The sequence below is a fragment of the Bacillus cereus group sp. MYBKT14-1 genome (genome assembly GCF_051915185.1).
GTDB classification, from domain to species: Bacteria; Bacillota; Bacilli; order Bacillales; family Bacillaceae_G; genus Bacillus_A; species Bacillus_A cereus.
In genome coordinates this window covers 57,672-115,342 of sequence record NZ_JBQAEF010000010.1, presented here as the reverse complement: position 1 = coordinate 115,342, position 57,671 = coordinate 57,672, and the positions used below count along the sequence as shown (strand labels likewise).

Sequence of the window (57,671 nt, the reverse complement as noted above, 5' to 3'; positions counted from 1 at the left end):
AATTAAAGCTTCATTAGAGAAAGTACCACTTCCTCCTATTTTTGAAGCTCTCTTAATGGAGCTAATTTTCGAGTTATTACGGGAAGCTGGTATTCGCTTGCCAAGCCGAGTTGGACAAACAATCGGTATTGTAGGTGGTTTAGTAATTGGTGATGCGATTGTAAAAGCTGGACTCGTTTCTTACACAATGATTATCGTTGTAGCTTTAACTGCCATCTCATCTTTTCTCGTTCCATCAAACGATATGAGTTCAGCAGTTCGAATTCTTCGTTTTCCATTAATGATTCTTGCTGCTATATTCGGATACGTCGGAATATCATTCGGTCTAATTATAACTTTCGTTCACCTATGTCAGCTTCATTCTTTTCATACACCATATCTTTCTCCTGTTGCACCAATGCGGATTAAAGATATGAAAGATTCTTTTGTAAGACTACCAATTTGGTCATTTTGGGAACGACCACATGATCCAAAACCGAAAAAAATGCAGCGCCAACATGTAACGAGAGAGGATGAGGACGGTGACAAACACGCAAAGTAAAATTTCGCTCGTTCAATTTACCTTTTTCGTTATTCAATGCCAAATTGGAGTGGGTATACTTTCCCTGCCTAACCGTCTTCACCCAATAGCAAAAGGTGGTGGATGGATTTCCGCGCTCATCGCCGGGCTTGCGATTCAGCTTATTATTTTACTAATGTGGCTTTTCTTAAAACGATTCCCTGATGCAGATATGTATGAAAGTGTTTGTATGCTATTTGGTAATAAGTTTGGAAAACTATTAGGCTTTGCTTATGTTTTTTATTTTACTCTTATCGGTATGACAGTTATGTTAAGTGCTTGTAATGTCATTAAAGTGTGGGTTTTGCAAGCGACCCCTTGGTACGCAATTCTCTTACTATTTACGATAGCTTGCTGCTATATAGCCTATAATACATTTAAAGTCATCGTACGATTTTATGTCATGGCTTCTATTCTCATTTTGCCCATGGCTCTTTTAATTGCCCTAGGGCTTTCCCGAGCTGATTTCTCTTATATTTTTCCCATTACAGAAGCCGGCTGGTGGAATATAATTCAAGCATCCAAGGAAACAATTACAGCCATGTATGGTTTTGAAATCATTCTTATCGCTTTCCCAAAAGTAAACGGGAGTTCTGTGGCAAAACTGAAGGCAATTTCTATCGCTAACGGATTTGTAACTCTTTTTTATACTTTTACTGTTTGGATTTGCTATATCGTATTTAGCCCAAAACAAATCGAGCTTATTCCAGAACCAGTTGCTTACTTATTACGCTCCTTACATATCGGGATTATAGACCGGACGGATTTACTATTCATACCAATATGGATGATAACAGTTGTGGCTTCTATTGCTAGTTATTATTGCGCTGCTTCAATCGGAGTTGGGCATATATTCAATCTTGCTAATCATAAAAAAGCTGTTCCAATCGTCGGTATTATTGCTTTTAGTGTAGCCTTATTTATAGATACACCTGAAGAATTAAAAGTAATTTCAACTTTCACTGATAAGTTCACGTATATTTTCATCGTTGTCCTCCCTCTTTTATTTCTACTTTATTCAGTAATAAGAAATAAGAAAGGAGAACAGTATGTTCCAAAAAAGAGTTAAATTACTTTTTATATTATGTACTAGTTCCCTCCTTTCTGGCTGTTGGGATCAAGAGCCATTAAGAGAAGCCAGATTAGCTTATAGCATTGGTTATGATATTACGGAAGAGAATAAACTTCAGCAAACGCTTGAACTCGTAAAAAGTTCAAGCGGCGAGCAATCTTCATTCGAAAATGAAATACATTCAGCAAACGGGCATAACATAAGGGATACAAGCGATGCCCTAAAAAAAAATGTGACTGGGAATATTCGCTATTTTAAATATGGCGTTCAATTACTCGGAACCAAAATCCTAAAAAAAGGTATATTACCTTATTTAGATGTCAGCTTTCGGGACCCAACAAACCCAACTGCTTTAGTAAAACTTATTGCAGTAGATGGTGAAACATCCGAGATACTAGAAAAAAAGAAAGTAGGAAATTTACTAATTGGAGATTTTCTAAAGAAAAAAGTGAAAAGTTTAGAAGATATGAGTGTGTTTCCAAAAGAAACTTTAGAAACAGCTGCTACAAAAATGTTAGATCCCGGTAAAGACTTTACCCTCCCTTCTATAAAAATAAAAGGAAAAGAAGTGATTACAAACGGTCTAGCTTTATTTAATAATGATAAATTAACTGGGCATTTACCTTTGAAACAATCTGTTTTATTCGTATTATTAACTGGAAAAATGGGAACAAGTGCCCGTATAACCCAAAAGCTTACTAGCGATGAATCAGAGAAAACATCTGATTATTTAACAATGGAAATTAGCAATCGAAAGTTAAAACGCGACTTAAAAATAACAACAGATAAAAAAGGAAATGTTTATGCTCACATTAAGCTCCAACTAAAAGTTATAGCGCTTGAAGCTCCGAGAGATAATCTTTACAAAATGGATGAAAGAAAAAAACTAAATAAAGAATTGTCTACACAACTTACGAAAGAAGCTAAAAAGATAACGAAAAAGTTACAAAAAGCAAACTGTGATGCTTTCGGTATCGGCAGACACCTTATCGCCTATCACCCTGACTTATGGAAGAAGAAAAATTGGAATAAAGATTATGCAAAAGTAAAATTCAAACCTGAGGTAGAGGTAAACATTTTGTACAGTGGTGTCCTAAAATAAAAGGTTGTATGCCCATGCGGCATACAACCTTTTATTTCGTATATCGATACACAATTGATTCATATGGTCTTAAGCTAAGTTTTGTAATATCCTTGCTAGCATCTTTATAATTCGACAGTAGTATTTCTTGTTTCATTCCATCTAATTGAACGTGCGCTGGTACAGAGTACGTTATTTCTTCTCCATAGAAGTTATTTATAACAAGCAGCACTTCACTTTCTGTAGTACGAGTATATGCCCAAATCTTAGGATCATTTTTATCCAAAATAGCATATTCTCCTTCTGTAATTACATCATACGTTTTCCTAAGTTCTATTAACTTTTTATAATGATAAAATACGGACTCTTTATCTTCTAATGCCTTCTCTACGTTTATTTCTTTAAAGTTTTCAGCCGCTGAAATCCAAGGTGTACTTGTTGTAAAACCACTGTTCATTTCTTCATTCCACTGCATCGGAGTGCGAGAGTTGTCACGAGATTTTTGCTTTAAAATCCCGATAATCTCTTCTTTTGATAGCCCTTCTTTTAGCTTTATATCGTATATATTTAACGATTCCACATCACGATATTGCTCGATGGACTCAAATTTAGGATTCGTCATACCGATTTCTTCCCCTTGATAAATATAAGGCGTTCCTTGCAGCATGTGCATGGCTGTCGCTAACATTTTTGCAGATTCGTTTCGGTACTTTCCATCATCACCAAAGCGTGACACGATGCGAGGCTGGTCATGATTACACCAAAATAACGCATTCCATCCTCCGCCCTTTTGCATTTCAATTTGCCAGCTAGACATAATCTCTTTTAATTTAATAAAATCAAACTCTGCTTTCGTCCACTTATCACCATTCGGATAATCTACTTTTAAATGATGGAAACTAAACGTCATGCTTAATTCATTACGCTCAGGATTAGAATATTTAATACAATTATCAATTGTCGTAGATGACATTTCTCCAACTGTAATTACATCTTTTCCTGCAAAAACATTTCGGTTCATCTCTTGTAAATATTCATGAACACGCGGACCATCTGTATAATACTTACGTCCATCACTTGTCGCAGTACTACCTTCATCGTTTAAGAAACATTGGTCTTTTGAAATTAAGTTAATGACATCTAATCGGAATCCTGTTACTCCTTTATCCAGCCAAAAACGCATCATATCATATACTTCTTCACGAAGTTTTTCATTTTCCCAATTTAAATCAGCTTGTGTTTCATCAAATAAATGTAAATAATATTGCTCCGTCTTCTCATCATATTTCCAAGCAGATCCACCAAACTTAGACTGCCAATTATTTTTTTCATCACGCCAAATATAGTAATTACGATATGGACTATTTTTATCTTCCTTCGCTTCTTTAAACCACTTATGTTCAGTCGAACTATGATTTACAACAATATCAAGCATAATCTCAATGTTACGTACTTTCGCTTCTGCTAAAAGTTCTTCAAACTCTTCCATCGTTCCGTAAGATGGATCAATGCTGTAGTAATCACTTACATCATATCCATTATCATTTTGTGGTGATTGGTATATCGGTGTTAACCATATATAATCCACTCCGAGTTCTTTTAAATAATCTAGTTTCTCTGTAACACCTTTTATATCCCCGGTTTCTCTATTGTAATAACTATTAAAGCTCTTCGGATAAATTTGATAGACTACACTTTTATGCCAATCCTTCATGTTTAACTTCCTCCTACTTCTGTTTGACTCTTTTTGCAAATAACCATGTTAAAGTAAACGGGATTACAACTGCAATAATCATTCCTACAATAAACATTGGAATCGATTTCGGAATGATAGAAATAAATGCTGGCAATCCGCCAATTCCGATAGCAGGCGCTAATACACCATTTAATGTAATGAATATCGCTGCCACAGCAGATCCTATAATCGCTGCATAGAACGGGAACTTATTTCGTAAATTCACCCCAAACATCGCTGGTTCTGTAATACCGAAGTATGCTGAAATGGCTGATGTTGATGCCATACTTTTATCATTTTGATTTTTAGAAATCCAGAACATCGCAAGTGCCGCACTACCTTGCGCAATGTTAGAAAGAGCGATCATCGGCCAAATAAATGTCCCGCCATGTTGTGCAATCAATTGTAAATCAATTGCAATAAACATATGATGCATACCTGTAATTACAAGCGGTGCATATAACGCTCCAAATAATACTGCTCCAACTACTGGTACTGTTTCATATACACCTACTAATCCTACTGTTAATAAATCTCCAATATGACGTGTAACCGGACCGATAATTCCTAGTGCTAACACACCTGTCACAACGATTGTTGTAATTGGTACAACTAATAATTGAATTGCATTTGGTACATGTTTCTTTAAGAAAATTTCCACTTTACTTAATACAAATGCTGCTACTAAAACAGGTAAAATTTGTCCTTGATATCCTACCTTCTCAATTTGGAATAGTCCTAAAATATTGAAGTACTCAATCTTTTGACCCTCTAAACCAGTCGCTGCTTTTCCATAGTCCCAAGCGTTTAATAAGGCCGGGTGCACAAGCATTAATCCCATAACAATCCCTAGTATTGGACTACCACCAAAACGCTTCGTTGCTGACCAACCGACAAGTGCTGGTAAGAATACGAATGCTGTATTGGCCATCATATTAATTAAATCCCAAAGCCCACCTAAGTTCGGATAAACATCTAATAAATTTTTCCCATCAAAAAATAAGTCCTTTGCGCCTAATAGATTGTTAATACCCATTAGTAAACCAGCTGTTACGATCGCTGGTAATATCGGCATAAATACATCCGAAAATATTTTTACAAACTTTTGAGCTGGATTTAACTTCTGATTTCCAGAGTCTTTTACGTCCGCTACAGTCGATTCTTTCATACCTGCAAGCGTTATCAATTCAGCGTAAACACGATCTACATCCCCTGGACCAATTACAACTTGAAATATACCAGCGTTATGAAACGCTCCTTTCACTAATGAAACAGACTGTAATTTATCATTATCTATTTTACTTTCATCTTTTAAAGCGATACGGAGCCTCGTCACACAATGTGCAGCTTGTTCAATATTGTCTTTCCCACCAATATACTGCAACACTTCCTCTGCTGTTTTACGATAGTCTTTCCCCATATTCCCGTCCCTCTTTTCTTTTTTTGATACCGTTTACAATTACATATTAACTCGTATATATAAGTTAGTCAACACTCGTATATACGAGTTTGTGTTTTTTTTATAAAAAAAAGAGATGAAACAATATTTTGTTCCACCTCTTTACTTCCTGCGTGCCACATCCGAAAAGTGAAAAATATCTAAACGGTGGCGTGATTCTGTATATTCAAACTGACTTCCATCATACAAATGTGTAAAGTTTTTCACAACGACAACATAGTCTGTTCCATTTAAATCTAAATACTTTCTGTCATCCTCTGTACATGGCTGTACTTCTATTACCCTCTGCGAATAACTAATATGTAGCCCAAGCTCTTTCTCGATGTATTTATAAATCGATGCAGTTGCAATTTCTTTCGTTAATCCTGGAATAAACTCAGATACAAAATGATTTATATCTAAAATTACTTTTTCTCCATCAATATTTCGTACACGTTTAATATGGTCAATCTCTGTTTTTTCTTTTACATTTAATAATTTCGCAATGTCTTTTTTGGCTTTTTCTTTGTCCATTTCCACAACTTCCGTAATACAATGACGTCCTAAACGTTCATTTTCTTCTTGGAAACTTACAATACCGCCAAAATTAAATTCAATATTTTTTCGCTTTAAAACAAAAACACCTTTTCCATGAATTTTTTGCACATATCCACGCTCTTGCAGTAAATCTACAGCTTTTCTTACCGTGCCTCGGCTTGCCTCATACTGCTTCATTAATTCTGTTTCTGATGGGATTTTGCATCCCTCTTTTAATTGTTTATTATCAATAGATTTACTGATTTCTGTATAAATTTTTTCATACTTACTCATCATCTACAATAGCCCCTTGTCACCTTCTAATTCTATATGTATTATAACATGCTTCACTCTTCTGCCAATCTCTCACTTATTTTCCAGTACAAGAAAAATATAGGTAAATATTTAATCTTTAAAACGTATTTTTATAAAAATTTTTATATTTTTCTTTTCATTCAAAAAAACATGTAGTATACTAACTTCAAAATCAGAGGAGAAAGGGAGCAAAGAACTATGCTTACTTATACAACAACTGTAGTTACATTTGCACAAAAACATCATCATCATACGTAACCCTTGAAACCTAGCGGAAAAATTACGCGTAGGTACAAGGGTTATTCCCGTTGTACCTACGCTTTGGCGAAAGAGCCATGTAGGTATTTTTTTATCTACATGGCTCTTTTTTTATTGTCAAAAAGCTAGTAAAAAATGATGTTTAAGCAAAACTTACTACAAAGGAGTTAACAAAAATGGAAACGAAAAAATGGGGATTATGGGTTTTAACAGCATTTGTTATCGGGAATATGGTTGGCGGTGGCGTATTTATGCTTCCAGCAAATTTAGCACAAGTATCAGGGCCAATGGGTTCTACACTCGCATGGAGTATTACAGGCCTTGGCGTATTTATGATTGCACTTGTATTTGGAAATTTAGCGATTCGGAAACCAGAATTAAAAGCTGGACCACAAAGCTATGCTCAAGCGATGTTTCCTTCAAAAAAAGCTGGTAAAGTTGCAGGATATAGTATGGCATGGGGATATTGGGCTGCTAACTGGGCTGCAACAGCATCTGTTATTATTTCCTTTGCTGGATATTTATCAACATTCTTTCCAGTTTTACAAAGTAAGCAAATTCTTTTTTCAATAAATGGATTTTCACTGGAACTCGGAAAAGGATTAACTTTCCTCGTATGTAGCCTTATGCTTTGGGGAATTCAATATATTCTTTCTCAAAATATTGATCGAGCTGGAAACATGAATCTACTTGCTACCATTGCAAAAATTATTGGATTTACAATGTTTATTGTAATTACATTATTCATTTTCAACGCCTCTAATTTCGGAGACGGTCAAACCTTTATGAATGAAGCAGGACAATCAATCTCATTAGGTGGACAAATCAATTCAGCTGCTATTGCAACACTCTGGGCATTTATCGGTATTGAATCAGCAGTTATGCTTTCTAATCGTGCAAAATCACAGCGCGATGTAAAAAAAGCTACGATTTTCGGATTAATTATCGCTCTTCTTATTTACATGTCAATTACTTTACTTACAATGGGAGCTCTTCCGCAAGATGCTTTAAAAGAGTCTCAAAAACCATTAGTAGACGCATTAAATTTAGCAATTGGAAATAAAGGTGCATATATAATGGCTTTACTCGCTCTTATATCTTTATTTGGATCTACAGTTGGCTGGATTGTTGTTAGTTCAGAGGTACCTTACCAGGCAGCAAAAAATGGACTTTTCCCTAAGTTTTTCGGGAAAACAAATAAAAAAGGTAGTCCTTCAAAATCATTATTGATTACAAATGTAATGACGCAAATTTTCTTATTTTCAACGATTTCTGGTACTGTTTCAGAAGCGTATAGTTTCGCTATCGTCGTAGCAACATTAGCCTATTTAATTCCATACCTTGTTTCTACCTTGTACCAATTAAAATTAGTTATTACAGGAGAAACGTATGATATACTGCCAGGATCTCGAGTAAAAGATGGAATCATTACTACATTAGCGTTGATATACTCCATTTGGGTTATCAAAACGGGAACTGCTGATTTAAAAACATTCTTCTTAGGAATTGGATTGTTCGTATTAGGTCTTATTCTTTATCCAGTACTAATGAAAGACTCACAAAAAACGGATTAAATAAAGAGAAGCTGCTGGCTTCTCTTTTTTATTAAAAATCTGTAATTAACTTTTCTTTTAGCTCTCCTACAGATAAAGGTTTCGCATAATAAAATCCCTGTACATAATCACAGCTCATTGATTGTAACAAACTCTCTTGCTCTACTGTTTCTACTCCTTCAGCAACTACTGCTAAATTTAAACTATGAGCAATTTCAATAACGGATTTTACAATCGTTCGTTCTGGTTGTGCGTGATCATAATGAAATTCACGAATAAAATTACGATCAATTTTTACAATATCCAGTGGTAGTTGTTTTAAATAATATAAGGAAGAATAGCCAGTCCCGAAATCATCCAAAGCAATTAAAACACCCATATTTCTTAATTCTTGTAATGTAGCAATAATATAATCAAAATGACGGACTGCAATGCTTTCCGTTATTTCTAATATTAAACGGTTCGGAGGAAAGCCAGTTCTCTTTAAAATGCTACGTACTGATAAAATAAAACGTTTCTGCATTAATTGTTGTATAGATAAATTCACAGATAACTTTAGTCCTTCTTGATAATTCGGCAATGTTTTAAACAAGCGACATGATTTTTCTAATACCCAGTCTCCTAGTTTTATAATTAGTCCAGACTCTTCAGCTACAGGGATAAATTCGCTTGGTGAAATAGGTCCGTCTTCTGTCATACAACGTACTAGAGCTTCTATACCAGAATATCTCTTCGTTTTCAAATCAATAATAGGCTGCAATGCTACATCTAACTCTTCATCACGAATTGCCTTTTGCAAAGCAAACTCAACTTTCATTCTACGATTTATTTTCGCGCGTAGCTCATCTGTAAAGAAACACGCAGCGTTTCTCCCCTGTTCTTTTGCACTATACATAGCTAAGTCAGAGTTTTTCAATAACGTTTCCACATCTTGTCCGTCTTGTGGATAAGAACAAAGTCCTAGACTAGCTGAAATGTATACTTCATGGCCTTCCAGCATAAATGGTGCCTGAAAACATGACAACACAGATGTCGCTAACTGACTCATATCCTCTTGTCTATGATTTTTTGTTAACAGCACAAATTCGTCGCCACCTAGCCTAGCCAGAACATCTTTCTCTCCTAGTACATAATGCAACCTTGAAGCAACTTCACTTAAAAGTAAATCCCCTATCATATGACCTAATGTATCATTTACTAATTTAAAACGGTCCAAATCAAAGTAAATCATACCAAATTCTTTTTTATCTGCAATCAATTCGTTAACGGTCGTTATTAATTGTAAACGGTTAGGCAAACTCGTTAAAGCATCATGATAGGCAAGTTCCCTATAACGACTTTCACTTAGCCGCAATCTATGTTCCGCTTCTTTTCTACTACTAATATCATTTCGAATTGCGATAAACTGGTATGGCTCTCCTTTTTCATTTAAAAATGGAACAATTGTTGTTTTGACCCAATAATATGTACCATCTTTTGCTCGATTCCGAATCTCACCTGTCCATACTTTCCCATTCAAAATACGCTTCCATAAGTCTTGAAAAAAGGTTTTTGGATGATGTCCTGAATTTAAAATACGGTGATCTTTTCCAATTAATTCTTCTCTTTTGTATTTAGAGATTTCACAAAATTTATCATTTACATATGTAATAAGACCTTTTCGATCTGTAATTGCAACAATTGAAGACTCATCTAATGCTAACTTTAAATCTCGCAATGAAGAGTCATATAATGCATGACCTCTCTGTTCTAGCATGCGCATCTCTCCTTGCTTCTATCTGACTAAAACACAACCTGTTTCTCTTCATAGAAATAGAGATATTTCATTTTCTAATACTAGCCCATTACATAAATTATCTTTTTGAATAGACCGATTAAAATAACATAATATTATTTGTAATAAAAAGCAATATTATACCGTTCTAATTATAAATAGTAGCTTCTCATCTCCCTAATTATTTCGTACCTTATTATACTGCAATCCCTTTAAGTGGCTCTATGCAAGCCTTTTTCCCAACTAATACCACTCACATCTGATCTCTTTGTTTTTAATAACGAAATAGAAATTAGAACATACTACATAACTATTCACGAATAATAATATAAAACTCTACATCAATGTATATGTTTTTGAATTACAATAACAAAATATTAACATATTTTCACCTTAATTTTGGAAGTATTTTATAAATAAATACCGTATTAAACTAAAAAAGAGGATAGCCTCTTTTTTAGTTTAATACGAATATGGTATTTGCTGATAACCTGGGTATGGCATTGGATACGTTACAGGGTATGGCGACGGATAAGCTACTGGATATGGAGCCGGATAATACCCTCCACTTGTTGCACCTGTTAATGCACCAGCTGTCAGTCCGCCTAACACTCCTCCTGCAAAGCTTCCAGGGAAAAATCCGCCTCCCCATGAACTACCACCACCCCAGCCCCATCCGCCTCCGTGATGATGATGGTGATCATAGTGATTGTGTCCTCCATGGTGATGATGTCCACCATGATTGTGTCCTCCATGATGATTTCGATAATACAATCCATTATTTTCTATATAATTCATGTTTCTCCGCTCCTTTTCGATTTTTTCATTTTCATATGCGTTAAGAGTGGGATAAAAAATGGGATAGTACACTGTATGTAGGACAAATGCGGAAAGTATAGGTGAAATGTCTATATTTTGTAAAAAAAGCAAAACACCTTATAATAAAGATGTCATATTACATCTTCTATTTAAGAAGTCTATATTGAAAAAAGATTAGGGGAATTATATAGAAATGAAGAAGCCCATCGTTCAATTACTATTAATATTTACAATTGTATCTATCGTTCTGTTCCTATTAAATACATCGTATATCTCGTTATATACATTTGTCGGTGCTCTATGGTCCATCACAATCGTAGGAATTTCATTCGTTATTTTTATAGAAAATAGATCTCCACAAAGTACATTAGCATGGTTTTTAGTATTAGCACTTCTTCCTATTATAGGTGTGCTATTATACGCTATTTTCGGGCGCAGCCGCTGGAGAAGAAAAAAACATCTCCATCGTTCAGAAGAACAAAGAAAATTATTCCGTGAAATATTAGAAGGAAGAAGACTAGAGTTATTACTCACAGTCCCACTAAATGAACGTTCCATACATTTAACAGAAGTCATACAAAAATTTGGAGGCGGTCCTGCCGCAGATAAAACAACTACAAAACTTTTAACAAACGGAGATCAAACATTTTCAGAAATTTTGCGAGCTATAGAGCAAGCAAAACATCATATACATATTCAATACTACATTTATAAATCTGATGAAATTGGTACAAAAGTTCGAGATGCTTTAATACAAAAAGCAAAAGATGGTGTTATTGTACGCTTCCTTTATGATGGCCTTGGAAGTAATACGTTAAGACGACGATTTTTGCAACCTATGAAAGAAGCTGGTATTGAAATTGTAGAATTTGACCCTATTTTTTCAGCTTGGTTACTTGAAACTGTCAATTATCGTAACCATCGAAAAATTGTTATTGTAGATGGCGAAATTGGTTTTACCGGAGGACTCAATGTCGGTGATGAATATCTTGGCCGTTCCAAGAAATTTCCTGTTTGGCGTGATAGTCATTTAAAAATAGAAGGAAAAGCATTATATAAATTACAAGCAATCTTTCTAGAAGACTGGCTCTATGCCTCTAGTGGTTTAAATACTTATTCCTGGGATCAATTCATGAATAGACAATACTTCCCAGGTAAAGAGATTTCAAATGCAGAAGGTGCTGTTCAAATCGTAGCAAGCGGACCAAGCTCCGATGATAAAAGTATTCGTAATACATTATTAGCTGTTATGGGCTCTGCAAAAAAATCCATTTGGATCGCTACACCCTACTTTATTCCAGATCAAGAAACTTTAACATTATTACGCTTAAGTGCAATTGCCGGAATAGATGTACGGATTTTATATCCAGGTAAAAGTGATAGCATCATTAGTGATCAAGCATCTCAATCCTATTTCACTCCGCTTTTAAAAGCTGGTGCTTCTATTTACAGTTATAAAGATGGTTTTATGCATGCAAAAATTGTACTCGTTGATGATACAATTGCAACTATTGGAACAGCGAACATGGATGTACGTAGCTTTGAATTGAATTACGAAATTATTAGTGTACTTTATGAATCAAAAACAGTTCACGATATTAAACGTGATTTTGAAGAAGATTTTAAACATTCAACTGAAATTAAATGGAACTCTTTCCAAAAAAGAAGTATAAAAAAACGCATATTGGAGTCTTTCATGAGGCTCATTTCTCCTTTACTGTAGGCAATCAACTTCATCTTGATTGCTTTTTCTTTTCCCTTTATCCTCCTTCCTTTTCTTTGCATACCATATTAAAACAAGTTATCATAAGATGTATTACTTTATGAAAATAATGTTAGGTGGGAAATACATGTTAGAACAATTTCATATACATGCTGATTTAAAACAACAGCTTTCTACGATTCATGAAAAGAATAAGCAAGAAGCTGGTGAAAACGCACATTTAATCGGAACGAAAATATATAAAGCGTCTGATAATAGCATTATTGAAGATGCGATTACAGCACTTCTTCTTGGCAAGAACATTCTATTAAAAGGACCGACTGGTAGTGGTAAAACAGTACTAGCGGAAACTCTTTCTTCTTTATTCCAAAAACCAATGCATAGCATTAACTGCTCTGTCGACTTAGATGTAGAGGGTATTTTAGGATACAACACACTACAAACGAAAGATGGTGCATCTGAAGTTTCATTCGTTAACGGTCCTCTTATGAAAGCAATGAAGAACGGTCACTTCCTATATATTGACGAAATCAATATGGCAAAACCTGAAACGTTACCACTTCTTCACGGCGCATTAGATTACCGTAAAATGATCACAAACCCATTTACACAAGAGGTTGTATACGGTGATGACGAATACCGTGTAATTGCTGCGATTAACGAAGGTTACGTTGGAACAAGTGAACTAAACGAAGCGTTAAAAAACCGTTTCGTTATTATTGAAGTTCCTTACATTCAAGGTGATACATTAAAAGAATTATTATTAGCAGAATCAAAATTAAAAGATGTTGCAACAATTGAAAAGTTCGTTGCCTTTGCAAGCGACCTTATGCCTTTAGCTCGCGATGGACGTGTAAGTGAAGAAGCGGCAAGTATTCGTGGCATTATCGACGCATGTGATTTAGGTGTATATATTCCTGTTATGCGAGCGATTGAACGAAGCATAATTGCAAAACTTAATGATGAAACAGAACAAATGACTGTCCGTGAATTAGCAGAAAGTTATTTCTTTGAGGGATAATTTATGAGACAAATTTTTAGTGACAAAAAAATTGATGCGTCGCTGTTTCTACAAATGGAAAACTTAATGTATGCCCTTCTAAAAGAAGACGATGCCTATCTTGAATATGGCTATAAAGCATACTACGACGAAATTGAAAAGAAAGTTGTCATTAGTCACTTTTGGGATGATCGAAAAGAAGAAGATACAGTAATCGGATTAAAAAGCGAAGTGTTCTTAAAAGCACTTGGTAATAAACATTACTCGGACATGACTTTAATTCGTTCTTATGCGATTGAATTGCAAGAATCGCCCCTAAAAAAGTTTTTAACACAATTATTTGTTCTATTAGAAGATTTACGCGTTGAGGAAATTGTAAAGAACTTACGTCCTGGCACGAAGCATGTTTTTAAAAGAAGAAAAGAAATGTATCGCAATTACTTTAGCTCACAAAATGAAATCAATCGCGTTCGTAACTATCACGGTGATCGTCTATTTTGCCTATGCTATCTTTCATTAACGAGCGATAAATATGAAATGTTTAATAATGAATATTTCGAACAAATTGAAGCTATTTTGCATGAAACATTCCAAGCTCGTAATACGGAAGATATTATGTATATCGTTGAGAAAATTCGCTACCGCTTAGAGGAGCTTCTTGAAAGTGATATGCTTAACAACTATTTCGGACATGCACCGCTTTATTTATCTGTTCTTGCAGACGAAAAGAACTGTCGCGTCGAAGATTTAGCAAATAATGATACGCAGCTTATAGATGACGATGAAAATAAAAACAAAATGGATGAAAGTTTCTCCACATGGCATCGTGAAAATAAAAATAACGAAAACGAGAACTTTTTACGCTTTGAATTAGAAAGCGGAACAAAAACAAACATGATGGGCGATACTGCTCGTGAATCAGAAGATGGCGACCAAGCACTTGGTTCTGTACAAGGTACTTCTCAAAAAAGTACACAATCCAACTTTGATGGCGCTGATACAGAAGAAGCAAGGGCTTCACACGCTTCTAGCCAGCACGACGGTGCATACGGTAAGTATAATGTAGGTGCTTCTCATACATTTAAAGAAGCTCGCAAACCAAACTCAGATGAGAAAAAAGATTACCAAGCTATCAAATCAGTCGTTAATAAAGATGTAAAAGAATTAAAGAAAATTATCGAAAAAACGATTGAAAATAAAACGAATGCAAATAGTGATAAATATTACGGAAGACTTCGTAAGAAATTCCTTCGTATTTATACCGAAAAACAACCGCGTATGTTTTATAAAAAAGAACAAGAGTCACAAGAACTCGATGTTGCATTCCAACTGTTAGTTGACTGTTCTGGTTCTATGTATAACAAAATGGAAGAAACGAAGAAGAGTGTTGTACTATTCCATGAAGCTTTAAAATCTTTAAAAATCCCGCACGCTATTAGCGGATTTTGGGAAGATGCCTCTAGCGCTAAACCTGAAGATAAACCAAACGTTATCCATGAAGTTATAAATTATAAAAACTCAACGTTACCAAACGTTGGTCCAGAAATTATGCAACTTCGTGAAGAAGAAGATAACCGCGACGGATATATTATTCGTATCGTTTCCGAAAAACTTGCCAAAAGACCTGAGAAACATAAATTCTTACTAGTCTTCACAGACGGTGAGCCTTCTGCGCTAGACTATCAACAAGACGGAATTTTAGATACGCATGAAGCTGTTAAACTCGCGCGTAAAAGTGGTATGGAAGTAATCGGTATCTTCATCGAAGAAGGCGAAGCGAAAGAAGCAACTTATCAATTGATGAAAAACATTTATAACCATCACTTCTTAGTTGCAAATCATGCTGAAGATTTACGATTGAAGATTAAACCATTGCTGAAAAAACTATTACTGAAGACGATTGAATAGAAAATAGGAGCCTTGTGGCTCCTATTTTTTCGTTCAATTACTTTGTTTCTGGTTGAAACTTGTACGGAATGGCTACTTCTAATAAAGATTCAAATCCTGTGTCATAGTATGGGAAACGCTCATTCGCAATTTTTCGATCCACCCACTCTATTGCAGAAATTTCACCTTCATCTTCCGCAATAAGTTCACCTTTTACTACATTCGCTCGGAATGTAAAAAATAGTGCATGATTCCCTGATTCTTCAAAGAATTTTTCATTGATCGCAACAAGTCCACCTAACGTAGCAGTTAAACCTGTCTCTTCTTTCACTTCTCTTATTAGTGCTTCCTCTAATATTTCACCTTTTTCCACAGCCCCGCCTGGCAATGACCAAACGTTTTGTTCTACATTATGTACCATTAATATTTTATCTGTTTCTTCGTCATGTATTAGTGCATATACAACGTCAACTCTTTGCACAAGACTTCTCTCCCTCCCAAAATGAGGAAGAGCCGATTCCTAAGAATCGACCCTTCCTATTAATTCATCACTAACTCAGCTGTGAGCTTTTTTTTTAACTTAGCCAGCATGTCAGTTGTCATTTTGTCTAAATCGTATTCTGCTTTAAAGCCCCACTCTTTCATTGCTGCTGTTGCGTCAATAGAGTTTGGCCAGCTATCAGCGATTGTTTGACGAGCTGGATCTACTGCATAATCCATTGTAAACGTCGGAATGTGTTTACGAATTGACGCTGCAATTTGCTCTGGCTCGAAGCTCATTGCTGTAATATTAAATGCATTTCTATGCACTAGCTTACTTGGATCAGCTTCCATTAATGAAATGATCGCTTGTAAAGCATCAGGCATATACATCATGTCCATGTACGTTCCTTCAGCAATGTATGAGGTGTATGCACCTTTTTTAATCGCCTCATAATAAATTTCAACTGCATAATCAGTCGTTCCGCCTCCTGGAGGAGCTACGTAAGAAATTAAACCTGGGAAACGGACACCGCGCGTATCTACGCCAAATTTTTGATGATAATAATCACACAGTAATTCTCCTGCTACTTTGTTTACCCCATACATCGTAGTAGGACGCTGAATTGTATCTTGCGGTGTATTATCTTTCGGCGTCGATGGACCGAATGCACCGATAGAACTTGGCGTGAAGAACTTACAGTTTAATTCACGAGCTGCTTCTAGAGCATTTACAAGTCCACCCATATTTAAATTCCATGCAAATAATGGATTTTTTTCTGCTGTTGCTGAAAGTAAAGCTGCTAAATGAATAATTGTATCTACTTCATTACGCTTTGCGATATCATGTAGTTTTTGTCCATCTGTTACATCTAACGTTTCAAATGGACCAGACGTTACTACTTCACTATCTGTTTCACGAATATCTGTTGCAATAACATTTGATGCGCCGTATACATCACGAAGTTTCATTACTAGTTCAGAACCAATTTGCCCTAAAGAACCGGTTACTAGAATTTTTTTCATTTTCCCCACTCCTCATTTGCAAGCTATTCAAAAGATGTCGTTACTTAAATGATGCCCATTTCTTTTCCTACTTTTTCATACTTAAGAATTGCTTCATCTAACATTTCTTTCGTATGAGCTGCTGTAGGCATATTACGAACGCGCCCTGTTCCTTTTGCTACAGTTGGGAACACGATAGATTTTGCGTATACACCTTCTTCATTTAGACGTTTACTAAATTCTTGTGTTAATACTTCGTCCCCAATAATACAAGGTGTAATTGGCGTTTCACTTTCCCCAATGTTAAAGCCAAGTTCTTTTAATCCTTGTTTCAAGTAGCGGCCATTTTCCCATAAGCGATCGTGTAACTCTGTGCTTTCCATTAAGATTTCAATTGATCTCATGCAAGCTGCTGCATCAGCTGGTGTTAATGCTGTAGAGAATAAGAATGGACGTGAACGAACTTTTAACCAGTCAATTAAGTTTTGTTTCCCTGCTACATATCCACCAATTACCCCAATTGCTTTTGATAATGTACCAATTTGGAAATCAACTTTATCAGAAAGACCGAAGTGCTTTACAGTTCCTGCACCTTTTCCAAGTACACCTGAACCGTGTGCATCATCTACGTATGTCATTAAATCTAACTCTTCTGCAATCTCAACAATTTCTGGTAGTTTTGCAACATCTCCATCCATCGAAAAGACACCGTCTGTAATTACCATTAATTTATTGTAAAGACCTGATTCTTTCGCCGCGATTGCTTTTTGGCGTAAATCTTCCATATCAGAATGTTTATAAACAATAATTTTTGCTTTTGATAGACGACTACCGTCAATAATAGATGCATGATTTAATTCGTCTGAAAGAATCGCATCATTTTTATCCATAACAGCTGAAATCGCTGCCATATTACAGTTAAATCCTGATTGATAAGCAATTGCTGCTTCTGTATGTTTAAACTTTGCAATTGTTTCTTCTAACTTAATATGCAAATCTAAAGTACCGTTAATTGTACGAACAGCCCCTGCTCCAACACCGTACTTATGAATAGCACCAATTGCTGCTTCTTGCAAACGGCTATCTGTTGCTAATCCCAGATAGTTGTTTGAAGATAAGTTAATATATTCTTTTCCGCCAATTGTAATGATCGGTCCATTTGAACTCTCAAGCGGATCAATTACGTTATAAAGCCCCTTTGATTTTAAATCCTCTAAATTTTCTTCTAAAAATTTCGCAAGTGTTTTACTAGACATCGTGAAGCCTCCCATCGTTCATGTAAGCGGATTATTGTCTTAATAGTTCTAATAATCCCTCTACTAGCTTAACACGTTTTCAGAATTTATTATAGAAAAATAGTTTAAAGTAACCGCTTACAATTCTAGATTATATATGATTCATTACAATAAATCTATCATTTACTTTTCATATTTGATAGAATTAAAAAAATATTTCGGGAGGTTTCAAACATGGCATTTACAGAATCTGATGTATACAATAACACAGCATTTTTCGAACAATATATGAAACGAAGATACCGAGAAAATAGCCCAAATGAATCCATTGAAAAACCAGTATTCTTTCAGCTCATTGGTCATGTACAAGGAAAACAAATTCTCGATTTAGGCTGTGGTGATGCTAAGTTTGGCGCGGAATTATTAGAGAAGGGATGCTACTCTTACACCGGCATTGAAGGCTCCGAACTTATGTATGAAAAAGCTAAAAAACAACTAGAAAATAAAAATGGATCTGTTCATTTTTTAAACCTCAAAGATTATACCTACCCCTCTTCCACTTTTGATTTAGTAACATCTAGACTCGCCTTACATTATATTGAACATCTTGATACTATTTTTCAAAATGTATTTCAAACTTTAAAAACAAATGGCACCTTTACCTTTAGCGTTCAACATCCCGTTATTACTTCTTCATTTGAAAGCTTACAAACAAGTGGTAAAAGAACGAGTTGGCTCGTCGATGATTACTTTAAACTAGGCAAACGGGTTGAACCATGGATTGACCAAGAAGTTATTAAATATCATCGTACAACGGAAGAGTATTTCACATTATTACAGCAAGCCGGATTTACCATTACATCATTAAAAGAAGCTACACCAAATCCAACCTATTTTCAAGATGAAGAAGAGTATAAACGTCGCTTACGTATTCCTCTCTTCCTCTTATTTTCTTGTACCAAATAAAAAAACGATGAATCACTCATCGTTTTTTTATCTCATTGCCTGAGCAACTTCTTTAACTACACGTCTTCCTCTTCCGTGAGGGATACAAAGCGGTGTTCCAAACAACGGATCCGTACTAATTTGACACTCCATTCGGAATACATCACGTACTAGTTTCTCATCTACCACTTCTTCAGGTTTACCTTGTGCATATATTTGTTTATCTTGAATTGCTACAATGTTATCTGCATAGCGGCATGCTAAATTCAGATCATGTAATACCATAACAATTGTTCTTTGTTCTGTTTCATTTAATTCGAATAATAAATCTAGCACTTCAATTTGGTGAGTCATATCTAAGTATGTAGTTGGCTCATCCAGTAAAATGATATCTGTATCTTGTGCAAGTGTCATTGCGATCCAAGCACGTTGACGCTGCCCACCTGAAAGAGCATGCACATCACGCTCAGCAAATTCTGTCATACCTGTTGCTGTAAGTGCCTTCTGTACCATTTCCTCATCTTTTTCTGACCACTGTTTCAGCCATGTTTGATATGGATAGCGTCCTTGTTTTACAAGTTGCAATACTGTAAGCCCTTCTGGTGCTTGCGGTCCTTGCGGTAAAATTGCCATTTGACGAGCAATTTGCTTCGTTTGCATACTTTGAATAGCTTGATTATCTAACAAAATGTCACCAGTTGTTGGCTTTAATAATCTAGCTAGTGAACGTAATAAAGTTGATTTCCCGCAACCGTTGGAACCGATAAAGATTGTAATTTCACCTTTTGGAATTTCTAAATTCAACTCATCAATAATAATTGTTTCACCATAAGACAACGTCAAGCGTTTCGTCTCCAATGCTTTTTGCATATTCATCTCCCTTTATGAATTCCGACTTTTATAAAGTAAATAAATAAAATAAGGTGCACCAATTGCTGATGTAAATACCCCTGCTGGAATTTCAAGTGGTGTGAAAATTGTACGCCCTATTAAATCTGCAGCAAGTACTAGAATTGCACCGACAATAGCTGCAACTGGGAGCAATGCACCGTATAAAGAACCAACTAGCCTTCGTGAAATATGAGGTGCCATTAAACCGACAAATCCAATCCCTCCGGCGAAGGCAACTGCTCCCCCAATTAAAGCCGTACTAAGTAATAACATGAATACGCGTGACTTCGTTAAAGGAACACCAAGTCCTACCGCAATATCATCCCCTAGCTCTTGCGCATTTAAATGTCTAGCAGCTATAAATGATATTACCGTTAAAATGAGAACCCACGGTGCAAGTACCATAACATTTTGCCAAGAAGAGCCATAAACGGTACCCGTAATCCATACATTCGCTTGGCTCGCTTGATAAATTGGTGCTAACAACATAAATAATGTTGTTGCCGCCTTCGTTAATGCCCAAAATCCAACACCAATTAAAACGAGAATAATTGGTGATAATCCATCATTTTTCCATGCAAATAAGTATACAAAAACCGCTACAATCGTTGCTCCTGCAAAAGCTGCTAACGGCATATAATGAATGCTTACAGTTAGCGCATTATTTTTATCACTAAATAGCGCTAAAAATAATACAACTGCAACACTTGCCCCGCCCGTAATCCCGATGATATCAGGAGAAGCAAGTGGATTTCGAACGAGCCCTTGTAAAATACAGCCCGCTACTGCAAGCGCAATTCCTACGAGGATAGCAATTAAAATACGTGGCATACGAAACTTATTTACAACCATATTTGACATCACATCGCCATTTCCAGTAATTGCTTGCCATACGTCATAAGGAGCAATTTTCATGTCCCCCATACCTGCGCTCGCAAAGAATAATCCTATTAAAACAACTAGTAAACTTAACAAGACGAGACAAGCTCGTTTATACATTAAAAACGAGAGCTCGCCTTTTCCTATACGAAACGGAATATATTTCTTCATTTGCTAAGCCCTCTCTTACGTGCAATATAAATAAAGAATGGAGCTCCAATAAATGCTGTCATAACTCCTACTGGTACTTCTTGTGGCATAATGACATATCTTGCTGCTATATCAGCCAATATTAGTAGTATTGCACCTAACAATCCGCTATAAGGCACTCTCCATCTGTGGTCAACTCCAACAAGAAATCTCGCAAAATGCGGAGTAATAATTCCAATAAATCCAATTGGGCCAGCAACCGCAACTGAACCACCAGACAACAGTACAATAATAAGTAACACGAACGATTTCATTAAAATTGTTCGTTGTCCAAGTCCTTTCGCGACATCTTCTCCCATCATCAATGTATTTACTTTCCCTGCCATCATAAGAGATGCAATCCATCCTATTAATAAATACGGGAATACAGATTGTAAAATTTCTAACTTTCTCCCTTGCACAGATCCAGCAAGCCAAAATAATACCTCTTCAAGTGCTTTTTCATTTAACACAAGTAATCCTTGTGTTAATGATGAAAATAACGCACTAATTGCGACCCCTGCTAACGTTAACTTAAGAGGAGTAGTCCCTTCTTTCCCTAAAGAACTAGAAGCAAATACAAGTACAGCTGCAACCGCCGCTCCTAAAAAGGCAATCCATGTGAAAGCTAATAATGATGTTACTGAAAAGATTACAATTGCTACAACTATAAAGAACGCAGCACCTGAATTTAATCCAATAAAATCTGGAGAAGCAAGTGGATTCTTCGTTAAAGTTTGCATAAGACAACCAGCAATGGCTAAACTAGCACCAACACTAGCTGCAATTAACGCCCTAGGCAGACGTACATTCTGAATAATAATATGTTCATTGGAACCGTTAAAATGGAAAAAAGCATCCACTGCTAGTTTCCAACTCGTATTTGTATATCCGAAAATAATACTTCCCCAAATACAAATAACGACTGCAATGATTCCAACAAATAATCCAATCCATTTTGCTCGATTTGTTTTTAATAACATGCAGCGTTTCCCCTTCAATGTATAATGATACGTTGTTAGTGTATTTCAACTTAATTCTCATTGTCAACGAAAATGAGAATTATTTTCACCCATATGTATTGACAATTAAAAGATAAAGGCTTAATATCATGCTTGCTATTGAAAAATATTCTCAACATATAGGGGGTACATAATGAATTTCATGCGGAAGAAATCGTTTACAGTATTTGTATTTTTACTAGCATTTTCAATGCTTTTAAGCGCTTGTGGAAAATCAAATAACAAAGAAGAATCTACAAAAGAAGATAATAAAAAAGAAGTGGTTACTGTAGAACATGCAATGGGTAAAACAGAAGTTCCTGCTAATCCAAAACGTGTAGTTATCTTAACAAATGAAGGAACTGAAGCTTTACTTGAATTAGGTGTGAAACCAGTTGGTGCTGTAAAGTCTTGGACTGGTGACCCATGGTATCCACATATTAAGGATAAAATGAAAGATGTAAAAGTTGTTGGTGATGAAGGACAAGTTAACGTTGAAACAATCGCTTCTTTAAAACCAGACTTAATTATCGGTAACAAAATGCGTCACGAAAAAGTGTACGAACAATTAAAAGCAATTGCACCTACTGTGTTCTCAGAAACATTACGTGGTGAATGGAAAGATAACTTCAAATTTTATGCAAAAGCATTAAATAAAGAAAAAGAAGGTCAAAAAGTTGTAGCTGATTACGAATCACGTATGAAAGATTTAAAAGGCAAACTTGGCGATAAAGTAAATCAAGAAATCTCTATGGTTCGTTTCATGCCTGGTGATGTTCGTATTTATCATGGCGATACATTCTCTGGTGTTATTTTAAAAGAACTTGGATTTAAACGTCCTGGAGATCAAAACAAAGATGATTTTGCAGAGCGTAACGTATCTAAAGAGCGTATTTCTGCTATGGATGGTGACGTATTATTCTACTTCACATTCGATAAAGGAAATGAGAAAAAAGGATCTGAACTAGAAAAAGAATATATAAACGATCCTCTATTTAAAAATTTAAATGCCGTAAAGAATGGTAAAGCATACAAAGTCGACGATGTTATTTGGAATACAGCTGGCGGTGTAATTGCTGCTAACCTATTACTAGATGACATCGAAAAACGCTTTGTTAAATAATATTTCCTTAACCAGCTCCCTTCTGTGGAGCTGGTTATTTTTCAATTCACTTAAATGTCACATTATTTCGTTTTGTATTTTTATTCCCAATATGTTATATTGAGAAAGTAAATAGAATATATTTTCTTTATATCAGAATAAATGTTTTAATCTAAATTTTCTGATTAATCACTATTTTATTTTCTTTTAGAATTCAATTATTACATTTGAAAACGCTTATCATCTCGTTTTCAGGGCAAAATACAGTAACGGTCGAAGAAAAATAGAACTTTTTTAGAAATTTTCTTTCTATTTCCATATAATTCTATTGACTTCTAAATATTTTGTAAATTAAAATGATTACATAAATATCCGTTATACAGGATTAGGGGGAAACAAAAATGGATGCAGCTTTAAAATTAGACAAAGCTGGAGAGCAACAATCACCAAAAAAACATCCACCAGGGTTATACTTGTTGTTCTTTACAGAAGCATGGGAAAGATTTAGTTATTACGGAATGCGTGGCTTATTAGTTCTTTATTTAACAACGAGCTTAGTAAGCGGCGGTTTAGGATTTGATAAAGCAGTTGCAGTTCAAATTTACGGTATTTTCACAATGTTAGTATACTTCACACCGATTATCGGTGGTTGGTTAACTGACCATTTCATTACGAAGCGACATGCCATTACTATTGGTGGTATCATCATGGCACTTGGTAACTTTGTACTATTTTCAATGAACACAAAAACCGGACTATTTTTAGGATTAGGATTATTAGTTATTGGTAATGGATTCTTCAAACCAAATATTTCGACTTTATTAGGTCAATTATATAGCGAAAACGATTCTCGTCGTGATAGTGCCTTCACTATCTTCTACATGGGAATTAACTTAGGGGCTTTTGTTGCTCCATTCATTTGCGGTTATTTCGCAGATTATAAATATGGATTCTTAACAGCTTGTATCGGTATGATCATTGGTCAGATTGCCTTTAACTTATTAGCACCTCGTTACTTAGGATCTATCGGAACAACTGTTGTAGGGAAAAAATCTAAAGAAAAAAATGCAAAAGTAATTGAGAAAAAACCTTTAACAACACAAGAGAAAAAACGCACTGCTGCAATTTTAATTTTAACTTGTTTCGTAGTATTCTTCTGGGCAGGATTTGAGCAAGCTGGTAGTTCTTTAACACTTTACACAGATAAGTTCGTAGATCGTACAATCGGTGGATTTACAATTCCAACACCTTGGTTCCAATCTGTAAACCCACTATTCATTATCTTATTAGCATTACCAGTTTCTGCATTATGGATTAAACTTTCGAAAACAAAAAATGGTGATTTAAAAATCCCAACAAAAATGGCATTAGGTATGATTTTACTAGGAATTGGATATCTAGTTCTAACTTTAGCTGTATTAAAAACTGGTAGCGATGAAAGTAATATTACAATAAAGGCAAACTTACTATTCATTGTATTCACTTACATGTTCCATACAATCGGTGAGTTATTCTTATCACCTATCGGATTATCTATGGTAAGTGCAATCGCTCCTGTTAAATTAGCATCATTATTAATGGGTGTATGGTTAGCTGGTACTGGCTGCGCAAACTTATTAGCAGGACAATTAGCTGCTTTCACTCAATCTTTAGGATATTTAGAAGTATTCGCAAGTATCGGTATTATCGTAATTGTACTGGGATTAGTACTTCTTATGTTCTCTAAGAAAATTGCACATATGATGGAATAACAAAAAGACGCTTCTCAATTGAGAAGCGTCTTTTTTATTATTTCTCCTCTAAAGCTGTCACGTCCACATGAACGCTCTCACCAGGATTAGATACATCATACACTTGAGCACTCCCCTTCTGCTCATCACAGCTCTCAATCCATACTGGTACGCCCTCATATGTAACGTCAATTCTACTTGAAGAAGATAAAATTTGTTTCACACGTTTCACATCCATACTACTGTCCCTCCTTTTGCTTACTACACTCCTTTCTATTTTTTCTTTTCCTTTTAGAATATATTCCGTAAGGCAGCATGTTGATTGATAGTCATTTCTTCCTCACATGTTAATATTTACTCTCTCGCTACCTTTCTGACAAATAAAAAAAGACGTATATTCCATACGTCTTTTTCCATAATATTCAAATTTTAAGAAAATAATGTTTTTACTACCGCACTTACTTTATCATTATGGATTTGATAATACACTTCTAATCCTCGTCTTTCAAAGCGCACTACTTTATTTTGCTTTAACTTCGTTAAATGTTGTGAAACCGTTGATTGCGGAATTTCTAATACTTCCTGTAGTTGTGTTACATTACATGTTCCTCTTTGCATAAGTTCCATTACTAGACGTAGACGAAGTGGGTGAGCTAACGCTCTTAACATTTGTACATCTTCTTCTGAAATACGACATTCGAATTGATTTTGGCTCATAAAGTTCCCCTCATTTTCGTTTTTATTTGCGTTTTTATGTTCTTTTTATTTATTTATATATCTGTTCTTATATTTCCTGTTACGACATAACTTTATCAACCTATAAAGCCGAAAAATTTTTCCATCTTTATCAGCAAAAATTCAGGAAAAAATCCTTGCTGATTTTGAATATTATACTATATGATATAACGAAAAAGCAAAATAATGGCCTACGAATACTTTGCTTGCAAACGTTGTTTTATCAAGCTTTTTGTTATATTTTCACCTCATTGAAACGCACAGTAACGGTATTGTAAAATACCGTCTATAATTGATAACCTATCGTAATGTAGTTGAACTATAATTAACCTCTTTGTTACGCTAAAAGGAATTTTCAGTAAAAAGAGATGATGTGATATTAAAAATTTGTTTCTAATTTTTTATTCGTATTGCAAGCGGTTGGACTGTTGTGCAAAACTTCCTATTTAAATCCACTCACCAATCCTCCCTCACACTAGATCAAATAGGACAGATGAGTTCATATATCAAACTTTATACTCGATATAAAAGATGACATCTAATATACACTTATAGGAAACATGCCAGCTGAATAAGCAAAATAATATGCAAATAGTTTATACAGCACACTTAAATTCATTTGAGTGTGTTTTTTGTCTACTTTATGAACAAAGCTTTTCTTTTAACACTATTATGGAATAATTATACTTTTTTACGTTGACAATAGTGTTGAAGGAGAATATACTAAGCATGTAAGTTGATTGTGAATAGTTTCACAAATAATGTGAATTTCTTCACATATAATAGATAGGAGTTGTCATTATTATGAGTACTTGGACACAAATTTATGACCCATTAAACAATATTTGGTTATCTGCACTAATCGCAGCACTTCCAATCTTTTGTTTCATCATTTGTTTAATGGGATTCAAAATGAAAAGTTACATGGCTGGTCTTTATAGTGTGATTGTCGCTATTATCCTTGCAATATTTGTTTATAAAATGCCAGCAACAGTAGCTGTAGCATCTGCTGGATTCGGTGTTTTATCTGGATTTTATCCAATTTGTACTATCGTTATCGCCGCAATTTTCCTTTACAAATTAACTGTTAAAACAGAGCAATTCAATATTATTCGCGATAGTATTTCAAGCATTACAAATGATCAACGTTTACAAGTATTATTAATCGCTTATTCTTTCGGTGCTTTCTTAGAAGGTGCAGCTGGTCTAGGGGTTCCAGTTGCTATTACAGCCGCACTACTTGTAGGTATGGGCTTTAATCCATTAAAAGCAGCAGGTATTTGTTTAGTAGCTAATATTGCTGGTGGTGCTATGGGTGCTATGGGTATTCCAGTTACAGTGCCAGCACAATTAACTCAACTTGACGCATTAACTATTGGTCGTCAAACTGTTCTTATTTTACCTTTCATTAGTATTATTTTACCTTTCTTACTTGTTTCAATGGTCGATGGAATTAAAGGTATTAAAGAAACTTGGCAAGGTATTCTTGTAAGTGGTGTTTCTTTCGCTATTACTCAATTCGCTGTGACTTACTTCTTAGGTGCAGAACTTACTAATATTTTCGCAGCAGTTGTAAGTATGATTGCTCTTGCATTATTCTTACGTGTTTGGCAACCAAAATCTTCTGCTAAAGAAGAAAAACAAGAAACTAAAGCATCACATACATTCAATCAAATTTTATACGCTTGGTCTCCATTCGTATTCTTAACTGCATTTGTAACAATCTTTAACTTAAAACCGATTAAAGCTTTATTTGCTCCAGATGGTGCGTTAGCAAACTTAGTATTTAACATTCAGTTCCCTGGTCTTCATAATGCTGTTATGAAAACTACACCAATTACAAAAGCTGATACACCTTTCGCAGCTGTTTTCAAATTTGATGTATTCTCTTCTACAACTACTGCGATTGTACTAGCAATTATCGTTTCACTTATCGTTTACCGCGTAAAAGGTAAAATGGTTAAAGAATTAATGATTGAAACAATGAAAGAATTAAAAGCTCCAGTATATACAATTTGTAGCGTTATCGCTTTAGCTTACGTAGAAAACTACTCTGGTATGTCATCTACACTTGGACTTGCATTTTCTTCTACTGGTAATGCATTCCCAGTTCTTTCTCCAATCTTAGGATGGATTGGCGTATTCATTACAGGTTCAGTAGTTTCAAGTGGTTCTTTATTCGCACCACTTCAAGCAGTAACAGCAGACCAGTTAAACATCGTTCCTTCTACACTCGTTGCCTTAAACGTAGTAGGTGGTACAATGGCAAAAATGGTTTCACCACAATCTGTAGCAGTTGCTTGTGCCGCAGTTGGACTAGTTGGTAAAGAATCTGCTCTATTTAAAACAGCAATGAAATACAGTTTAATCTTCTTAGCTGTTATTAGCTTACTTCAATTAAACGCTGTATTTAATATCTTTTAAAAATAAAACACCGATCCAAGTGGATCGGTGTTTTTCACATTACATTTTTTTATTTTTTAATAAAGAAGCTCCAGCAATTTCAGGGTGAGTCATTTCGAATGGATCTAAAATAATATCCAATTCCTCTTCTGTCAGTACACCATGTTCTAAACATAACTCCCTAACAGATTTCCCTGTTTCAATTGCTTCACGTGCAATACGAGATGCTACTTCATAACCAATATGAGGATTAACTGCTGTAATAATTCCAACACTTTTCTCAACATATTGCTTCAGCAATTCTTCATTTGCCGTAATTCCTTCAATACAATATTCACGGAATACACGGAATCCATTATTCATAATACTAATAGATTGAATTAAATTAAATACAAGCACAGGCTCCATTACGTTTAACTCTAATTGTCCTGCTTCTGATGCTAAGCAAATTGTATGATCGTTTCCGATTACTTGGAATGCGACTTGGTTAATCACTTCTGCCATAACTGGATTTACTTTTCCTGGCATAATCGATGAACCTGGCTGACGTGCTGGCAATTGAATTTCAGCTAACCCAACACGTGGACCAGACGCCATAATACGAAGATCGTTTGCAATTTTAGACATGTTCATCATACATACTTTAAGTGCTGCAGATACTTCTGTGTATGCATCTGTATTTTGCGTTGCATCAACTAAATGCTCTGCACCAACAAGTGGGAATCCACTAAACGTTCTTAAATGTTTTACCACTTGTTCAATATACGTAGGATTTGCATTTAATCCTGTACCAACAGCTGTCGCGCCCATATTCACTTCATATAAATGTTGACGAGACTGTTTAATTCTTTTTATATCACGCGCAAGCACTCGGCTATACGCTTCAAATTCTTGTCCAAGGCGAATTGGAACTGCATCTTGTAAATGTGTGCGTCCCATTTTAATAACGTGATCAAACTCTTTTGCTTTTTTACGAAAAGCAGAATGAAGTTCTTCCATTGTAATAAGAAGCTTTTCTAACATCATAAGAGTTGCAATATGAATCCCTGTTGGAAACGCATCGTTCGTTGATTGGGCCATGTTCACATGAGTGTTTGGGCTAATTTTCGCATACGCCCCTTTTTCATATCCCATACGTTCTAACGCTCTATTCGCAATTACTTCATTTGTATTCATATTAATAGAAGTTCCGGCTCCACCTTGAATAGGGTCCACGATAAATTGATCATGAAACTTTCCATCAACAATTTCTTGCGCTGCTTCTGCAATTTCATGTCCAATGTCTTTAGCTAAGTAACCAGTATCTATATTCGCAAGCGCCGCCGCTTTTTTCACAATTGCCATTGCTGTAATGAGTGATGGATGAATGCGATATCCTGTAATTGGGAAGTTTTCTACGGCACGTAATGTTTGTACACCATAATAAGCTACACTTGGTACTTCTTTTTCACCTAAAAAATCTTTTTCTATACGTATATCCTTCGTTGCTATCATTTTTATCACCTATACTTTTTCATTCTAAATCCTTATCCAAAAAATCCGCCCTCTAAAAACACGAGTATCATTCAGAAGAATTTTTCAGTATCCACCTTCACTATATAGCACCTTTTTTGAAAGCGCAAACATTTATTTTTCTGTATATCCTTTTTATTAAAGTTTATAGAAAATCATTCTTCTACTTTCCTTATTTCCACTCGTTTAATTTGATGCATATCCTTTTCAAGGACTTTAAAATAAAAACCGTGTTTCTCAATAATATCTCCTTCAGCAACGATTTGTTTTTGTACCATAATCCAGCCACCAATTGTATCTACATCATCAGCAATTAAATGTATGCCAAGCAAATCATTTACTTCACTAATAAGCACTTTTCCCTCTACGATTTTATAACCTTCACTTACATGCTCTATAGGAGGATTCTCATCTTCATCGTATTCATCTCGAATTTCTCCAACAATTTCTTCTAAAATATCTTCTAGTGTAACAATCCCAGCTGTACCACCATATTCATCATACAATACAGCTAATGGAATGTGTTTTCTTTGCATTTGTAATAGTAAATCATGAATTGGAATATTTTCTAGCACTTCAATAACTGGTCTTGTATATGGCATAATCGAGCACTCCTCATCCCGATTACCATCCATATAACGAATAAATAAATCTTTTACATTAACCATCCCAATAATTTCATCTTTATCTTCACCAAATACAGGATATCTCGTATACTTTTCTTGCGCGATTATTTTAATATGTGTTTCAAATGGTTCGTCCTCATATAAGCCTACAACTTCCGTACGAGGTACCATAATTTCTTTTGCTACTCTATTATCAAATTCAAAAATATTATTTACATATTTAAATTCCCTTTGGTTAATCTCTCCGCTCTCATAGCTCTCAGATAAAATTAACCTTAATTCTTCTTCTGAATGAGCTACTTCATGTTCAGAAGCTGGATGTAATCCGAATAAACCAGTTACAACCCTCGCTGAACCATTCAAAGCCCAAATAAACGGATACATAACTCGGTAAAAATAAATAAGTGGTTTCGATAACAATAAGCTAACTTGTTCTGCTTTTTGTATAGCAAATGTCTTTGGAGCAAGTTCCCCAATGACAACATGTAAAAATGTAATTACTGCAAAGGCAATAATAAATGAAACTGTACTGGAAATTGCAGGTGAGAATTTTAATTTTAAAAACAACGGCTCGAGTAAATGTTTAATGGTTGGTTCCCCTAACCACCCAAGCCCTAAAGCAGTAATTGTAATACCTAGCTGACAGGCCGATAAATATTCATCTAAATTTGAAGTTACCTTTTTAGCTGCCAGTGCACCTCGTCTTTTTTCGCTAACGAGTTGATCAATACGACTGCTACGTACCTTAATAATTGCAAATTCAACAGCCACAAAAAATGCTGTTAACCCAATAAGAATGACTACCATCAATAATTTTAAAATATCCACATATGCTCTTTAGCTTTCTTAGCTAAAGTTACACCTCCTTTTAAAAAGAAGTTTCACTTTAGTTTCTTCAATTATTGGACAGCAACTCTATATAAAATCCACCAATTTTCAAACCTCATACAATTCTAAAGGTAAAGCATCAGGGTCTTGGAAAAAGACGAATTTCTTCCCCGTTATTTCATCAATACGGATCGGTTCCGTCTCAACACCACATTGGTTTAAATGCTTCACAGCTTCTTCTATATTTGTAACAGCAAATGCTAAATGTCTAAGACCGGCTGCTTCTGGAAAACTTTTGCGCTCAGGCGGATTTGGAAATGAAAATAATTCGATTTGATACTCTTCTCCTACACATAAATCTAATTTATAAGAATCTCGTTCCTTTCTATATACTTCATTTATCTCTTTAAACCCTAATATCCTAGTATAAAAATCCTTTGACATCTCATAATTCGAACAAATAATTGCAACGTGATGCACTCTACATATATTCATGCTCTCTCTATTCCTTTCTTTACCAAAGATGCATATTCTCCCTTGAAATGAAAAACATATATAGCAGAATATCTCTTTTAGGGGGCTTACCATGAAATTCATTACTTTTTTCGTCGGACTAATTGTTGTTTTCTTGCTCGCTTATATTGCTAGCAATAATAAGAAGCATATTAAATTTAAACCAATTTTTATCATGCTTATTATACAGTTAATTTTAACCTATTTACTATTAAATACAGAAATCGGCCTCATACTTATTAGAATCATTTCCAGTTTGTTTACCAAGCTACTCGAGTATGCTGCTGATGGAATAAATTTCGTATTTGGTGGTCTTGCAAATAAAGGTGAAATGCCATTTTTCCTTACTGTATTATTACCAATCGTCTTTATTTCTGTTTTAATTGGTATATTACAACATTTCAAAATACTACCATTTTTTATTCGTTGGATCGGGTACTTTCTTAGTAAAATAAATGGTCTTGGTAAATTAGAATCTTACAACGCTATCGCCTCTGCCATTGTCGGCCAATCAGAAGTTTTTATTACAGTGAAAAAACAATTAGCTCAAATTCCAAAACACCGTCTTTATACACTTTGTGCCTCTGCTATGTCAACCGTATCTATGTCTATCGTAGGTGCCTATATGACAATGATTGAACCTAAATATGTAGTAACTGCACTCGTTCTCAATTTATTTAGCGGTTTTATTATCATACTCATCATTAACCCTTACGACGTTAAAGATGACGAAGATATTTTAGAAATCAAAGGTGAAAAACAAAGCTTTTTTGAAATGCTTGGAGAATACATTCTTGATGGTTTTCGTGTAGCCATTGTTGTCGGCGCTATGCTCATCGGATTCGTCGCATTAATTAGTTGTATTAATGACCTGTTCCTCATTATATTCGGTATTACGTTCCAACAATTAATCGGCTATGTATTTGCACCTATCGCATTCCTTATCGGTGTACCCAGTTCTGAAATTGTCGCGGCTGGCAGCATTATGGCAACGAAGCTTGTAACGAATGAATTTGTCGCAATGATGGACCTTAGTAAAATTTCTAATAGCCTTTCTCCCCGTACAGTTGGTATTATTTCTGTTTTCCTTGTATCTTTTGCCAATTTTTCTTCCATTGGTATTATTTCAGGTGCGGTAAAAGGACTAAATGAAGAACAAGGAAACGTTGTTGCGAGGTTTGGCCTTAAATTACTATATGGAGCTACTCTCGTTAGTATTTTATCTGCAATTATCGTAAGCATTATGTTGTAATTAGGTAAAATTTTATCATTTTCTTATCCCTATCTTTTGTATACAATAACGAATAGGTGTCTTATAAATAATCAAGACATCTATTTTTTATACATGTACAATCGCTTTTATTTAGCGTAAAATATTTTTTATGTGTTTGAATACACTTCTAAATGTATACACTTTGATAGTTTTAAAGGAGAAAAAATGATGAAATCCGACACGAACAACAATACGCGAGCCAAAAAAGGACGCTCAAAGAAAAAACGCCTACTTTGGTTCCTTCTTATTCCATTACTAATTGTAGCACTTGGAGCAGGAGGCTACTCCTTCCATATATACAGTAAAGCAAAGTCCGTCTTAAATAATGCTTATGCTGAACTAGGTCGAGGAGATAAGTCCAGTAAACGTGAAAAAGCTGTTAAACCTATGACCGACAATATTTCCGTACTAATTATGGGTGTTGATGAAAGTGATATTAGGGAAAAAGGTTATGGAAAAGCAACTCGAACAGATGCGTTATTACTTGCAACAATTAATAAAAACGATAAATCCGTTAAACTTGTAAGCATTCCACGTGACTCACGCGTCTACATTAAATCACGTGATAAATACGATAAAATCACACATGCGCACGTATTCGGTGGTGTAGACAGCACAATTGATACGGTAGAGAACTTTTTAGATGTTCCAGTTGACTACTATGTAAAATTCAATTTTAAATCCTTTATTAAAATTGTTGATTCTCTTGGTGGTATTACTGTAGACGTTCCAGTTGAGTTCACAGAGCAAAATAGTAAAGATGAAGCAGATGCCATTCATCTAAAAAAAGGACGTCAACATTTAAATGGAGAAGAGGCACTGGCACTAGCTAGAACTCGTCATATCGATAGTGATTATATGCGTGGTCAACGTCAACAGCTTGTATTAGAGGCCATTGCTGAAAAGGCACTATCTCTTAATTCCATTAATAAAATCGGTGGCCTACTAGACGCTGTCGATAAAGATTTAAAAACTAATTTAACTTTTGATGATATGATGACAATTACAAAAAATTCAATGGATTCAAATTTAAAAATGGAAAAAATGCAAGTAGAGGGTACAGATAAATATATAGGTGGTATTTATTATTACGTTCCAAATGAAAAAAGCGTCGATACTATTTCAACTACCCTTCAAAAACATCTCGGTGTTACGAATAAAAATGAACATAAAAAATTATAATAAAAAGGCTGCTAGATCTTTCTAGACAGCCTTTTTATTATATTTTTCAACATATTTTTCATACACATTGTGACAAGAAGTGACAATTATTACAGCGGTGTAACATTTTTTATGAAAACATTACACACACAGTGAAAATAATAGTATACTAGTACGTACATAATGTTATTTTCATCATTTTTATACAAAAAATGTAATACATATATTTATACATAAATTTCTGGGGGGAAATAAATGAAGCTAAGTAAAATACTGATTGGTTCTGCAATTGCTGGGGGCATATTACTTTGTGTAGGCGGTGTTGGGGGATATCAATATGTATCCAAATTAAATAATCAATTAGATACTACTGCATTACCAAATACTACATTTGAAGGTATTTCTCTCGACGGAAAAAATAAAAAGGATATTCAAGCAATTATTAATCAAAAGGTAACTGAGTTAGACCAAAAATCCCTTACCTACATATTCCAAAACGATAAACAAACTTACACATGGAAAGATTTAGGGATAAATTATAAAGAGAAAGATATTATTGACAAAATCTTCAAAGAACAAGAAGGAAACGTAATGAATCGTTATAAAATGCGTAAGCAAGCTGAAAACGGTGAATTAAAACGTGACTATAAATTAACACCACAATTAAATGCAACAGCTTATGAAACCTTTATAAAAGATAAATATAATGAAACATTAAAAAATCCTGTTAACGCAGAATTAAGTATTGAAGGCTCAACAGTAAATATTAGTCAAAGCCAAAACGGAGAAAAAATTGATAAAGGGAAACTAAGCGGTTTAACAAATGAAGCTATTACTACTGGTAAATCAGATGTTACATTACCAGTTACATTCATAAAACCAGAACGTTCTACAGAAGACATACAGAAAATGGGTATTAAAGAAGTCATTGCTGAATATTCTACTCCAATGGCTGGCCGTAACGGAAATCAATCATTTAACGTAAATAAGTCAGCTAATACTTTAAGTGGGGTTATTGTCGCACCTGATGAAACATTTAGTTTTAACGGTCGCGTTGGCGTAACTGATGCTGCACATGGTTATAAATCTGCAGCAGTATATTCACAAGGTAAAGTAATACAAAGTGCAGGCGGAGGAGTTTGCCAAGTCAGTAGTACATTATACAGTGCAGCTTTAAGGGCAGATTTAGGCATTGTTTCTCGAAGCAATCATTCTATGCCAGTAAATTATTTACCACTTGGGCAAGATGCAGCAGTAGCAGATTATGGTCCAGATTTAAAATTTAAAAATAATACAGGCAATCATATTTATATTCAAGCATTTTCAAATGGAGGTAGTATTACTACACGCATTTTCGGTACAAATACTGGTAAAAATGTTGAAGTTTCTTCTCAAGTAATTAGTAGAACTAGTGATAAAATCACCGCGGTTACGTATAAAAAAGTAACACAAAACGGGGAAGTAATATCAAATGGACAAATTTCAAAAAGCGTATATAAAAGCGCTCCAAAAGAATAGATAATATCAACCGAATAGCATAAAGAAAAAGGCGTGATTTAATCACGCCTTTTTCTTTTGCAGTAATAGTAAAAAAGTTTCAAGATGGTCTTTCGTTTCTTCTAAAGACCACATACGATTTCCTTGCTTCGCAGCTAATACACACGCCTCTTCCCACGCGTTCTTTTTCTTCATATTTATTAATTCATCACGTAATTTCAAAACAATTTCTTCGTCTTCTTGTTCAATAAACTCTTCCATCACGCTTACTATTTCATCCTCATGAATACTTAACGTACAGTACGATTTAAGAAAGTATTGTAATGTCGTATACATAATGTACTCCCCCTTCTTATTTATCAGATGGATAAGAAGTGATAATCTTAAACCCTAATTCTCCTGACTTATCTCTTGCTAAAACAGTAACAGTTTTTACTAACTTGTCTTTTACACTCATATTTTTCTTTATTACCGTTTTTCCAACAGGAAATGAATGAGTTGTATTTAATACGAGACGAGCCTCTTTAGAATTTTTTAACCAATCTTGAATTTCCTTGTCATGTTGCTTCAAGCTATCTTTTACAGCTTTCGTCGCTGTTTCTTTATCATAGTATGTACTTGCGGCTGACACTTTATCTGTCTTCAAGCGATTCTTCAAATCCTCTTCTGACTTGCCTACATGTCTTTCAATCGTATGACCATTTTTAGGTGGTCCTTCCATTTCATCTAAAATATTATCACTAATTTTTTCTACCGATGTAGCTTGATTCCCTGTCTGTTTCTCTGTTTTTTGTTCTTTTCCTGCACATCCGCTTAAGATCAGCATTAATGCCAATAAACTACTGAAGAAAAGACTACTTATTCGTTTCATCATATCACCTCTTCCATGATTATTATCGCAACTTCACTAAAAGTCAATTTCACAACGAAAAAATCTATCAGTTTTCATTTTTTTCATCTATTTTTCCATATTTACCCCAGCAATTTCATCACCCCTCTATTTTTTGCCTTTTATAATATATACCCCCTATATTTTTCGATTATTTCCCAGATAAAATCACAGATAACATAACTATAAAACTCTTTTATACAAAGGTTTTTATAGTATTTTTAAAAATATTTTAAAATACCCCTATTTTCATATACCTAATACCCATATAAGGTATAAAGATACCTCCTTATCAACGTTTTTCTACATTATGTAAATTTACCCTTGCCTATACAAACGAAATGTGGTGTAATGCAAAAAAAGATAAAGGATTTTAAACAATGGCTGAAACGATTCAAAATTTCTTAACAGAATACTATTCAATCGCAATTCCACTTAGTATCTTAATTAACATCATCATTAGTCTTTTAGGTTTTATCCCTAGTATTTTTTTAACCGCCATTAATATACAGCTTTTTGGCGTAACAAATGGTACTGTTATTTCGATCGTAGGCGAAGCATTAGGGGCTATTATCTCGTTTTATATTTACCGCATGGGCCTTCAAAAGTTCACTCACGATAAAGTAAATAAGTATCCAAAGGTAGAGCGTCTTCTTTATGTAGAAGGTAGAGAGGCCTTTCTACTCGTTCTATCGTTTCGATTGATACCTTTCATCCCATCAAGTATCGTGACTTTATTTGCGGCTCTAGGTAAGATGTCATTACTCTCCTTCAGTATTGCCAGCACAATAGGGAAAATACCGGCCTTATTGATTGAAGTATATTCTGCATATCACGTTATAAATGGAACAAATGAAGCAAAGTGGATTGTAACAATCGCAGGCGCTATTGGATTGTTTTATTTGTGGAAAAAATGGAGAAAAAAATAAAGAAGGAGCATAGGCTCCTTCTCTATTTTTGAGGTATTTTACTAATAATAATCTCTTAAAGTCTTAGTTTACACCAACAGCACTATATGATTGCTTAACTGCTGCTACTTCTGCAGAGCTAGCACCATATAAATCCGCTGCAGCTTGTACTAATCCAGCACGTGCTTGACTAAAAGTAGTAGATTGAGTGAAATATTGCGTATTTGCACGATAATAGATCGCTCCTACTTTATCTTTACCAATGCCATTCACAGTAACACCGTAATGCGTACCACCATTCGCTAATAAATAAGCTGCTTTGTTAATAATACCGCTGTTTGTATGAACGCCACCATTGTCACTAGTACCAGTATAACGCTTAGAGTAGTGGTCTGGATCACCATATTTCGTTGGATCACTCATAGAGCGAAGTGCATCTCCAGCTTTACCAGGAGTATAAATATCTTCACCAATTTCCCAATCTGGGTTACGGTTATCATAATACTCTACTAATGTACCAAAGACATCTGAAATCGCTTCATTTAATGCCCCTGATTCATTTTGATAAATTAAATCTGAGCTATACTCTGTAACAGCATGCGTTAATTCGTGGCCAATTACATCAATTCCACCAGATAATGAAGTGAACGTTACACCATCACCATCTCCGTATACCATTTGTGAGCCGTTCCAGAATGCATTATTATACTTACTTCCGTAATGAACTGTTGATTTCAATGGTGCTCCTGCATCATTAATAGAGTTTCTATTAAATGTAGCTTTATAATAGTCATATGTTTTACCTGCATAGTAATGAGCATCTACTGCCGCTGCATCATACGCTGCATTGAAAACATTATCTGCATCTACCCATAGAGTTCCTGGTAATGTAGTACGATTTTTCGCATCATATGTGAAAATCGTTGCTCCGCGCGTATTATCTTGTAAGTAGTAAGAAGATGCAGATAACGTTGTATTAAGTGACTTCGTATCTCCTAATACACCTTTACCCGTACCCACTGCATTTGTTCCTGTTACAGGCTTTACAGCCGGTTTCGCTTCTTGTTTAGGTGCCTCTTGCTTAACTGGTGATTTATCTTCATTTGTTACATGATCCAATTTATTATATTTATTTAATACTTTACCGCTGTCTGCTTCAATGAAATAGTAGTAGTTTCCTGGACTTGGATCTAAGAAGTTTAGATTTACAACGTATGCATATGTTGTTTCTTCACCATTTTGATATACATATAAGTCCGCTTTTGGTTCTACCTCATATTTCGGTGTTACCCCTAAATCTTGCTGCGCGATTTCAATTGCTTTTGCGCCTTCAATCTTATTTTTATTTTTCAACTTTTCCTTTTTGTCTAAATCAGGTGCAACTGTTCCAGACAATACTTTTAAAGAACCGTCTTTACTTACGTGAGCCACTTGAGTAGAACCCCATACAGGCACTCCTTCGTAAACTTGTTGCATACGTACTACTGTTGAATCAGTTACAGCATCTTTCTTCACTTGTTTCACTTTGAAAGAATCTTGCGCACTCTTTTCCCCTAGCTTGTAATCACCTTTTGCTGCGTTTAAATAATCAAACACAACAGATTCTGCTTTCTTACCAGTCGCTCCAGTTAGATCACCAGAAATAAACTCAGGTGACTGTACTGTCTCATTGTACTTCTTCGTAGAGAGTACATTTTTAGAATCCGCAAATGCAGAGCCTGTCCCTCCAAACGTTGTAACTGCCATTCCTGTCGCTAATACTAACGCTAAACTTTTCTTTTTCATGAACCTTCCCCCTAATAAATTATTTTTTGAAAAAGAGTAGTTTCATATTAGCATTATGTTTCCACTATTAATATACTAAAAATTCAATTAATTTATTTCTCAAGTTTTGTAGAATTTTGAGGAACAAATATTGAAAAACCCTTTCCGGTTGGAAAGGGGTTTCTTCATTATGAATTAATTTGTTCAACGGTTTTAGCTTCTTGACCAAGGACATCTGGTTTCCAAGCATACTGAATATCTAATACTATCGCCGCAATTGACATAATTACAAATGTTCCTACAATAAATTTTTTCATAATCTCACTCCTTTTTATTCTTCTAATAATTTTATTGCTAATTTATAATAATAATTACTTTCTTTAAAATCTGCGCATTCTTCTAAGTACTCCGCCAACTCTAAATATATAGTTTTCAAATCTTTTATATTGTTTTCAGCTTTAAAAAAAGGAACTACCTCTGTTTCCAAAAACCTTTTATAAGTATCTCTTTTTTCAAAATACTTATATTGTAAACTTAATAGTAAATATAACATTCCTTTGTATCTTTCAGCTTTCTTTGCAGCAAAAATACCTTTTTCAATCCATTTCTTCGCGTCTTCAAATTCTCCCAATTGAATACATTGTAATGATAGTTCATACATAGCATCAATATAATTCATATCCTCTTCTTTTTTATACTTTAAACATTCTATATAATACTCTTTTGCCTTCACATAATTCTTTTGACGGTAATACAAATAACCAATATTATTTAAAGCGATTGACATAATATTATCTTTATCCGCAAAAGAATTTGCTTCTCTTAGAATATGATTATAGATTTCCATCGCTTCATTATATTGTTTTTTTCGAGTATAACTAAATGCAATTAGAAATTTACAATTAATTATATTTCTAAACTTATACTCACTCTTAAAGCCTTCTAAAGCAACATTGGCAAAGTATAAAGTCATGTGGTCTATTTCCATCTGACTATATGTGAGCGCTAAATTATAATATATCCCCGTTTCATAATAGCCCAGTGCCTTCGCCATGGTTTCCGTTTGCAGTAAGTACTCCAAAGCCTGTGTATATTTATACTGTAAAGAATATAATAACGCCCTACTATACGTATAAAGCATTTTTTGAAATGGTGAATATTTTTTATACACCTTTTTCAACTTATCCAATTCTTCTTCAAGAGCTACTAAGTCCCTTTTCATAATTAAATATCGCGTATACAGCAGTTTATAATAATTTATAATTTCAAAATCCAACACATGCTTCATTTCACCTTGCAACTCTTCATATATACGTTCTACTTGTTGCTTGTCCAAATGAACTAGTGCATTTAACCATTCATCCAGCTTCCCCTTCACATCTTCTTCTACATCTCTCAAATCCGTCACAGCAATTTCTAGTCTTGAGCAGAGCAATTGTAGAATTTCTTCTGATGCTTCGATCTTTCCATTTTCGATCTTACTTAAGTATGAGACAGAACAAATGCCCTGACATAATTCTTCTTGTGTCATTTTTTGCTGGAGCCGTTTATAAAAGACTTGTTTGCCTATTTTTTCTAATGTTTGTTGCATTGTCCTCCTCCATTCTCATTACCCCCATTACTCTAATAATACATAAAATTTGGAGAAATATAAATTGATAAATATAAATTTTCTAAAAAATATGCATAATTTCATTTTTTTCTCTCTTGACTTCACATCAATATCTCTTCTTTGCTACGAATGGTGAAAAATTGGTATACTATAACCAAATTATGGAGGTGTTCTCGCGATGACTCATTATAAAGACGATAGTTATGCCTTACATACAGACCTATATCAAATCAACATGGCTTATACATATTGGAAAGATGGTATTCATAATCGCCGTTCTGTTTTTGATTTATATTTTCGAAAGCTTCCATTTGAGAACGGCTACGCTGTTTTTGCTGGCCTTGAGAAAATTGTAGAGTACATAGAAAATTTCAGTTTTACTGAAAGCGATATCGCTTACTTAGCAGAATTACAATTCGAAGAAGAATTCCTTCATTATTTACAAAATATGAAATTCACTGGGACGATTCGCAGTATGCAAGAAGGTGAAGTTGTATTTAATAACGAGCCTTTATTACGTGTTGATGCACCACTTGGTGAAGCACAAATTATTGAGACTGCCCTCTTAAATATTGTGAATTACCAAACATTAATTGCCACAAAAGCAGCACGTATGAAACATGCTGCAAGTAATGATGAGCTTTTAGAGTTCGGCACAAGACGTGCCCATGAGTTCGATGCTGCCCTTTGGGGGACGCGTGCTGCCTTTATTGGTGGTTTCTCCTCTACAAGCAACGTTCGTGCTGGGAAACGCTTTGGGATTCCTGTAGCTGGCACACACGCTCACTCTTTCGTTCAAGCATATCGCGATGAATACGTCGCGTTTAAAAAATACGCTGAAACTCATAAAAAGTGCGTCTTTCTCGTTGATACATATGACACATTGAAATCTGGTGTTCCAAATGCGATTCGTGTTGCAAAAGAATTTGGGGATCGTATTGATTTCTATGGCATACGTCTTGATAGTGGTGATATGGCTTATTTATCGAAAAAGGCACGAAAACTACTAGATGAAGCAGGGTTTACAAATACAAAAATTATCGCTTCTAGCGATTTAGATGAATACACAATTATGCACCTTAAATCTCAAGGAGCAAAAATTGACGTATGGGGCGTTGGAACGAAATTAATTACGTCCTTTGAGCAACCTGCATTGGGGGCTGTTTACAAACTCGTTGCGATTGAAGATACTGACGGAAAATTAAATGATACAATTAAAATTTCATCTAACCCTGAAAAAATTACCACTCCAGGACTGAAACGAATTTATCGTATTATCAATCGGGTTAACGATCATGCAGAAGGCGATTATATTGCGTTAGATTCTGAAGAACCAGGAAAAGAAGAGCGCTTAAAAATGTTCCATCCAGTTCACACATATATAAGTAAATTCGTAACAAACTTTGAAGCCCGTGAACTGCATAAAGACATTTTCGTTAACGGTGAAAGAACATATGAACTACCAAGTATATTAGATATTCAAAAATATAATGAACAGAGCCTCTCTCTATTTTGGGAAGAATATATGCGAACTTTAAACCCTGAAGAATACCCTGTCGATTTAAGCCAAGAGTGCTGGGATCATAAAATGAATTACATTCAAACAGTTCGAGAACAAGTTGAAAAAAACATACAAAAGTAAACAGAGAAGTTTCCCCTTCTCTGTTTTTTCAATACTATATGGATATTTGTAAAAAATATATTAAAATAATAAGATGAATGTATTTTATTTGTAAATTTTAATATTATACTATTTTAAAGTAAAATAATATTTGATATTATTTTATTGAGTCAATTTCAACAAAATCACCAATAAAAAAGAGGACGCGGTTCGCGTCCTCTTTTTTATAAATCTTTCACTCGTAATACACGCATTGCATTTAACACTGCAAGTAGTGTCACACCAACATCTGAGAAAACAGCTTCCCACATTGTTGCAATACCAAAGGCACCAAGTAATAAAACGATCCCTTTTACACCTAGAGCAAAGATGATATTTTGCCACACTATACTTCTTGTGCGTTTTGCAATTTTTACAGCTGTCGCAATTTTTGAAGGCTCATCAGTCATAATAACGATGTCTGCCGCTTCAATTGCTGCATCTGACCCTAAACCACCCATCGCAATACCAACGTCTGCACGGGCTAATACTGGTGTATCGTTAATACCGTCACCAACGAAGGCAATTTTTTCTTTTCCGTGCTTCGCTGCATCAATTTTTTCAATCTCTTCTACTTTTTGTTGCGGTAGTAATTCCGCATGAACTTCATCTAAGCCTAATTCTTTACCAACAGCTTCACCAACTGGTTTTGCATCACCAGTTAACATTACTGTCTTTTTAATACCTAGTTCTTTTAACTTTTGAATCGCTTGTTTCGAATCCTCTTTTACCTCATCAGAGATAACAATATAACCTGCATATCTTCCATCTACAGCAACGTGAACTAATGTACCTACTGTTTCTGGTTGCTTAAATTCAATATTTTCTTTTCTCATTAATTTTGCATTACCTGCAAAAATTTCTTTTCCTTGTACTTTTACGACTGTACCGTGACCAGAAATTTCGTTATAATCATCGATTATTTTTTCATCAATTGATTTTCCATATGCCTTTCGAATAGATTGGGCAATTGGATGGTTAGAATATACTTCAGCAAATGCCGCATACTCTAATAACTCTTCACTTGTAGTGCCTTCGCTCGGTTCCATTTTTGTAACTTTGAAAACACCTTTTGTTAATGTTCCTGTTTTGTCAAAAACAATATATTTCACATCATTTAAAGCTTCTAAATAGTTACTACCTTTTACTAACACACCACTTTTAGATGCACCACCAATACCTCCAAAGAATCCAAGAGGAATGGATACAACTAACGCACATGGACAAGAGATTACTAAGAACACTAAAGCTCTATAAATCCACTCAGAGAATGTAGCTCCTTCTAAAATAAGTGGTGGAATAAACGCCATGATTGCCGCTGTAATAACTACAACTGGAGTGTAGTAACGTGCAAACTTCGTAATAAAGTTTTCCGTTGGTGCTTTTTTACTGCTTGCATTTTGAACTAAATCTAAAATTTTCGATACAGTTGATTCACCGAATTCTTTTGTAACTTCAATTGTCAACACACCGTTTTGGTTCACAAAGCCACTTAATACATCATTTCCAACTTCAACTTCACGTGGTACAGATTCACCTGTTAATGCTGAAGTATCTACCATTGATGTTCCTTCAATTACTTTTCCGTCTAACGGCACTTTCTCACCCGGCTTAACGATAATATAATCGCCAATTTGTACATCTTCTGGTGATACTTGTTTCGTTTCATTTCCAACCTTTACATTCGCATAATCAGGACGAATATCCATTAATGAAGTAATTGATTTTCGAGAGCGGTTTACCGCAATGCTTTGGAATAGTTCTCCTACTTGATAAAATAGCATTACTGCTACAGCTTCTGAGTATTGTTGAATTGCAAAAGCTCCTACAGTTGCAATTGCCATTAAGAAGTTTTCATCAAATACTTGGCCACGAGTTATGTTTCTTACCGCTCTCCAAACGATATCTCCACCTATTAATAAATAAGCAAGGACGAATAACGGAATTGTTACCATTTGTGGTAAGCCCGCTAATGCAGCAATTGCTGTCAAAATTCCGCCGACCACTAATCTCCCTACCATCTTTTTCACATTTGCTTCACCATGATCATGACTATGCCCGTGGTCATGACCGTTCTTCTCTTCACGAACAACTTTCACGTCTGGCTCTAACTTTTGAACGACATTTGTTATATTTGCTACAGTCGCTTCTAGTTCTCTTTTATTCGCAACTTCTACTCGTAGTTTCTTCGATACGAAATCAACAGTTGCTTCTGAGACAGCTGGCATTTCCTTAACTTTATTTTCAATTTTCATTGCACAGTTCGCGCAATCTAAACCTTCTAATATAAATACTTCTTTAGCAATTTTATTTTTTTGTTCTTCTTGCACTTTAATATGCGGTTCTAATTTTGTAACGAGTTGTTTTGCTTCCGTAACAACTTCGTTTTCTTTATTTTGTGCCGCTTCTAAAATCATTGTCTTTGTTGCAAAGTTTACAGAGCAAGAATTTACTCCTTCTATATTCCCAACACCTTTTTCAATTTTCATTGCACAATTCGCACAATCTAAACCTTCTAACATCAGTTTCTTTTTCACTAACGCTTCAGCCATCGTTCTCCCTCCTCGCGTTCTTTTTATTCTTCTTCGTTTACGTGTTCAAACGCTTGCTCGAAGATATGAATTACGTGCTGGTCAGCTAACGAATAATAAACAACCTTTCCTTCTTTACGATTCTTCACAAGTTTCGCTTGCTTTAACACACGAAGCTGATGCGAAATAGATGATTGTGTCATTCCTAATAAATAAGCTAAATCACAAACGCACATTTCAGCTTCAAATAGCGCATGTAATATTCTCGTACGTGTACGGTCACCTAATACTTTAAATAGTTCTGCTACTTTACTTAAACTTTCATCAGTTGGAATTGTTTGTTTTACTTGCTCTACAACTTCTTCATGAATTATCGTTTGAGAACATGTCTCTTGTGGTGTTTCTACTTTATTTCCAGCCATTATAGCTCACCTCTTTAATTGAACATATGAACAATCATTCATATATCTTATACTCTTATTATATGAGCGCCTACTCATATGTGTCAATGAAATCTGATTTTTTTTTATGAACTTTCCGTTCACATTTTAATAAGTCATATACATATTTTTCGCATCCTCTATATTCTCATACAAAAAAGGATGCACAATTCGCACACCCCTTTTTACTTACTTTTCATTTTCACCGCATCCACAATTAAAGAAACAAATCCTAACTGATTATCCCGATTTCTATGGTCAAAACGTTTCGAACGATAAATAAATCCATCTTTCTCATTCCAATCATTATAGTGAAACTTACCATTCTCATCACAGTATTCTAAGAGCCTCACTTGAAAACCTGCTGATTCAAACATGGACGTGATTGTTTTATAGTTATGAACAATTTTATGGCTTGCTGCAGGATGATCTAATGGACCAGGTCCACCTACTTGTACCCCTTGCTGATATTCTTCATCTGGAAAAAATGCATCTGGTACTGCACAACGAATATATCCATTCTCCATTAAAAACTCATAACAAATTTTTGCAGCTTCAATTCCTTCTTCATATGATAAATGCTCCCATACATGTTCTGCCAAAATTACTGATAAAGAATTAGGTTGAAATTTATCAAGCCAAGTTTCTCTCCGTAATAAATTTAATTCTTCTTCATTCGTATGTAACCAACCAGGGTTATTATTATAACCCTCTGCTCCAACTACAACTTTTGTTTCTTCCATTTTTCTCCCACCCTTTTTTCATATTCCGACATAAAAATTCAACAAAGTAATATATATTCCCTTTATTTCAACAAAAGAAAAAGCCTTGCGCGCTCCCTAGACGCACAAGGCTTACTATACTTATATCCCTTTTAATTAAGCTTTTAATTAGCTTGTTCTAAATTATCCTGCGAACTTCCATCGTCTTTTAAATGACTATGTTTTTTCGAATAAACAAAGTATACAGCTACTCCAATTGCTAACCAAGCACCGAAGTACATCCATGTTTTTAATGGTAGATTTACCATTAAGAATAGACAACATGCAATCGAAATAATCGGCAAGATCGGTACAAGTGGTACCATAAATCCACGTTGTAATTTTGGATGTGTTTTACGAAGAATAATAACTGACACACCAACCATCGCAAATGTTAACAACGCTCCAATATTCGCTAAATTCGACAATTCTTTTAAATCGATAAATCCAGCAATTAAAGCACTACCAATTCCTGTTAACCAAACTGTAAATGTTGGCGCTTCTGTCTTTTTATTAATTTTCGCGAAAGATTCTGGCAATAAACCGTCACGGCTCATCGCAAAGAATACACGTGTCGTTGCATAAATGTAAGCAAAAATTACTGCCATAATACCAATTACAGCTCCAATTGCGATTACACCTGCTACTTTATCTTGTCCTACAACTTCTAACACATATGCCATAGCTTCTGGTACATCTAATTCTTTATAAGAAACCATACCCGTCATAACGAGACAAACTACAACATAAATGATTGTACAAATGACTAACGAAGCGATAATACCAATCGGTAGATCACGTTGCGGATTTTTTACCTCTTCAGCAGAAGTTGCTAATGCATCAAATCCTAAGAAAGCAAAGAATACTGCTGCTCCCCCCGCGAAAACTCCACTTAAACCGTACGGTGCAAATGGTATCCAGTTTTCTGGTTTCACGTAGAATACACCAACTGCAATGAATAAAACAACGATACCAATTTTAATTAATACCATTATGTTATTCACGCGTTTACTTTCTTTCGTACCTCTTGATAATAACCAAGTTATAACTAATGTAACGATAACTGCTGGTAAATTCACCATACCACCTTGAGACGGAATCGTTAGCAGTGCTTTTGGAATTTCAAGCCCTAATCCACTCACTAAGTTATGGAAGTAACCAGTCCATCCGCCAGCTACTGCGGCAGTCGTTACAACATATACGGATAGTAATGTCCATCCCATTAAATGAGCTACAAACTCACCAATTGTTGCATATGAGTATGTGTACACACTACCTGAAACAGGAAGTGTAGAAGCAACCTCTGCGTAACATAATGCTGCAAATCCACAAACGATGGCTGCAATCATGAATGAAAAAATAACTGCTGGACCAGCATCTCTTGCTGCTACTAATCCAGTTAATACTAGAACTCCTGTACCAATTATCGCACCAATCCCTAGCATTGTTAGGTCAAATGCCCCTAGCGTTTTCGTCAAAGTTTTACTTTTACTTTCCCCTAACAATTGCGTAACGGATTTCTTTTTAAATAGGTTGGCCACGATGTATGCCCCCTTTTGCCAAGAAGAGCTAAGAGATCTTCACTCTTAGCTCTTATCATGTTGTTTTATATATTGTTCGATTTTGTTTTGTATAATGCTTCTATTAGCAAGATACTGTTTCTGCTTCTAATAATTCTTTAGCACCTTTGTACTCTACACCGTGAGCTTCTGCAACTGCTTCGAATGTTACATAGCCATCTAATGTGTTAATACCTTTTAGTAATGCAGAGTTGCCTAGGCAAGCTTCTTTGTAGCCTTTGTTAGCAATTTGTACTGCATATGGTACTGTTACGTTTGTTAATGCAAGAGTTGATGTACGTGGAACCGCACCTGGCATGTTTGCAACTGCATAATGAACAACGCCGTGTTTTTCGTAAGTTGGGTTATCATGAGTTGTAATACGGTCAGTTGTTTCGAAAATACCACCTTGGTCAATCGCGATATCTACAACAACAGAACCTGGTTCCATTGATTTAATCATTTCTTCTGTTACAAGTTTTGGAGCTTTTGCACCTGGGATTAATACTGCACCGATTACAAGATCAGACTCTTTAACAGCTTCTGCAATATTGTAAGGATTAGACATTAAAGTTTTTACTTGGTTTCCGAAAATGTCATCTAATTGACGAAGACGTTCTGCACTTAAGTCGATGATTGTTACATCCGCACCTAGTCCAACTGCAATTTTAGCAGCATTTGTACCAGCTTGTCCACCACCGATGATTGTTACTTTACCACGTTTAACCCCTGGAACACCTGCAAGTAAGATACCTTTACCGCCTTTGTTTTTCTCAAGGAATTGTGCACCAATTTGTGCAGCCATACGACCAGCTACTTCACTCATAGGTGCAAGTAATGGTAATGAACGGTTTTCTAATTGTACTGTTTCATATGCGATAGAAACAACTTTTTTCTCGATTAAAGCTTTTGTTAATTCTGGCTCTGGAGCTAAGTGTAAGTATGTGAACAAGATTAAGCCTTCACTGAAGTGTTTGTATTCGCTTTCAATTGGTTCCTTAACTTTCATAACCATTTCCATATTCCAAGCTTCTTCAGCTGTATCAACAATTTTTGCTCCCGCTTCAACATACTGAGCATCTGTGAAACCAGACCCTAAACCTGCACCCTTTTGAATGAATACTTCGTGATTGTTACGAATTAAATGTACAACACCTGCTGGTGTCATTGCCACACGGTTTTCGTTGTTTTTAATTTCTGCTGGTACCCCAATACGCATAATGAAATGCCCCCTTATAATTAACAGAAAAAAGAGATTCTTTTTTCTTTTTGTAATAATTAATAACTTATGTCCTTATTCTAGCATAACTTAAAAGTTATGAAAACGCTAACATATCATTTTCCTAAAGTTTTTATATTTAGAATAGTGTAAATATATAAAACATTGATTCTATTAGGGGTTTCGTGTCATTCCATTATCTTTCACTCTATTTTTATTATACTGCTTCAAAATAAACAGCAATCATTTATTATTTGACAATAATTTAACAATGTAAGAAACCTAAGCGATAACGTATACATATACAGTTATTACTTTACTCAATACTTTAGAGATATATTCTTTTCACAAAAAAACAGCTGCTAGCATTTAGCTAGCAGCTGGGTAACTTATAAATAACTTAGAAAATAAATCATCTGTCGTTTCAGTAATTTTATCAAACAGATCACTTTCTTCCGCTTCTTGCTCTTTTAACATCTTAATTGTTTCACGTGCATCTTCAGGGTAATCGGTTATGATACCATCTACGTTTAACTTATAATATGCCTTTAAATTTTCCATATCATTTACTGTCCATACGTAAATTGGTTTGTTTAACTTCCTTGCTTCTTTTACTAATTTCTTATTTAACATATATTCTTCTGCTACGTAAAAGTCAGCCTTCACATTCTTTAAGTTAGCTCTACTTGCATACAGTATATACCCTACTTTTATATCTGGATTTGCACGCTTAAACTCTTTAATAAGTGGATAGTGTAACGTTTGAATTACACATTGCTTCTCAAATTCATTATCTTTAATCGTTTTTAAGACTTTGTTTACAAAATCTTTTTCGCCCCCATGAAGCTTCACTTCTATATTAAGTTTGATTTTGCCATTTGCTAGCTTAATGATTTCATCAAGTGTACTTATTTGTCCTGAAAGTCCATCTTGACTAAGGGTAAGCTGCCTTAACTCAGCCATCGTTAAATCTGACACATGTACATTGGCATTTGCGAGACGTTTCAGCTTCAAATCATGTATAACCGCTAGCTCACCGTCTTTCGTTTGTAATACATCTATTTCAGCGTAGTCTGCTTTTGCATCAATAGCACCTTGCACAGCTTCTTTCGTATTTTCTACGCCTTTTGATATATACCCGCGGTGCGCCATAATAATCGGTTCTTTATACGAATTTGAAATAAACGTTACAATGAAGGCAACGACCATTCCCGCAGTAATAATTCCTACAATGTATACGCCAATGAATTTCCAACGATGTTTTTGGAAGAAACATTTATCTGCTTTCGTTTTCGAATAATCTAATCCTTCTTCTAATAAAACATCCTCAACTGGAACCTTTTGTAAGTATAATCGCGTAATCGCCATAATATAAAATGGCGTCACGATAAAGCTGAATAAATACAATGTACTCGTTAAAAATACAGAAATCGTTGATTCAGCTAATAATGCAAATGTTCCTTTCGGGTTTGTAAATTCATAAACACCCCATAGGCACAATAAATACATTCCTAAAAACACGACATATACAATTCCAATTGAGATAAAAAATCCTACTAAAAAGAATAGTACTTTAAAAAAGCTTTCCTTTACTAAAGTTGCACTTTTACGTGCTGCCACGCGAAATGGTTTTTGCTCTAAAACAACAATAGGTAGAACGAAAATCCATCGAAGATTCAAATACGCGACTACAGCAAAGAACGTGTAATAACCAACTTGCCCCATCGTTGTCTTAAACAGTTCTCCTGTAATAAAGTTAGGAATTTGAATTTGCGGGATTAATGCCGTTTCATATCCCATATTTAAAAGAGGCAACAATACGACAGCATATAAAATAAATCCTGGTAAGCAATATGTGAAAAGAGTAGGTAAATACGTTACCGTTTTATATAAAATCGGACGTAATTTCACCTTCTGTCTTTTATGAGCGAAATACGAAATAATAATAAGCACCGCAAATTCTGTAAAGATAAGAAACAGTGCTAACAATGATAAAATTACGATTGCTAAGATGCCATAAGGCGTCTTTAAAAACGCTAATAATTCATCATTTGTCGCATTTGCATAACCACCAAAATACAATAATTTATTAAAAATGATTCCAAATAGTGGAACAAACACAATCGCTGCTAATAATTTATAAGCAAGTTGAAAAGTTAATACATTCCAAAAAGCAAATTTAACTGTTTGAAAGGAATGTCTCATTACTCCTGGTATAGATAGTTTTTTACGGTGTTGCATATATTCCTCCAAATTCTAAAACGGTATTTGAGATGGATTCCATATTTCCAGTTCTAATCCATCTTTTTAATAATAATATATTCCGCTTAACATGAACACTCTTATACATATAATGAAAAAAGTGATGGCTACTTCCCATCACTTTTTCATCTATTCTATTTTTTCTCTAACCCTTGTCCAAATGCTTTCAAGAAGCTAAAACCGAATGTAATAGCTCTATTGATATCTGGATCTTTTAATACTTTAAAGAAATCCATCACTTTTGTTTTTTTACCACTATTTAATTCGTCTGTTGCAAATTGCAATCCTGTAACTAAACTTGACGTAATTTGCTTCGTTATTTCTGGGTCAACTGAAGATAACGCTTCTCCTGCCCCCATCATATTGTTTAACGCATTTTTAACGGGTTCACGATTTAATTGCTCCACAGCGATTTTTGAAACATCTTCCTTCGCAGCAAGTAAACTAATTGCCGCATCTAATATACCAGCCTTCTGCAACTGTGCTAAAAGCTGCATCGTTTCTTCTACTGCTTCACGATTATTAGATAGCTCATTTAGAAGTTCATCTGCTACTTGCTGTTTCTGTTCTTCCTCTGTTACAACTTTCTTTTTAATTACAGTAATTTCTTTCGCCACTATCTCCGCCCCCTAGTCCACAAGTGATACGTATTGTTTTCTTTGCCATTTTTGCTGGATTTCAACACCGTTTTGCGGATTACGCTTTTTATCTCTCGGGTTTGAAGATGGTAACGGACGCTTCCCTTTTTCACGTAATACACGCATCTTTACCATCGTTTGTTTGTACGCTGGTGTACACGTATAAAGATCTGTCGCCGTTCCAGTTAAAATATTGATTGCCTCTTCATTTACCGTTGCATGCATCGGTAAATATAGCTCTTTCCCCGTTACACGATCTGTAACAAGTGCCTGTACTTTAATTTTCCCAAATGGTGATGCTAATTCTACAAGACCACCATCTTTCACATTGCGCTCTAGGGCAAGTTCAGGCGAGATTTCAACGAACACTTCAGATACTTTAGATAAAATACCAGCCGATTTATTCGTCATATTCCCTTCATGGAAATGTTCTAACATACGACCATTATTTAAAAGTAAATCATACTCATCTGGCGCTACAACTGGTGGTACCCATTCATCTAATGATAGACGAGCTAGTTTATCTGGGAAGTTAAATCCGTCCACATATAATAGTGGTGTATCGCTACCATCATGGCTACCCCAACATAAACTATTCCATCCTTCTAAACGATCGTATGTTGCCTGAGAATATAAAGGTGCAAGCGATGCAATTTCATCCATGATTTCACTTGGATTTTCATAATTCCAGTCCCCGCCAAGTGCACGAGCTACTTTTTGTAAAATCCACCAGTCTGGCTTTGAATCACCAAGCGGCTTCAATACTTCATATAATCTTTGAATACGGCGCTCTGTATTCGTAAATGTTCCCTCTTTTTCTAAGCTTGGTGCTGCCGGTAAAATAACATCAGCAAAACGAGCTGTTTTCGACAAGAACATATCTTGAACAACAAGGAAATCTAAATTCGCTAAAATATGTTGTACATGGTTGGCATTCGAATCTACTAAAGCCATTTCTTCACCCATAACATACATACCACGTAGTTTTCCTTCATCTGCCGCAAGTAACATTGCAATATTATTTAAGCCTGGTGCTTTCGGAATTGTAGTACCGTATGCTTTTTCAAATTTCGCACGGAGCGCATCATCTGAAACCGCTTGGTAACCTGGAAGCCAGTTTGGTAATGTTGCCATATCACAAGCGCCTTGTACGTTATTATGTCCGCGTAATGGATATGCTCCTGCACCAGGACGACGATAATTACCCGTAACAAGCAATAGATTTGAAATTGCTGCTGAAGTTGTACTTCCTCCAGTATTTTGCGTTACACCCATTCCCCAAAGTACACAAGTACCATCTGCTTCATATACCATACGAGCCATTTCTTTCAGATTTTCTTTCGAAATCCCCGTAATTTCTTCTGTATAATCAAGCGTATACTTTTCTACCATTTTGCTATATTCATCAAAATTCTTCACATTTTCAGCTATGAACTTTTTATCGTGCCAATCTTGATCAATAATATATTTCGTAATACCAGCGAGCCATACATAATCAGTTCCTTGGCGCGGATGAATGAATAAATCCGCACGCTCTGCCATTTCATGTTTACGAAGGTCCGCCACAATTAATTTTTGGTCATGTAATTTATGAGCACGTTTTACACGCGTTGCAAGTACAGGATGTCCTTCTGTTGGATTTGCTCCAACGATAATGACAAGGCCTGCTTCCGCAATATCCTTCACTGTTCCAGCGTCCCCTCCCATACCGACAGTTTTAAATAAACCATCTGTTGCTGGAGATTGACAATAACGGGAACAGTTGTCTACATTATTCGTTCCATATATTTGACGGGCTAGTTTTTGCATAAGATAATTTTCTTCATTCGTTACTTTCGAAGAAGAAATAAATCCAAATGCATCACTTCCATATTCTGATTTAATATGCTGCATATTGGATGCAACAACTTCAAGAGCCTCTTCCCATGAAGCTTCAACAAACATATCTCCTTGGCGAATTAATGGCTTTGTAATACGATCTTCACTGTTTACAAAATCCCATCCAAATTTTCCTTTTACACATGTGGAAATACCGTTAACCGGCGCATCTGAAACAGGCTGTACTTTCAAAATGTGGCGGTCTTTCGTCCATACTTCAAATGAACAACCTACACCACAAAATGTACAAACTGTTTTTGTTTTATTCACTTTCGTCTTACGCATCGCAGCCTCTACTTCTGAAACTGCTAAAATACTACTATATCCAGGCTCTACATCCTTTACAAAATCAATCATCGGATCTAACACATCTGGTTTCAATCCAGTCATGAATCCGGCTTCACCCAGCATTGTTTTTTCCATTAACGCATTACATGGACATACTGTTACACACTGTCCACAACTTACACAAGATGAGTCATTTATACTTACACCATTGTCCCATATAACACGTGGACGGTCTAAGCTCCAATCAATCGATATAGTTTCATTCACTTGTAAGTTTTGACATACTTCTACACACTGCCCACAAGCAATACATTGATTTGGATCATATCGATAAAATGGATGTGACATATCCACTTCACACGCACTTACTTTTGGCTCATACGGATATTTCTGTTCCTCAATTCCCATCATATGTACTGTATTATGGACTTTACAGTTACCATTATTGTTATCACAAACGGTACAATACAGTAGATGATTCTCTAATATTCGATCCATTGCCTCAGTCTGTGCCTCTTTTGCACGCTGGGACTGTCTTTCGATATGCATACCGTTCTCTAATTTCGTTGAACAAGCACGCAATAACTTTCCATTTACTTCTACAATACACGTATCACAAGTTTGAATTGGATCTACTTCTGGTACATGACAAATTTGAGGATGTTCCAAATTACTCTCGTTAAATAATTGTAGTATCGTCTTTTCACCTGATGCAGAAAATTCTTTACCATCGACGGTTACACGGACTGTCTGTTCTGCCATAGTTTCCCCTCTCCTTACAACCAACTGTACAACACAATTATGAATCCGTTTTCAAAACCGCATTACTGTACATATTTTTGAAACGCTCTACCAAATACTTTCTTATGAAGTCGATTCTAGATGTTATAAGGTATAACTACGAAAGCTTGAAAATATCACTATTCTACAGTTCTATTATATCGTACATATACAATAATAACCAAAATAATCTGTGATCTTCTTGTTAATAGGTGTTTTTATTTTTCCCATTGTTTTATGATAAATGTGGGAGAGAAATACATATAAAAGGGGAATTAAATATGGGGCCTACGCAAGAGACTTATACAATTGTACGTTATCAATCTGGTACATTTTCAAAACAACTTGACGAGATTGTTACAGAATCTCCTATTACTATTAAATTGAATGGTGAAGAATATGTAACAGTCGTATGCACACCAAATTATATTGAAGATATGGTAATTGGTTTTTTAATTTCTGAGGGGATTATTTCTTCCTATAACGATGTTGAAGAAATATGGGTTCAAAAAGATAACGGAATTGTCCATGTAAAATCATCAAAAGTGAATCCGCTCTATCAAACTTTATATAATAAACGATACATCACTTCTTGCTGCGGAAAAGGTAGACAAGGTTTTATTTTCGTAAACGATGCGGCAAAAGCAAAAGACTTACATGATATACATGTAAAAATTACTCCTGAAGAATGCTTTTACTTAATGAATACGTTACAACAATCTTCCACTACCTTTCGCCAAACCGGCGGTGTTCACAATACCGCGCTCTGTGATCGAAACAAAATCCTCCTATCAAGAATGGATATTGGCAGACATAATGCATTAGATAAAATATATGGTCATTGTTTGCGCAACGATATATCTGTTAAAGGAAAAATTATCGCATTTAGCGGACGTATTTCATCTGAAATTTTACTCAAAGTTTCAAAAATCGGATGTGAAATTGTTCTATCTAAATCTGCCCCAACAAAACTAGCATTGCAACTCGCTCACGATTTAGGCATTACAGTCGTAGGATTTATCAGAAATGAATCCTGCAATATTTACACACATCCACATCGAATTGATGGTTATCAATCGAATAACTAAAATAACTCCTCAATTGAGGAGTTATTTTAGTTATGAAAATGTAATATATTAAAGACTTGAATAGTTAATAAAGTTAATATATAATTTCATTACATATTAAAAAACAAAACATTGTAGCATATATCTTTTCATTCTTTTACAAATTAAAAGAGACTGCTAACAAAACACATACACACTCTTATAAAAGTAATGGATTTATTTTATTTGAAATCGACCAAGGAGGTTACAACTATGGAAATTCGCTTATTAACGACAGAGGACGCAGAAATATATTTAAAAGTTTGTATGGAAGGTTTAACGAAGAACCCGGAAGCTTTTAGCTCTTCCTATGAAGATGTTTTGAAACATGAGGATCCTGTAGCTGCTATGGCAAAACGATTAAGCAATCCGGATAAGTATACTCTAGGGGTCTTCAAAGATGATGATTTAATCGGCATTGCTACTTTAGAAACAAAGCCTTTTATTAAACAAGAACATAAAGCAAAAATCGGTTCCGTTTTCGTTTCCCCAAAAGCGCGTGGCCTTGGAGCAGGACGAGCTCTTATTAAAGCAATTATTGAAAATGCCGATAAATTACATGTAGAACAACTTATGCTCGATGTTGTAGTTGGTAACGATGCAGCAAAAAAATTATATGAGTCATTAGGTTTCCAAACTTACGGCGTACAAGAGCGTTCATTAAAACATAACGGTCAATATTGGGACGAGGAACATATGGTTCTGTTCTTAAATGATTAATACTTCAATATAGTTTTCCAAAAGCATCTTTTTATTAAGAAAGATGCTTTTTTCATTACAACAATGTAATCTTCATGTCACCTTTATCGATCGTACCAAACCTTTCCATTCATTATACTAAAAATATAAAGTGAAACTTTACTCAGTGGGGAACTACATCCCACGCTGATCGCATGTACTTGATATGTAGAGGAGAATGTGACATGAAACAAAACAAACGAGCTATGCTTTTAATATTTACTACAGCAATTGTAACTTCTGGATTAGCAATTTTACCTTGGTTTATTATATGAACACTCCCCCTAACAATGAAAAAAGCTGATTGCTTCTTAAGAAGCAATCAGCTTTTTTTATATTATAAAATCCCCAATATTTTATTTACGCAACTTATAATAATAACCATAGATACGGCAACGCACATGACAACCGTATTACGATCTTGCTTTTCTTTTTTTGAAATTTCTTCTTTTGAATTCATGTGTATGATCTCCTTTTAAAAAAAGTGTGAGATAGGAAATTTTTCTTATCCGATGCGAGGTGAATACGAAAACCCTCTCTATCTCACATACACAATAGAATGGAATTGTCATTTTATAAATAAAATGACATGACGTTATGTCGCAACATAGGGTATTTTGTGTCGCTACGTTTTCTATTATAAAAAATAGTTGTGCAAAACTAGTGCATTTTTTATGTCAATTACTCTGAGCGAAAAAATCAGCCCTCCATTCAATCACATAAAAAGAGTTTTTTATTATTTTCATGTAAACTATACAAGTAGAATGAACAGTTTGGGGTGCACAAGATTATGGTAAAAATTTTATTAGTAGACGATGAAGAACGTATGTTACGATTATTAGATCTGTTCTTAAGCCCTCGCGGCTATTTTTGTATGAAAGC

49 protein-coding genes (2 of these 49 cut by a window edge) are annotated in these 57,671 nt (G+C 35.0%); 19 read left to right on the top strand and 30 right to left on the bottom strand.

Annotation, left to right across the window (positions count from 1 at the left end):
- The 3 genes in view from gerKA to gerKC are tightly spaced (each overlapping or abutting the next) and all read left to right on the top strand, a layout consistent with a single transcriptional unit that may run on beyond the window.
- Positions 1–541 carry the final stretch of a spore germination protein GerKA gene (gene gerKA / locus ACTFO4_RS22185; protein ID WP_440014376.1) on the top strand. The gene continues 962 nt to the left of window position 1, outside the view, so the window shows 541 of its 1,503 coding nt (coding positions 963–1,503); its start codon lies off the left edge, out of view; the stop codon is at positions 539–541.
- The gene (locus ACTFO4_RS22180) at positions 522–1,628 is read left to right on the top strand and encodes a GerAB/ArcD/ProY family transporter (protein ID WP_440014375.1); all 1,107 of its coding nucleotides are present in this window, start codon (positions 522–524) and stop codon (positions 1,626–1,628) included. The genes gerKA and ACTFO4_RS22180 overlap by 20 nt, the downstream gene beginning before the upstream one ends.
- Positions 1,609–2,733, top strand: coding sequence for a spore germination protein GerKC (gerKC, locus tag ACTFO4_RS22175; protein ID WP_000486848.1), 1,125 nt, complete (start codon positions 1,609–1,611; stop codon positions 2,731–2,733). Before ACTFO4_RS22180 ends, gerKC begins: the two co-directional genes overlap by 20 nt.
- A gap of 31 nt (positions 2,734–2,764) precedes the next feature.
- Here gerKC and treC read toward each other — a convergent pair whose 3' ends face one another.
- From treC to treR, 3 genes are all read right to left on the bottom strand, one after another.
- Complete coding sequence (gene treC / locus ACTFO4_RS22170; RefSeq protein WP_017673734.1) at positions 2,765–4,426, bottom strand: alpha,alpha-phosphotrehalase; 1,662 nt, start codon at positions 4,424–4,426, stop codon at positions 2,765–2,767.
- Positions 4,427–4,439: 13 nt separating this feature from the next.
- Positions 4,440–5,867 carry a PTS system trehalose-specific EIIBC component gene (treP, locus tag ACTFO4_RS22165; protein WP_000513942.1) on the bottom strand — a complete coding sequence of 476 codons (1,428 nt, stop codon included), beginning with the start codon at positions 5,865–5,867 and terminating at the stop codon, positions 4,440–4,442.
- Between the two features lie 141 nt (positions 5,868–6,008).
- Positions 6,009–6,719, bottom strand: a complete 711-nt coding sequence (gene treR, locus ACTFO4_RS22160) for a trehalose operon repressor (protein ID WP_440014374.1) — start codon at positions 6,717–6,719, stop codon at positions 6,009–6,011.
- A 452-nt stretch (positions 6,720–7,171) separates the two neighbouring features.
- Between treR and ACTFO4_RS22155 the strand changes: the two genes are divergently transcribed.
- Positions 7,172–8,569, top strand: a complete 1,398-nt coding sequence (locus ACTFO4_RS22155) for an amino acid permease (RefSeq protein ID WP_000448447.1) — start codon at positions 7,172–7,174, stop codon at positions 8,567–8,569.
- Positions 8,570–8,600: 31 nt separating this feature from the next.
- On the opposite strand, the gene ACTFO4_RS22150 is transcribed toward ACTFO4_RS22155, so the two are convergent.
- Positions 8,601–10,304: a putative bifunctional diguanylate cyclase/phosphodiesterase gene (locus tag ACTFO4_RS22150; protein WP_017673735.1), complete on the bottom strand. Its 1,704-nt coding sequence runs from the start codon at positions 10,302–10,304 to the stop codon at positions 8,601–8,603.
- Between the two features lie 480 nt (positions 10,305–10,784).
- Positions 10,785–11,120, bottom strand: coding sequence for a hypothetical protein (locus ACTFO4_RS22145; protein WP_017673736.1), 336 nt, complete (start codon positions 11,118–11,120; stop codon positions 10,785–10,787).
- A gap of 214 nt (positions 11,121–11,334) precedes the next feature.
- Between ACTFO4_RS22145 and ACTFO4_RS22140 the strand changes: the two genes are divergently transcribed.
- The 3 genes from ACTFO4_RS22140 (at position 11,335) to ACTFO4_RS22130 (ending at position 15,772) form a co-directional block, all read left to right on the top strand.
- Positions 11,335–12,864: a cardiolipin synthase gene (locus tag ACTFO4_RS22140; RefSeq protein ID WP_000743030.1), complete on the top strand. Its 1,530-nt coding sequence runs from the start codon at positions 11,335–11,337 to the stop codon at positions 12,862–12,864.
- A 127-nt stretch (positions 12,865–12,991) separates the two neighbouring features.
- Entirely contained in the window at positions 12,992–13,885 is an 894-nt protein-coding gene (locus ACTFO4_RS22135; RefSeq protein WP_000892971.1) for an ATP-binding protein, read from the top strand.
- Positions 13,886–13,888: 3 nt separating this feature from the next.
- Positions 13,889–15,772 (top strand): vWA domain-containing protein, encoded by a 1,884-nt coding sequence (locus ACTFO4_RS22130; RefSeq protein ID WP_440014373.1) that lies wholly within the window; start codon positions 13,889–13,891, stop codon positions 15,770–15,772.
- 37 nt (positions 15,773–15,809) lie between these two features.
- Here ACTFO4_RS22130 and ACTFO4_RS22125 read toward each other — a convergent pair whose 3' ends face one another.
- The 3 genes from ACTFO4_RS22125 to ACTFO4_RS22115 are packed head-to-tail and all read right to left on the bottom strand — an operon-like array spanning position 15,810 to position 18,492.
- Positions 15,810–16,232, bottom strand: coding sequence for an NUDIX hydrolase (locus ACTFO4_RS22125; protein WP_063535630.1), 423 nt, complete (start codon positions 16,230–16,232; stop codon positions 15,810–15,812).
- A 59-nt stretch (positions 16,233–16,291) separates the two neighbouring features.
- A complete protein-coding gene (locus tag ACTFO4_RS22120; protein ID WP_000723125.1) occupies positions 16,292–17,257 on the bottom strand; it encodes an L-threonine 3-dehydrogenase in 966 nt (321 codons plus the stop codon).
- A gap of 44 nt (positions 17,258–17,301) precedes the next feature.
- Positions 17,302–18,492, bottom strand: coding sequence for a glycine C-acetyltransferase (locus tag ACTFO4_RS22115; RefSeq protein ID WP_000095905.1), 1,191 nt, complete (start codon positions 18,490–18,492; stop codon positions 17,302–17,304).
- 213 nt (positions 18,493–18,705) lie between these two features.
- Between ACTFO4_RS22115 and ACTFO4_RS22110 the strand changes: the two genes are divergently transcribed.
- Entirely contained in the window at positions 18,706–19,437 is a 732-nt protein-coding gene (locus ACTFO4_RS22110) for a class I SAM-dependent DNA methyltransferase (protein ID WP_000885972.1), read from the top strand.
- 27 nt (positions 19,438–19,464) lie between these two features.
- On the opposite strand, the gene ACTFO4_RS22105 is transcribed toward ACTFO4_RS22110, so the two are convergent.
- Genes ACTFO4_RS22105 through ACTFO4_RS22095 form a run of 3 tightly spaced genes read right to left on the bottom strand, consistent with a single transcriptional unit; the run spans position 19,465 to position 22,358 of the window.
- Complete coding sequence (locus ACTFO4_RS22105; protein ID WP_440014372.1) at positions 19,465–20,286, bottom strand: ABC transporter ATP-binding protein; 822 nt, start codon at positions 20,284–20,286, stop codon at positions 19,465–19,467.
- Positions 20,287–20,298: 12 nt separating this feature from the next.
- The gene (locus ACTFO4_RS22100) at positions 20,299–21,357 is read right to left on the bottom strand and encodes a FecCD family ABC transporter permease (RefSeq protein WP_438882472.1); all 1,059 of its coding nucleotides are present in this window, start codon (positions 21,355–21,357) and stop codon (positions 20,299–20,301) included.
- A complete protein-coding gene (locus ACTFO4_RS22095) occupies positions 21,354–22,358 on the bottom strand; it encodes an iron ABC transporter permease (protein WP_326235005.1) in 1,005 nt (334 codons plus the stop codon). Before ACTFO4_RS22095 ends, ACTFO4_RS22100 begins: the two co-directional genes overlap by 4 nt.
- Positions 22,359–22,530: 172 nt before the next feature.
- Between ACTFO4_RS22095 and ACTFO4_RS22090 the strand changes: the two genes are divergently transcribed.
- Entirely contained in the window at positions 22,531–23,499 is a 969-nt protein-coding gene (locus ACTFO4_RS22090) for an ABC transporter substrate-binding protein (RefSeq protein WP_001010276.1), read from the top strand.
- 380 nt (positions 23,500–23,879) lie between these two features.
- Positions 23,880–25,229 carry a peptide MFS transporter gene (locus ACTFO4_RS22085; protein WP_000338317.1) on the top strand — a complete coding sequence of 450 codons (1,350 nt, stop codon included), beginning with the start codon at positions 23,880–23,882 and terminating at the stop codon, positions 25,227–25,229.
- A gap of 37 nt (positions 25,230–25,266) precedes the next feature.
- On the opposite strand, the gene ACTFO4_RS22080 is transcribed toward ACTFO4_RS22085, so the two are convergent.
- Complete coding sequence (locus tag ACTFO4_RS22080) at positions 25,267–25,446, bottom strand: acid-soluble spore protein H (protein WP_000382679.1); 180 nt, start codon at positions 25,444–25,446, stop codon at positions 25,267–25,269.
- 191 nt (positions 25,447–25,637) lie between these two features.
- Complete coding sequence (locus ACTFO4_RS22075) at positions 25,638–25,925, bottom strand: ArsR/SmtB family transcription factor (protein ID WP_000081428.1); 288 nt, start codon at positions 25,923–25,925, stop codon at positions 25,638–25,640.
- Positions 25,926–26,747: 822 nt separating this feature from the next.
- Between ACTFO4_RS22075 and ACTFO4_RS22070 the strand changes: the two genes are divergently transcribed.
- A complete protein-coding gene (locus ACTFO4_RS22070; RefSeq protein WP_078421549.1) occupies positions 26,748–28,367 on the top strand; it encodes an L-lactate permease in 1,620 nt (539 codons plus the stop codon).
- Between the two features lie 39 nt (positions 28,368–28,406).
- Here the strand turns inward: ACTFO4_RS22070 and aspA are convergent, their stop codons facing one another.
- The 3 genes from aspA to gloA2 form a co-directional block, all read right to left on the bottom strand.
- Entirely contained in the window at positions 28,407–29,840 is a 1,434-nt protein-coding gene (aspA, locus tag ACTFO4_RS22065; protein ID WP_000562158.1) for an aspartate ammonia-lyase, read from the bottom strand.
- Positions 29,841–30,013: 173 nt separating this feature from the next.
- Positions 30,014–31,312, bottom strand: coding sequence for a hemolysin family protein (locus tag ACTFO4_RS22060; protein ID WP_000353311.1), 1,299 nt, complete (start codon positions 31,310–31,312; stop codon positions 30,014–30,016).
- A 108-nt stretch (positions 31,313–31,420) separates the two neighbouring features.
- Complete coding sequence (gene gloA2 / locus ACTFO4_RS22055) at positions 31,421–31,807, bottom strand: SMU1112c/YaeR family gloxylase I-like metalloprotein (RefSeq protein WP_001017671.1); 387 nt, start codon at positions 31,805–31,807, stop codon at positions 31,421–31,423.
- A gap of 91 nt (positions 31,808–31,898) precedes the next feature.
- On the opposite strand from gloA2, the gene ACTFO4_RS22050 reads away from it, so the two are divergent.
- From ACTFO4_RS22050 to ACTFO4_RS22040, 3 genes are all read left to right on the top strand, one after another.
- A complete protein-coding gene (locus tag ACTFO4_RS22050; RefSeq protein WP_000668866.1) occupies positions 31,899–33,077 on the top strand; it encodes a NupC/NupG family nucleoside CNT transporter in 1,179 nt (392 codons plus the stop codon).
- Positions 33,078–33,263: 186 nt separating this feature from the next.
- The gene (locus tag ACTFO4_RS22045) at positions 33,264–34,280 is read left to right on the top strand and encodes an LCP family protein (RefSeq protein ID WP_002163841.1); all 1,017 of its coding nucleotides are present in this window, start codon (positions 33,264–33,266) and stop codon (positions 34,278–34,280) included.
- Positions 34,281–34,514: 234 nt separating this feature from the next.
- Positions 34,515–35,777 carry a VanW family protein gene (locus ACTFO4_RS22040; protein WP_000777355.1) on the top strand — a complete coding sequence of 421 codons (1,263 nt, stop codon included), beginning with the start codon at positions 34,515–34,517 and terminating at the stop codon, positions 35,775–35,777.
- Between the two features lie 42 nt (positions 35,778–35,819).
- Here ACTFO4_RS22040 and ACTFO4_RS22035 read toward each other — a convergent pair whose 3' ends face one another.
- Both ACTFO4_RS22035 and ACTFO4_RS22030 read right to left on the bottom strand, forming a co-directional pair.
- Entirely contained in the window at positions 35,820–36,092 is a 273-nt protein-coding gene (locus tag ACTFO4_RS22035; protein WP_000288803.1) for a hypothetical protein, read from the bottom strand.
- 16 nt (positions 36,093–36,108) lie between these two features.
- On the bottom strand, positions 36,109–36,627 hold the full coding sequence (locus ACTFO4_RS22030) for an RNase A-like domain-containing lipoprotein (RefSeq protein WP_000822694.1): 519 nt from the start codon (positions 36,625–36,627) through the stop codon (positions 36,109–36,111).
- Between the two features lie 398 nt (positions 36,628–37,025).
- On the opposite strand from ACTFO4_RS22030, the gene ACTFO4_RS22025 reads away from it, so the two are divergent.
- Positions 37,026–37,574, top strand: coding sequence for a TVP38/TMEM64 family protein (locus ACTFO4_RS22025; RefSeq protein ID WP_000852223.1), 549 nt, complete (start codon positions 37,026–37,028; stop codon positions 37,572–37,574).
- 63 nt (positions 37,575–37,637) lie between these two features.
- On the opposite strand, the gene ACTFO4_RS22020 is transcribed toward ACTFO4_RS22025, so the two are convergent.
- The 3 genes from ACTFO4_RS22020 to ACTFO4_RS22010 all read right to left on the bottom strand — a co-directional run bounded on the left by ACTFO4_RS22020 (position 37,638) and on the right by ACTFO4_RS22010 (position 40,908).
- Positions 37,638–39,338 carry a M4 family metallopeptidase gene (locus tag ACTFO4_RS22020; protein ID WP_000730384.1) on the bottom strand — a complete coding sequence of 567 codons (1,701 nt, stop codon included), beginning with the start codon at positions 39,336–39,338 and terminating at the stop codon, positions 37,638–37,640.
- Positions 39,339–39,505: 167 nt separating this feature from the next.
- Entirely contained in the window at positions 39,506–39,634 is a 129-nt protein-coding gene (locus ACTFO4_RS22015) for an NprX family peptide pheromone (protein WP_000713580.1), read from the bottom strand.
- Positions 39,635–39,648: 14 nt separating this feature from the next.
- On the bottom strand, positions 39,649–40,908 hold the full coding sequence (locus tag ACTFO4_RS22010; RefSeq protein WP_001187949.1) for a tetratricopeptide repeat protein: 1,260 nt from the start codon (positions 40,906–40,908) through the stop codon (positions 39,649–39,651).
- A gap of 199 nt (positions 40,909–41,107) precedes the next feature.
- Between ACTFO4_RS22010 and ACTFO4_RS22005 the strand changes: the two genes are divergently transcribed.
- The gene (locus tag ACTFO4_RS22005; protein WP_000150184.1) at positions 41,108–42,571 is read left to right on the top strand and encodes a nicotinate phosphoribosyltransferase; all 1,464 of its coding nucleotides are present in this window, start codon (positions 41,108–41,110) and stop codon (positions 42,569–42,571) included.
- A 203-nt stretch (positions 42,572–42,774) separates the two neighbouring features.
- Here the strand turns inward: ACTFO4_RS22005 and ACTFO4_RS22000 are convergent, their stop codons facing one another.
- The 8 genes from ACTFO4_RS22000 to fdhF all read right to left on the bottom strand — a co-directional run bounded on the left by ACTFO4_RS22000 (position 42,775) and on the right by fdhF (position 54,927).
- Positions 42,775–45,141: a heavy metal translocating P-type ATPase gene (locus ACTFO4_RS22000; protein ID WP_016125454.1), complete on the bottom strand. Its 2,367-nt coding sequence runs from the start codon at positions 45,139–45,141 to the stop codon at positions 42,775–42,777.
- A 23-nt stretch (positions 45,142–45,164) separates the two neighbouring features.
- On the bottom strand, positions 45,165–45,542 hold the full coding sequence (locus ACTFO4_RS21995) for an ArsR/SmtB family transcription factor (RefSeq protein WP_000918378.1): 378 nt from the start codon (positions 45,540–45,542) through the stop codon (positions 45,165–45,167).
- Positions 45,543–45,745: 203 nt separating this feature from the next.
- A complete protein-coding gene (locus ACTFO4_RS21990; protein ID WP_000393177.1) occupies positions 45,746–46,303 on the bottom strand; it encodes a class I SAM-dependent methyltransferase in 558 nt (185 codons plus the stop codon).
- Positions 46,304–46,446: 143 nt separating this feature from the next.
- Positions 46,447–47,862: an amino acid permease gene (locus ACTFO4_RS21985; protein WP_016125453.1), complete on the bottom strand. Its 1,416-nt coding sequence runs from the start codon at positions 47,860–47,862 to the stop codon at positions 46,447–46,449.
- Between the two features lie 103 nt (positions 47,863–47,965).
- Positions 47,966–49,099 (bottom strand): alanine dehydrogenase, encoded by a 1,134-nt coding sequence (gene ald / locus ACTFO4_RS21980; protein ID WP_001219742.1) that lies wholly within the window; start codon positions 49,097–49,099, stop codon positions 47,966–47,968.
- A 369-nt stretch (positions 49,100–49,468) separates the two neighbouring features.
- The gene (locus ACTFO4_RS21975) at positions 49,469–51,340 is read right to left on the bottom strand and encodes a glycerophosphodiester phosphodiesterase (RefSeq protein ID WP_001164717.1); all 1,872 of its coding nucleotides are present in this window, start codon (positions 51,338–51,340) and stop codon (positions 49,469–49,471) included.
- A gap of 155 nt (positions 51,341–51,495) precedes the next feature.
- Positions 51,496–51,978, bottom strand: a complete 483-nt coding sequence (locus ACTFO4_RS21970; RefSeq protein WP_001040540.1) for a DUF1641 domain-containing protein — start codon at positions 51,976–51,978, stop codon at positions 51,496–51,498.
- 12 nt (positions 51,979–51,990) lie between these two features.
- Positions 51,991–54,927, bottom strand: coding sequence for a formate dehydrogenase subunit alpha (fdhF, locus tag ACTFO4_RS21965; RefSeq protein WP_440014371.1), 2,937 nt, complete (start codon positions 54,925–54,927; stop codon positions 51,991–51,993).
- A 299-nt stretch (positions 54,928–55,226) separates the two neighbouring features.
- On the opposite strand from fdhF, the gene fdhD reads away from it, so the two are divergent.
- Both fdhD and ACTFO4_RS21955 read left to right on the top strand, forming a co-directional pair.
- The gene (fdhD, locus tag ACTFO4_RS21960) at positions 55,227–56,033 is read left to right on the top strand and encodes a formate dehydrogenase accessory sulfurtransferase FdhD (protein ID WP_016125451.1); all 807 of its coding nucleotides are present in this window, start codon (positions 55,227–55,229) and stop codon (positions 56,031–56,033) included.
- A gap of 231 nt (positions 56,034–56,264) precedes the next feature.
- Positions 56,265–56,771, top strand: a complete 507-nt coding sequence (locus tag ACTFO4_RS21955; protein WP_016125450.1) for a GNAT family N-acetyltransferase — start codon at positions 56,265–56,267, stop codon at positions 56,769–56,771.
- A 355-nt stretch (positions 56,772–57,126) separates the two neighbouring features.
- On the opposite strand, the gene ACTFO4_RS21950 is transcribed toward ACTFO4_RS21955, so the two are convergent.
- Entirely contained in the window at positions 57,127–57,249 is a 123-nt protein-coding gene (locus ACTFO4_RS21950; RefSeq protein WP_001085006.1) for a hypothetical protein, read from the bottom strand.
- 330 nt (positions 57,250–57,579) lie between these two features.
- Here ACTFO4_RS21950 and ACTFO4_RS21945 point away from each other — a divergent pair, with 330 nt between their 5' ends.
- Positions 57,580–57,671, top strand: partial view of a response regulator transcription factor gene (locus ACTFO4_RS21945; RefSeq protein ID WP_000238957.1) — the 5' end (the start) only. 580 nt of this gene lie beyond the right edge of the window; 92 of the gene's 672 nt are visible here — the first part of the coding sequence; it begins with the start codon at positions 57,580–57,582; its stop codon lies off the right edge, out of view.

Bases quoted from the DNA above. Each gene is read 5' to 3' on its own strand.
- fdhD (WP_016125451.1), top strand. From the start codon at position 55,227: ATGGGGCCTACGCAAGAGACTTATACAATTGTACGTTATCAATCTGGT.
- ACTFO4_RS22120 (WP_000723125.1), bottom strand. From the start codon at position 17,257: ATGAAAAAAATTCTAGTAACCGGTTCTTTAGGGCAAATTGGTTCTGAA.
- ACTFO4_RS22000 (WP_016125454.1), bottom strand. From the start codon at position 45,141: ATGGCTGAAGCGTTAGTGAAAAAGAAACTGATGTTAGAAGGTTTAGAT.
- ACTFO4_RS22070 (WP_078421549.1), top strand. From the start codon at position 26,748: ATGAGTACTTGGACACAAATTTATGACCCATTAAACAATATTTGGTTA.
- ACTFO4_RS21975 (WP_001164717.1), bottom strand. From the start codon at position 51,340: ATGCAACACCGTAAAAAACTATCTATACCAGGAGTAATGAGACATTCC.
- ACTFO4_RS22155 (WP_000448447.1), top strand. From the start codon at position 7,172: ATGGAAACGAAAAAATGGGGATTATGGGTTTTAACAGCATTTGTTATC.
- treR (WP_440014374.1), bottom strand. From the start codon at position 6,719: ATGATGAGTAAGTATGAAAAAATTTATACAGAAATCAGTAAATCTATT.
- ACTFO4_RS22035 (WP_000288803.1), bottom strand. From the start codon at position 36,092: ATGTATACGACATTACAATACTTTCTTAAATCGTACTGTACGTTAAGT.
- ACTFO4_RS21995 (WP_000918378.1), bottom strand. From the start codon at position 45,542: ATGGCTGGAAATAAAGTAGAAACACCACAAGAGACATGTTCTCAAACG.
- ACTFO4_RS22095 (WP_326235005.1), bottom strand. From the start codon at position 22,358: ATGTTATTAAAAACAAATCGAGCAAAATGGATTGGATTATTTGTTGGA.
- ACTFO4_RS22085 (WP_000338317.1), top strand. From the start codon at position 23,880: ATGGATGCAGCTTTAAAATTAGACAAAGCTGGAGAGCAACAATCACCA.
- ACTFO4_RS22145 (WP_017673736.1), bottom strand. From the start codon at position 11,120: ATGAATTATATAGAAAATAATGGATTGTATTATCGAAATCATCATGGA.
- ACTFO4_RS22040 (WP_000777355.1), top strand. From the start codon at position 34,515: ATGAAGCTAAGTAAAATACTGATTGGTTCTGCAATTGCTGGGGGCATA.
- ACTFO4_RS22140 (WP_000743030.1), top strand. From the start codon at position 11,335: ATGAAGAAGCCCATCGTTCAATTACTATTAATATTTACAATTGTATCT.
- ACTFO4_RS22130 (WP_440014373.1), top strand. From the start codon at position 13,889: ATGAGACAAATTTTTAGTGACAAAAAAATTGATGCGTCGCTGTTTCTA.
- treC (WP_017673734.1), bottom strand. From the start codon at position 4,426: ATGAAGGATTGGCATAAAAGTGTAGTCTATCAAATTTATCCGAAGAGC.
- ACTFO4_RS22015 (WP_000713580.1), bottom strand. From the start codon at position 39,634: ATGAAAAAATTTATTGTAGGAACATTTGTAATTATGTCAATTGCGGCG.
- gloA2 (WP_001017671.1), bottom strand. From the start codon at position 31,807: ATGAATATATGTAGAGTGCATCACGTTGCAATTATTTGTTCGAATTAT.
- treP (WP_000513942.1), bottom strand. From the start codon at position 5,867: ATGGGGAAAGACTATCGTAAAACAGCAGAGGAAGTGTTGCAGTATATT.
- ACTFO4_RS22150 (WP_017673735.1), bottom strand. From the start codon at position 10,304: ATGCTAGAACAGAGAGGTCATGCATTATATGACTCTTCATTGCGAGAT.
- ACTFO4_RS22030 (WP_000822694.1), bottom strand. From the start codon at position 36,627: ATGAAACGAATAAGTAGTCTTTTCTTCAGTAGTTTATTGGCATTAATG.
- ACTFO4_RS22010 (WP_001187949.1), bottom strand. From the start codon at position 40,908: ATGCAACAAACATTAGAAAAAATAGGCAAACAAGTCTTTTATAAACGG.
- ACTFO4_RS21955 (WP_016125450.1), top strand. From the start codon at position 56,265: ATGGAAATTCGCTTATTAACGACAGAGGACGCAGAAATATATTTAAAA.
- ACTFO4_RS22080 (WP_000382679.1), bottom strand. From the start codon at position 25,446: ATGGATGTGAAACGTGTGAAACAAATTTTATCTTCTTCAAGTAGAATT.
- ald (WP_001219742.1), bottom strand. From the start codon at position 49,099: ATGCGTATTGGGGTACCAGCAGAAATTAAAAACAACGAAAACCGTGTG.
- ACTFO4_RS22020 (WP_000730384.1), bottom strand. From the start codon at position 39,338: ATGAAAAAGAAAAGTTTAGCGTTAGTATTAGCGACAGGAATGGCAGTT.
- fdhF (WP_440014371.1), bottom strand. From the start codon at position 54,927: ATGGCAGAACAGACAGTCCGTGTAACCGTCGATGGTAAAGAATTTTCT.
- aspA (WP_000562158.1), bottom strand. From the start codon at position 29,840: ATGATAGCAACGAAGGATATACGTATAGAAAAAGATTTTTTAGGTGAA.
- ACTFO4_RS21950 (WP_001085006.1), bottom strand. From the start codon at position 57,249: ATGAATTCAAAAGAAGAAATTTCAAAAAAAGAAAAGCAAGATCGTAAT.
- ACTFO4_RS22105 (WP_440014372.1), bottom strand. From the start codon at position 20,286: ATGCAAAAAGCATTGGAGACGAAACGCTTGACGTTGTCTTATGGTGAA.
- ACTFO4_RS21990 (WP_000393177.1), bottom strand. From the start codon at position 46,303: ATGGAAGAAACAAAAGTTGTAGTTGGAGCAGAGGGTTATAATAATAAC.
- ACTFO4_RS22075 (WP_000081428.1), bottom strand. From the start codon at position 25,925: ATGAGCCAAAATCAATTCGAATGTCGTATTTCAGAAGAAGATGTACAA.
- ACTFO4_RS22110 (WP_000885972.1), top strand. From the start codon at position 18,706: ATGGCATTTACAGAATCTGATGTATACAATAACACAGCATTTTTCGAA.
- ACTFO4_RS22005 (WP_000150184.1), top strand. From the start codon at position 41,108: ATGACTCATTATAAAGACGATAGTTATGCCTTACATACAGACCTATAT.
- ACTFO4_RS22135 (WP_000892971.1), top strand. From the start codon at position 12,992: ATGTTAGAACAATTTCATATACATGCTGATTTAAAACAACAGCTTTCT.
- gerKC (WP_000486848.1), top strand. From the start codon at position 1,609: ATGTTCCAAAAAAGAGTTAAATTACTTTTTATATTATGTACTAGTTCC.
- ACTFO4_RS22025 (WP_000852223.1), top strand. From the start codon at position 37,026: ATGGCTGAAACGATTCAAAATTTCTTAACAGAATACTATTCAATCGCA.
- ACTFO4_RS22050 (WP_000668866.1), top strand. From the start codon at position 31,899: ATGAAATTCATTACTTTTTTCGTCGGACTAATTGTTGTTTTCTTGCTC.
- ACTFO4_RS22045 (WP_002163841.1), top strand. From the start codon at position 33,264: ATGATGAAATCCGACACGAACAACAATACGCGAGCCAAAAAAGGACGC.
- ACTFO4_RS22100 (WP_438882472.1), bottom strand. From the start codon at position 21,357: ATGAAGAAATATATTCCGTTTCGTATAGGAAAAGGCGAGCTCTCGTTT.
- ACTFO4_RS22115 (WP_000095905.1), bottom strand. From the start codon at position 18,492: ATGTCTAGTAAAACACTTGCGAAATTTTTAGAAGAAAATTTAGAGGAT.
- ACTFO4_RS22090 (WP_001010276.1), top strand. From the start codon at position 22,531: ATGAATTTCATGCGGAAGAAATCGTTTACAGTATTTGTATTTTTACTA.